At 53.0% G+C, this 57,671-nt stretch carries 47 protein-coding genes (1 of these 47 running past the window's edge); 16 read left to right on the top strand and 31 right to left on the bottom strand.

Features of this window, described 5'->3' with window-relative positions:
- The 6 genes from JW984_13490 to JW984_13465 form a co-directional block, all read left to right on the top strand.
- Positions 1-90: the final stretch of an ABC transporter ATP-binding protein gene (locus tag JW984_13490; GenBank protein MBN1574205.1), read on the top strand. It extends 699 nt beyond the left edge of the window; 90 of the gene's 789 nt are visible here — the last part of the coding sequence; its start codon lies off the left edge, out of view; the stop codon is at positions 88-90.
- Between the two features lie 138 nt (positions 91-228).
- Positions 229-1,068: a DUF374 domain-containing protein gene (locus JW984_13485; GenBank protein ID MBN1574204.1), complete on the top strand. Its 840-nt coding sequence runs from the start codon at positions 229-231 to the stop codon at positions 1,066-1,068.
- A 67-nt stretch (positions 1,069-1,135) separates the two neighbouring features.
- Positions 1,136-2,359, top strand: coding sequence for a zinc-binding dehydrogenase (locus JW984_13480; GenBank protein ID MBN1574203.1), 1,224 nt, complete (start codon positions 1,136-1,138; stop codon positions 2,357-2,359).
- Between the two features lie 324 nt (positions 2,360-2,683).
- Positions 2,684-3,751 carry a chemotaxis protein CheB gene (locus JW984_13475; protein MBN1574202.1) on the top strand — a complete coding sequence of 356 codons (1,068 nt, stop codon included), beginning with the start codon at positions 2,684-2,686 and terminating at the stop codon, positions 3,749-3,751.
- A 24-nt stretch (positions 3,752-3,775) separates the two neighbouring features.
- Positions 3,776-4,999, top strand: a complete 1,224-nt coding sequence (locus JW984_13470) for a helix-hairpin-helix domain-containing protein (GenBank protein ID MBN1574201.1) — start codon at positions 3,776-3,778, stop codon at positions 4,997-4,999.
- Positions 5,000-5,505: 506 nt separating this feature from the next.
- Positions 5,506-6,312, top strand: a complete 807-nt coding sequence (locus JW984_13465) for a ParA family protein (GenBank protein MBN1574200.1) — start codon at positions 5,506-5,508, stop codon at positions 6,310-6,312.
- Between the two features lie 458 nt (positions 6,313-6,770).
- Here JW984_13465 and JW984_13460 read toward each other — a convergent pair whose 3' ends face one another.
- The gene (locus tag JW984_13460; protein ID MBN1574199.1) at positions 6,771-8,636 is read right to left on the bottom strand and encodes an acyl-CoA dehydrogenase; all 1,866 of its coding nucleotides are present in this window, start codon (positions 8,634-8,636) and stop codon (positions 6,771-6,773) included.
- Between the two features lie 123 nt (positions 8,637-8,759).
- The gene (locus JW984_13455; GenBank protein MBN1574198.1) at positions 8,760-9,248 is read right to left on the bottom strand and encodes a GNAT family N-acetyltransferase; all 489 of its coding nucleotides are present in this window, start codon (positions 9,246-9,248) and stop codon (positions 8,760-8,762) included.
- Between the two features lie 96 nt (positions 9,249-9,344).
- On the opposite strand from JW984_13455, the gene JW984_13450 reads away from it, so the two are divergent.
- Entirely contained in the window at positions 9,345-10,136 is a 792-nt protein-coding gene (locus tag JW984_13450) for an MBL fold metallo-hydrolase (GenBank protein ID MBN1574197.1), read from the top strand.
- Between the two features lie 67 nt (positions 10,137-10,203).
- Here the strand turns inward: JW984_13450 and ptsP are convergent, their stop codons facing one another.
- On the bottom strand, positions 10,204-11,961 hold the full coding sequence (gene ptsP, locus JW984_13445; protein ID MBN1574196.1) for a phosphoenolpyruvate--protein phosphotransferase: 1,758 nt from the start codon (positions 11,959-11,961) through the stop codon (positions 10,204-10,206).
- 39 nt (positions 11,962-12,000) lie between these two features.
- Complete coding sequence (locus JW984_13440) at positions 12,001-12,654, bottom strand: ABC transporter substrate-binding protein (GenBank protein ID MBN1574195.1); 654 nt, start codon at positions 12,652-12,654, stop codon at positions 12,001-12,003.
- 566 nt (positions 12,655-13,220) lie between these two features.
- Between JW984_13440 and JW984_13435 the strand changes: the two genes are divergently transcribed.
- The 3 genes from JW984_13435 to JW984_13425 all read left to right on the top strand — a co-directional run bounded on the left by JW984_13435 (position 13,221) and on the right by JW984_13425 (position 14,821).
- Positions 13,221-13,556, top strand: coding sequence for a hypothetical protein (locus JW984_13435; protein ID MBN1574194.1), 336 nt, complete (start codon positions 13,221-13,223; stop codon positions 13,554-13,556).
- Positions 13,557-13,780: 224 nt separating this feature from the next.
- Positions 13,781-14,044 (top strand): hypothetical protein, encoded by a 264-nt coding sequence (locus JW984_13430; GenBank protein ID MBN1574193.1) that lies wholly within the window; start codon positions 13,781-13,783, stop codon positions 14,042-14,044.
- Between the two features lie 573 nt (positions 14,045-14,617).
- Positions 14,618-14,821 carry a hypothetical protein gene (locus JW984_13425; protein ID MBN1574192.1) on the top strand — a complete coding sequence of 68 codons (204 nt, stop codon included), beginning with the start codon at positions 14,618-14,620 and terminating at the stop codon, positions 14,819-14,821.
- Between the two features lie 141 nt (positions 14,822-14,962).
- Here the strand turns inward: JW984_13425 and JW984_13420 are convergent, their stop codons facing one another.
- From JW984_13420 to JW984_13410, 3 genes are all read right to left on the bottom strand, one after another.
- The gene (locus tag JW984_13420; protein MBN1574191.1) at positions 14,963-16,399 is read right to left on the bottom strand and encodes a M28 family peptidase; all 1,437 of its coding nucleotides are present in this window, start codon (positions 16,397-16,399) and stop codon (positions 14,963-14,965) included.
- 61 nt (positions 16,400-16,460) lie between these two features.
- Positions 16,461-17,078 (bottom strand): threonylcarbamoyl-AMP synthase, encoded by a 618-nt coding sequence (locus tag JW984_13415; protein ID MBN1574190.1) that lies wholly within the window; start codon positions 17,076-17,078, stop codon positions 16,461-16,463.
- Positions 17,059-17,859 (bottom strand): tRNA 2-thiocytidine(32) synthetase TtcA, encoded by an 801-nt coding sequence (locus JW984_13410; protein ID MBN1574189.1) that lies wholly within the window; start codon positions 17,857-17,859, stop codon positions 17,059-17,061. Before JW984_13410 ends, JW984_13415 begins: the two co-directional genes overlap by 20 nt.
- Positions 17,860-18,158: 299 nt before the next feature.
- On the opposite strand from JW984_13410, the gene JW984_13405 reads away from it, so the two are divergent.
- A complete protein-coding gene (locus JW984_13405; protein MBN1574188.1) occupies positions 18,159-19,301 on the top strand; it encodes a hypothetical protein in 1,143 nt (380 codons plus the stop codon).
- A gap of 107 nt (positions 19,302-19,408) precedes the next feature.
- Here JW984_13405 and JW984_13400 read toward each other — a convergent pair whose 3' ends face one another.
- The 5 genes from JW984_13400 to amrB all read right to left on the bottom strand — a co-directional run bounded on the left by JW984_13400 (position 19,409) and on the right by amrB (position 26,092).
- Positions 19,409-20,569, bottom strand: a complete 1,161-nt coding sequence (locus JW984_13400; GenBank protein ID MBN1574187.1) for an MFS transporter — start codon at positions 20,567-20,569, stop codon at positions 19,409-19,411.
- A gap of 180 nt (positions 20,570-20,749) precedes the next feature.
- On the bottom strand, positions 20,750-21,460 hold the full coding sequence (locus JW984_13395; protein MBN1574186.1) for a hypothetical protein: 711 nt from the start codon (positions 21,458-21,460) through the stop codon (positions 20,750-20,752).
- A gap of 150 nt (positions 21,461-21,610) precedes the next feature.
- On the bottom strand, positions 21,611-23,212 hold the full coding sequence (locus JW984_13390; protein MBN1574185.1) for an AAA family ATPase: 1,602 nt from the start codon (positions 23,210-23,212) through the stop codon (positions 21,611-21,613).
- A 137-nt stretch (positions 23,213-23,349) separates the two neighbouring features.
- The gene (locus tag JW984_13385) at positions 23,350-24,522 is read right to left on the bottom strand and encodes an acetoin utilization protein AcuC (GenBank protein ID MBN1574184.1); all 1,173 of its coding nucleotides are present in this window, start codon (positions 24,520-24,522) and stop codon (positions 23,350-23,352) included.
- Between the two features lie 316 nt (positions 24,523-24,838).
- Positions 24,839-26,092: an AmmeMemoRadiSam system protein B gene (gene amrB / locus JW984_13380; protein ID MBN1574183.1), complete on the bottom strand. Its 1,254-nt coding sequence runs from the start codon at positions 26,090-26,092 to the stop codon at positions 24,839-24,841.
- A gap of 231 nt (positions 26,093-26,323) precedes the next feature.
- On the opposite strand from amrB, the gene JW984_13375 reads away from it, so the two are divergent.
- Positions 26,324-27,925 (top strand): MBL fold metallo-hydrolase, encoded by a 1,602-nt coding sequence (locus JW984_13375; GenBank protein ID MBN1574182.1) that lies wholly within the window; start codon positions 26,324-26,326, stop codon positions 27,923-27,925.
- A gap of 335 nt (positions 27,926-28,260) precedes the next feature.
- Here the strand turns inward: JW984_13375 and rdgB are convergent, their stop codons facing one another.
- Both rdgB and rph read right to left on the bottom strand, forming a co-directional pair.
- Positions 28,261-28,881 (bottom strand): RdgB/HAM1 family non-canonical purine NTP pyrophosphatase, encoded by a 621-nt coding sequence (gene rdgB / locus JW984_13370; GenBank protein ID MBN1574181.1) that lies wholly within the window; start codon positions 28,879-28,881, stop codon positions 28,261-28,263.
- Entirely contained in the window at positions 28,868-29,599 is a 732-nt protein-coding gene (gene rph / locus JW984_13365) for a ribonuclease PH (protein ID MBN1574180.1), read from the bottom strand. Before rph ends, rdgB begins: the two co-directional genes overlap by 14 nt.
- Before the next feature lie 615 nt (positions 29,600-30,214).
- On the opposite strand from rph, the gene JW984_13360 reads away from it, so the two are divergent.
- The 3 genes from JW984_13360 (at position 30,215) to JW984_13350 (ending at position 34,091) form a co-directional block, all read left to right on the top strand.
- Complete coding sequence (locus JW984_13360; protein MBN1574179.1) at positions 30,215-30,901, top strand: helix-turn-helix domain-containing protein; 687 nt, start codon at positions 30,215-30,217, stop codon at positions 30,899-30,901.
- 614 nt (positions 30,902-31,515) lie between these two features.
- Positions 31,516-32,940 carry a CoA-binding protein gene (locus tag JW984_13355; protein MBN1574178.1) on the top strand — a complete coding sequence of 475 codons (1,425 nt, stop codon included), beginning with the start codon at positions 31,516-31,518 and terminating at the stop codon, positions 32,938-32,940.
- A gap of 74 nt (positions 32,941-33,014) precedes the next feature.
- Positions 33,015-34,091: a hypothetical protein gene (locus JW984_13350; protein MBN1574177.1), complete on the top strand. Its 1,077-nt coding sequence runs from the start codon at positions 33,015-33,017 to the stop codon at positions 34,089-34,091.
- Between the two features lie 13 nt (positions 34,092-34,104).
- Here the strand turns inward: JW984_13350 and JW984_13345 are convergent, their stop codons facing one another.
- The 10 genes from JW984_13345 to JW984_13300 all read right to left on the bottom strand — a co-directional run bounded on the left by JW984_13345 (position 34,105) and on the right by JW984_13300 (position 42,892).
- Positions 34,105-34,944 (bottom strand): fumarate hydratase, encoded by an 840-nt coding sequence (locus tag JW984_13345; GenBank protein ID MBN1574176.1) that lies wholly within the window; start codon positions 34,942-34,944, stop codon positions 34,105-34,107.
- Between the two features lie 7 nt (positions 34,945-34,951).
- Entirely contained in the window at positions 34,952-35,884 is a 933-nt protein-coding gene (mdh, locus tag JW984_13340; GenBank protein ID MBN1574175.1) for a malate dehydrogenase, read from the bottom strand.
- A gap of 178 nt (positions 35,885-36,062) precedes the next feature.
- Positions 36,063-37,301 carry an isocitrate dehydrogenase (NADP(+)) gene (gene icd / locus JW984_13335; protein ID MBN1574174.1) on the bottom strand — a complete coding sequence of 413 codons (1,239 nt, stop codon included), beginning with the start codon at positions 37,299-37,301 and terminating at the stop codon, positions 36,063-36,065.
- A gap of 110 nt (positions 37,302-37,411) precedes the next feature.
- A complete protein-coding gene (locus tag JW984_13330; GenBank protein ID MBN1574173.1) occupies positions 37,412-37,909 on the bottom strand; it encodes a 3-isopropylmalate dehydratase small subunit in 498 nt (165 codons plus the stop codon).
- Between the two features lie 8 nt (positions 37,910-37,917).
- Positions 37,918-38,781 carry an MCE family protein gene (locus JW984_13325; GenBank protein MBN1574172.1) on the bottom strand — a complete coding sequence of 288 codons (864 nt, stop codon included), beginning with the start codon at positions 38,779-38,781 and terminating at the stop codon, positions 37,918-37,920.
- 12 nt (positions 38,782-38,793) lie between these two features.
- Positions 38,794-39,534, bottom strand: coding sequence for an ABC transporter ATP-binding protein (locus tag JW984_13320; protein MBN1574171.1), 741 nt, complete (start codon positions 39,532-39,534; stop codon positions 38,794-38,796).
- A 10-nt stretch (positions 39,535-39,544) separates the two neighbouring features.
- A complete protein-coding gene (locus JW984_13315; protein ID MBN1574170.1) occupies positions 39,545-40,324 on the bottom strand; it encodes an ABC transporter permease in 780 nt (259 codons plus the stop codon).
- An 8-nt stretch (positions 40,325-40,332) separates the two neighbouring features.
- A complete protein-coding gene (locus tag JW984_13310; protein ID MBN1574169.1) occupies positions 40,333-40,878 on the bottom strand; it encodes a hypothetical protein in 546 nt (181 codons plus the stop codon).
- Between the two features lie 126 nt (positions 40,879-41,004).
- Complete coding sequence (locus JW984_13305; protein ID MBN1574168.1) at positions 41,005-41,925, bottom strand: PrsW family intramembrane metalloprotease; 921 nt, start codon at positions 41,923-41,925, stop codon at positions 41,005-41,007.
- Between the two features lie 214 nt (positions 41,926-42,139).
- Positions 42,140-42,892, bottom strand: coding sequence for an MBL fold metallo-hydrolase (locus JW984_13300; GenBank protein ID MBN1574167.1), 753 nt, complete (start codon positions 42,890-42,892; stop codon positions 42,140-42,142).
- A gap of 109 nt (positions 42,893-43,001) precedes the next feature.
- On the opposite strand from JW984_13300, the gene JW984_13295 reads away from it, so the two are divergent.
- A complete protein-coding gene (locus JW984_13295) occupies positions 43,002-43,850 on the top strand; it encodes an SUMF1/EgtB/PvdO family nonheme iron enzyme (GenBank protein MBN1574166.1) in 849 nt (282 codons plus the stop codon).
- Positions 43,851-44,412: 562 nt separating this feature from the next.
- Here the strand turns inward: JW984_13295 and JW984_13290 are convergent.
- The 7 genes from JW984_13290 to JW984_13260 form a co-directional block, all read right to left on the bottom strand.
- Complete coding sequence (locus JW984_13290; GenBank protein MBN1574165.1) at positions 44,413-46,467, bottom strand: hypothetical protein; 2,055 nt, start codon at positions 46,465-46,467, stop codon at positions 44,413-44,415.
- Complete coding sequence (locus tag JW984_13285) at positions 46,457-48,868, bottom strand: hypothetical protein (GenBank protein ID MBN1574164.1); 2,412 nt, start codon at positions 48,866-48,868, stop codon at positions 46,457-46,459. Before JW984_13285 ends, JW984_13290 begins: the two co-directional genes overlap by 11 nt.
- A 350-nt stretch (positions 48,869-49,218) precedes the next feature.
- Positions 49,219-49,728: an SRPBCC family protein gene (locus tag JW984_13280; protein ID MBN1574163.1), complete on the bottom strand. Its 510-nt coding sequence runs from the start codon at positions 49,726-49,728 to the stop codon at positions 49,219-49,221.
- Positions 49,715-50,305 carry a helix-turn-helix transcriptional regulator gene (locus tag JW984_13275; protein MBN1574162.1) on the bottom strand — a complete coding sequence of 197 codons (591 nt, stop codon included), beginning with the start codon at positions 50,303-50,305 and terminating at the stop codon, positions 49,715-49,717. The genes JW984_13280 and JW984_13275 overlap by 14 nt, the downstream gene beginning before the upstream one ends.
- Before the next feature lie 873 nt (positions 50,306-51,178).
- Entirely contained in the window at positions 51,179-52,477 is a 1,299-nt protein-coding gene (locus JW984_13270; protein MBN1574161.1) for an exo-alpha-sialidase, read from the bottom strand.
- 90 nt (positions 52,478-52,567) lie between these two features.
- A complete protein-coding gene (locus tag JW984_13265) occupies positions 52,568-53,341 on the bottom strand; it encodes a DUF1648 domain-containing protein (GenBank protein ID MBN1574160.1) in 774 nt (257 codons plus the stop codon).
- 316 nt (positions 53,342-53,657) lie between these two features.
- Positions 53,658-57,671: inverse autotransporter beta domain-containing protein (locus JW984_13260; GenBank protein MBN1574159.1), on the bottom strand; the 4,014-nt coding region annotated here is incomplete at its 5' end.

The raw sequence follows: 57,671 nt of genomic DNA, 5'->3' as shown, positions 1-57,671 counted from the left end.
ACCGGGAGGATCGTGCTCGAGGGCACGGCCGAAAACTTGAGGGGAAACAACATGGTGAGGGAGTACTACCTCGGGGGACGGAAGAAATAAAGGGCGATTTTAAACTCCCCGACACATCGTGGGCGATCCTTCCGCCATCTCAAGCCTCCCTCTCGTTTTATTTGGACGGGTACGATTTTTCTGTTATCATGATGTCTTAAACGGTAAAAAACAATTGCCCAAATTGATATGAAGAAAAAAAACAACGATTTCCCATGGGACATAAAAAATCCCGAGCAATACGGGGTTCACTTCGGCCCCTATGACGACAGTCGTTTCAAGCCGACCCGGCGGCTCATGTTCAAAACCGGGATACCGTCAATGATGCTGATAATCGGCTCCTTTTACAAGTCCTCCAAGGTGTACGTGATAGGAAAGCCCCTCGAAGATGAGCTTCTCTCAAAAGGGAAGGGGATCATCTATGCCCACTGGCACAGATACGCCCAGTATTATTTCATGTACGCAAGCCACAAACGCCACGTGATAATGAGCAGCCACAAGGACAGCGGCGAGGTGGGCGCCCGGACGATGAAATCGGTGGGGATACTAACGGTCAGGGGCGCACCAAAAAAGGTGAAGAAGGGCGGCAGGATAAAGGACATGAAGGGCAAGGAGGCCCTCGACGCCATGATCAAGCTCATCAAAGACGAGGGTTTCCACGCCGGGCTTACGGTCGACGGCCCCTCCGGGCCCGCCCTCGTTTTGAAGAAGGGTCTCGTTCACCTCGCCAGGGAGTCGGGATCTCCGATTTTGGTTATGAGCGCCGCGGCAAGGCCACACTTCACCCTTCCCACCTGGGACGGGATGTGGATGCCGGCGCCACTTTCCAAGATCGTATATATTTTTACTGGACCATTCTACGTCCCGAAAAACGCTGACGACGAGAAGATTGAGGAGATACGAGTCGAGATCGAGGGGCATATGAGGGAGGGTGTGAAGATGGCTGAGCTTTACTGGAAGGACACAGACATAAGGGGAAGGCTGGGAGAGCCGGTTAGAATCGAGACCTACTTTTCCCCGAAGTTTTGACGTGTTATCATTTGATATTTATCGTTTGATACTTTATCAAGATTATATCTTTTTAACCGGAGGCATTATGAAAGCAATTGTCTATAATTTCAGTATTCTTAGGTTCCTCGGAATGACGCTTGGGGGGATGATAACAAAAAGCGTAATGTGGAGCCCGATCTCGCCGATAAGGCTTGCCGAAGTCGAGGAGCCGACCCTCCCCAACGAGGACTGGGCGGTCGTCAAGACGAAGCTCTCAGGGATATGCGCCTCAGACATGAGCGCCATAAAGATGGCCGACAGCCCCACCCTGAGCCCGTTCGCCTCGTTCCCCTTCATACCGGGACACGAAAACGCCGGCACCCTGGCCGAGGTGGGAAGCGGCGTCAGGGGATTTTCAGCAGGCGACAGGGTGGTCGTAAACCCGGCCCTGTCGTGCGAGGCGAGGGGGATGGATGAGATTTGCCCAAGCTGCGCCCGGGGGGAGCCTTCCGTCTGCGAAAACTCGGCCGAGGGGAAAATCGCCAGGGGGGCGAACACCGGCTACTCAAATGAGACCGGGGGCGGCTGGAGCAAATATTTTCTCGCCCATAAATCCCAGATCTACAGGCTCGACGGCATAAGCGACGAGACAGCTGTGATGATCGACGCCTTCTGCTCGTCCCTCCACCCCGTCATGAATAACTTCCCGGACGACAGCGACACCGTAATCGTGATAGGGGCGGGGCCGCTTGGGCTCTCCGCGGTCGCTGCCATAAGGGGACTCGGCGGAAAGGCCAAGATCGTCGTGATCGAAGAATCGCCCTTCAGCGGCGGGATAGCGAAAGAGGCGGGGGCCGATATAGTCATCTACCCGGGCCGCGAGAAAAGGACGATATACGAGATAATAGCAGAGATGACAGGCGCAAGGGTCTACAAGCCGATTTTAGGCGATCAGATACTGATGGGGGGCGTTGACAAAATATTCGACACGGTCGGCCACGCCGCGACAATGCAGATGTCGCTGAGGCTCATCAGGACAGGGGGATTCTACGGGCTCATCGGCCTTGCCGCAACGGAAAAGGTTGACCTGACCCCCATCTGGTTCAAGGAGATCACCATGACCGGATCCCTCGGATACGGGATGCAGGACTACAAGGGAAAGAGCGTCTATACTTGGGATGTGGCCCTGGACCTGATAAGGGAAAAGAAGATAGACCTCGAAAAATATGTTACGCACAAATTCCCCCTGAAGGACTACAGGGAGGCGATAAAGGTAAACGTGTTCAAGGAGAGGTACGGGGCCGTAAAGACCGCCTTCGTCTTCGATTAGCCTGTTTACAGGAATCGGCCTCACATTTCTATAGCCCCGTTTTTTTACGATAACCTCGACCGGAGGACGGCGGATATTTAAGAAAGTCGGGTGCGGGTCAAGACTGTACAATTGACCCTTTTTTGGATTTATTATTTGTATAATATTGTGATTTGTACTTTAACTTTTTCCACCACCTCACCTCCCCAAAATACACCGGAACAGCAGTACAAAAAAAAGACTTGAATTTTTTGCTTTTTAAGTTTATAAAAAGAATTAAGTAAAAAAAACAGCATTAGAATCATTATAAAGCGGTATTTTACATAAAGGGACTTAATGAATCATATGAAAACTTGGGTTGCGATAATAATTTCGGACGAGAAGCTAAGGGGAGCCGTCGAGACCCTCCTCAGGGTTAACGACTCGGCCCAGGTCATAGGGATCTTTTCCGATGTGGAGGAGGCGACAACGGAGCTCGAGAAGCGGGGGAATGTTGTGGTCGTCCTCGGATTCTCCGGCGATCACAAGGCCACTATGAGACAGCTCAAGCTCGTTCAGCTCCACGGTCCTTACAAGGTCCTTGGGGTCGGGAACACCTCTGATACTGCCTCGAGCATGTTTGACGCATTTCGCCTCGGACTACTCGACTTCATCTCCCTTTCGGCCGATGAAATAAGAAATCCCTCAGACAACCTCCTAAAGGAGTTCATAAAATCGATCGACACCATTTCCAAAGCCGACATCACGAGGCTGAAAAGGGTAAAGCTCACCCTGTACGAAAAGCCGGGCTGGGAAAGCTGTAAAGACAAGCCGACCTATTTTCTGGTATTGGGGGTGCCCAGGGTCGGTATCTCCTCGGCCCTGAAGCTGGCCTCGACGCTCCCGAGGAGAAACGATACGGCCCTCTTTCTGTCACTACCCCTTCCCAAGGAGATTATTGAGAAATTCATATCGAAATTTGACAGGTACACCCAATGGTCGATCAAGGGCGCCGTAGCGGGGGAGAATATTGTCGGGGGGGTCTGTTACACGACGTCTTTGGGGGATTCTTTCGGGATTAAGGGCACCGTCGACGGCGGCGGCAAGCTGGTCTCGCTGCCTTACAAAACCGGGACCATCGATACGATGATGAAGAGCACGGCCGAGGCCTTCGGGGATCTGGTCATGGGAATCCTCGTGGAGGGAATCGGCAACGACGGAATTCAGGGCCTCAAGGCGATAAAGGATCGGGGGGGCACCACAATAGCCATCAGCGAGGGCGGGGGAGTGCTTCCGATAGTCGGGGAAAACGCGGTAAGGGAAGGCGCCGTGGATCTTATGGCGGACATAGATAATCTGCCGAGGATTCTCGAATACCTCATGGGAGACGTCTATGACATGGTCAATCTAAACGGCCTTATTAATGTCTCTTGAAAACGTGTATAAGGATCTATTCTTATGTCTCTTATAGATGAGCTGGAAACTATAACCGGCAAAATGTCCCCCAGGTTCATGGCCGACGTAAAGACAAAGCTTGAAGGCGCAATAGAAGATCCATCGCCAAAAAACGTAATGGGGCTCAGAACCGAGGTCAACGAGTTTATCTGGGCCGTCAGGATGACCGGCATCGAGGAAATCGAGGATTCCCTTATAGACTTAACCGACATCCTCGACAGTCCCGGAGAGATAGGCGAAAACCTGGTCAAATTCAAGGGTAGATTTAAAGAGCTCGAGAAAGTCATACCGCCTGAGGTGGCCGAGCCGGAGGTGACAGAAGTCGTCTATGAAAAACGAGATAAGCCCGTCGATGAATCGAAGATTGAAAAATTATTGATGATCCCCGGAATCGGCAGAGAAAAGGCCACGGCACTCATCGAGAATGGATTTGAAAATATAGAGGATATCGCCAACGCTCCCCTGGCAAAGATTATCACGGTCAGGGGGATATCCCTCTCCCTTGCAAAGGATATAAAGGATTTTCTCGATCCGAACCGCCTGGTCGGGATCGAGATACTGCCGAGGATCCTGAAGACGCCTCGACTCTCGGAGGAGATATCTTTCTCAGCCATACCGGCCGCCGACGAAGAAGCGCCGGAAGATTACTTCGAGGAGGATATATACGAAGACGACCCGGAGCTGTTGGAGTACTACATTTCTCGATTGAAGGAGTTTACAGCGAATATCTCCAAGATCCTCGATTCCATCTCCACATCCTCGCCCCAAAAAGAGGCCGTCCTCGATCTCGAAGAAGCGTCTCTGTCCCTCATGAGCGCAACCCGTTACATGGGCCTCGACCTTATCGAATCGGAGCTCTCAAACATCGCCGAGGTATCAAAGGAGATCGCCTCGGGAGAGGTGGAGCTTTCCGATAAATCGATTTACGCGATAAAACAGGCCCAAAGCGGCCTGGAATACGGCCTCAAAAAACTGATGGGTTTTTTGGAGTCCGTAAAAAAGCCGGAAACAGCCGAAGGGGAAATCCTGGCGGAAGAATCCCAAGCCACAAAAAAACACCTTGACGATATCCAGAGGCTCTACGCCGACATGGGCGGAATCCTAAAAAAGGTCTCGGACAAGGGCAAAATAGACGATGAGGATTTGAGGAAGTTCAAGGAAGACTCCGACCTGCTGAACAAGATGGCCGGCTCCCTTGCAAAACCTCAAGAAAATGATGAGGGGTGATCCTCGTTGGAGTGTTTGAGGTCTGAGAGCATGCAAATATGAGAGGGGCCGGTCGGAATAGAGGTCCGTAATTAAGATTAAGCCGATTGGCTGATGCTTGGGTCGATGTTCAGGGCATTGAGATATGAGAATCCGATAGAGATATTGATTGAGGGGTTGATCGATATCGGCGATCGACCCGGCGGTTTATCATGGTAACAAAGGCTGAAAGAGAACCCGCGCAAGAATCGAAGCGCTCTCGTAATAAAGGGATTTTTCGTATCGACCGAAAATCTCAAATTGTCGTTGAAGGCATTTGAAAAACGAGTGGGAATCAGAGATAATGGAAAAAAACAGTTTTTTCGTCTTTACGTTCCCGCGATGAGAATAGTTTTTTGAGGCTGTTTAACCATTGCAGAAAGAGTGTCCCGATACTTAGGTCAAGCCGTCAAGGGGTGCGAAGCTCTTTTATTTGAGTTCATTACAGCCGCAATTATAGATTTCTCTTAAGGAGTGTAATTCACCGTATGGCCAGAGTTTTAGCCGTAGTAAGCCAGAAGGGGGGCGTGGGCAAGACCACGACCGCCGTCAACCTCGCCGCGAGCGTAGCGGCCCTTGAAGTAAGGACGCTGCTTGTCGGCATCGATCCCCAGTGCGGTGTCTCGTCCTCCTTCGAACATGACAAGAAGGGAAACAAGTACGGCCTGTACGATCTCCTCTACCACGATGTCTCGATCGTAGAGGCCATCTTTCACACGGAGATAAAGTTCCTTGACGTAATCGGGTCAAATGTCAAATCATCCAGCGAGGAGGACATTCTCAACCAGATTATGAAGAAGGACAAGTTCAAGCTCAAGCAGATGTTCGCAGAGGTCGACAAGTTTTATGACTATATAATCCTCGACTGTCCTCCCTCCCTCGGGTCGATCTCCATAGCCACGATGATTGCGGCGGACTCGATCCTCATCCCGGTTCAGGGAGAGTACTTCTCCAAGGAGAGCCTTGGAAGGCTCCTTCAAACCGCCCGGGAGGTGGCAAGGACCTACAACCCGTCCCTCACGATAGAGGGCGTTCTTCTGACCATGGTCGACTTCAGGACGAATCTCGGCAAGAAGGTGGCCGAGGATATAAAAAAGGCGATGGGGGAAAAGGTCTTCTCGACGATCATCCCGAGGACAGTAAGGCTCGCCGAGGCCCCGATGATGAAAAAGCCGGTCATCCTCTCCGATATAAACTCGAAGGGCGCCATGGCATACCTCGCCCTTGCCCAGGAGATACTTACAAAACACGAGGAGGAGAAAAGAGGCAAAAAGGACGACGTTCTCAACCGATAGGGATTAGACTGAATCAATCGATAGGAGGAAGTCTGCTTGTTGATAAACCTTTCTTTTTAATAAAGGTCTCTTTCGATTTTACCGCACATGGAGAGGCCGAACTTCATCGGTCAAGGCTCTCCAGCCAAATTTAAAAACCCGATATCCAACAATAAAAGGGGGGACGACAGCCCTCCCCCCTGAGATTTCACATGTCAAGATAATTGCCGCGACCCCCCCGACCGTGCCGACAAACCGATTGATCTCCCCCCCTAAACCAGTTCCACTAAAAACCGTTTTCCCCGCACGCTTGAATCACAAGGGGGGCCGATATTAATACTAATACGTAACATGGGCCCCCCCTTTCAGTTTTCACACGTCAAAATAATTATCTATGATCCCCCTAACCCTTACCCTTAAATCATAAGTCATAAAACAATCCCGACCCATTCTAAAAAGCCGACCGACCCTCCCCGACACTAAAAGGCGAACGACTCCTCCGCGATCTCCATGATCGAGAGGTCTTCCGTCTTGATCGCCTTGGCGATGGAGTCTATCCCCGGAAGGACGTTGTTGACGTAATATTTGGCGGCGGCCACCTTTCCGGAGTAGTAAGCGGCGTCGGCGTTGTCCTTTATGAACTCGGCCCACTTCCCCCAGTCGGAGGGATCGGCCCCCTTCTCTTTCGCCATCGCGTCGAGCTTCTCCGAGGCGATGGAGGCCTGCCAGACGAGCATCCAGGCGGAAAGAACCGTGGCCATGAGGTTCAGAAACGGGTAGGCGTTACCGACCGGCACGAGGAACTTGCCCTCTTTGCCGCATTTCGCAAAGAAGCCGGCCATTTCGCCCAGGGTATCGACCCCCTCCTTCAGCTTGGCTACGAGGTCTTTTATCTTCTCATTTTTCTCCTGTCTGGATATAAAGCCGTATATCTCGCCCATTAGGCTCATGAAGTTCTGCCCCTTCTTCTGGCCCAGCTTCCTCCCCACGAGGTCGAGGGACTGGATGCCGTTCGTCCCCTCGTAGATGGCGGCGATCTTCACGTCCCTCAGTATCTGCTCCACCGGGTAATCGGAGGTGTAGCCGTATCCCCCGTGAACCATGATCCCCTGGTCTGCCACCTTGAAGCCGGTGTCTGACCCGTACGCCTTGAGGATCGGCGTCAAGACCTCGAGAATCCCGTGCCACTTCTCCCTCTCCTCTTCACTCTCCGCCACTACCGCCATATCGGAGCACCAGGAGGTGTAGTAGACCAGCGACCTCAACGCCTCTGTGTGGGACTTCATCCAGAGGAGCATCCTTCTCACGTCCGGGTGGTTGATGATGGGGACCCTCGGGGCGTCCGGGTTCCTGAAATTTGCGAGGTCGGACCCCTGGAGCCTCTCCTTTGCGTACTTGACCGAGTAGAGATAGGCCCTGGAGGCGGCGGTAAGCCCCTGTATTCCGACACCTATCCTCGCCTCGTTCATGAGGACGAACATGATCTTCATCCCCTGGCCCTCTTCGCCCAGGATCTCTGCGTAGCACTTGCCGTTGTCGCCGAAGTTCACAACGCAGGTGGCCGAGGCCTTGATCCCCATCTTCTTCTCGATGTTTGAGACGTTCCAGTCGTTCCTCTCGCCCAGGCTGCCGTCGTCTTTCACGAGGTACTTGGGAACGAGGAAGATTGATATACCCTTGGTTCCGGCGGGCGCACCCTCGACCCTGGCGAGAACCGGGTGTACGATGTTCGGAACCAGGTCCTGATCGGCTCCGGTTATGAACATCTTCGTCCCGGTGATCGAGTAGGTGCCGTCAGGGTTCTTCTTGGCGGAGGTCTTAAGCGACCCCACGTCCGTTCCGGCCCCAGGCTCCGTAAGGACCATCGATCCACCCCACTCGCCGGAGAACATCTTGTACAAATACTTGTTTTTCTGCTCCTCGGTGCCGAAATTATGAATCAGGTGGGCGGCCCCCTCGGTCAACCCCACGTAGGCCAAGAATGAAAAGTTGACGTTAAAATATTCCCTGGCCGCCGTCCCCAAAATCTGGGGCATTCCCTGTCCGCCGACCTCGGGACTGTGAACCATGCTCAGCCAGCCCCCCTCGCAGAATGTCTTGTAAGGCTCGTGGAAGCACTTCGGGACGGATACCACGCCGTCCTTGAGGCTGCACCCCTCTTTCTCCCCCTCCTCGACCGTGGGCTCCAAGATATCCACGGTAAACTTGCGGGCCTCTTCGATTACCATATCGAAGACATCCTTTGAAAAATCCGAGTATCTCTGATACCCCGTGAGCTTCTCTATGTCCAACTGTTCGTACAAGACAAACTTTTGGTCCCGCTCATCAACAACGTAATTGCTCATCGCTTCCTCCTCAAACAGCTTAAGTTATTTTACAATATAAAGTGCTTTTTTGACTTACCGTTCACTATTCATATAGGATTTTAAAGGCTTTGTCAATAGACGGTCGACATGTTAGGCAAAAATTTATAGACGAATCTCCATATAATGGACGTTCATCTCCATATCCCATAAGACCGTCTCCTTTTGACCGACCTCGATGAACCCGGCACACCTGTATAACTCCATCGCCTCATGCAACTGGCCGACCGTGATGAGCTTCACGCTCTCGTATCCCGCCTCCCTGGAAAATTCAAGGGCCGCCTCTAGCAAAATCCTCCCGATCCCCCGCCCGCGGTAACCCCTCTTTACCGCAAGCCATCGGATAAAGGCGGAGTCCTCTTCCCCCACCTTAAGAAACATCACCCCGCAAAGCCCTTCCCTTGACTCACAGACAAGAAACAGCTCGCTTACCGGGATCATCGTCATCAGCATCTTCCTCAACGTCCTTACCGCCTCTCTCAAAAAGGCCGTTGTCCACCCATACTCATCGATGAATACCTCCCGCATGATCCCGATGACCGCCCTCGCGTCCCCGGTCTTGTAGGGCCTTATTGTAACGGACTGTGCCTTCAAAAAAATAAACTCCTGACGATTTTCCAAAACAACCCTGATCTGCAAAACTAATTTTTTACTTTACTGCGCCGACGCAATATTATATCATATCAAGTTATGCCGGTAGCACATATCATATTGACCTCGATGCCCGTAAAGGCCTTTGGCAAGACCTCCCGCCTTCCCTGCGTAAGCACGCTGGTCGACGACGGGGAGAACCTTATGCTGTTCGACACGGGCCTCTACGGCCGGGACGATCTCCTGTCCGCCCTAAAAAAGCTCGGCTTTTCGGCTGATGACGTAACCCACGTCTTCAACACCCACTTCCACGGAGATCACTCCGGCGGAAACGAGCTTTTTCAAAAGGCGCCCAAGATCGCGAGCCTAAAAGATTTTCGCTTTTCCCTGAAATGGCTCATCGACTTCACCGAGGCCGAGGACAAATTCGACTATATGAAGGGTTACTTCCCATACCTCGACGACTCTATCATTATCGACAGGCGCGACGCGCTTATGGAGCACAGCGGGAGGGTTCTTGAAAAGTGGCGCTCCATAGAGGGGGGATTAAGCGCAAAGGGGGACGGATACCTCTGGATAGAGGAGGGAACCGATATTCCGAGGTGCGTTACCCCCATAGAGACCCCCGGCCACACAAAACACCACACCTCCTATATCGTAAAAGGAGATGTAACCAACCTCATCATAGCAGGGGACGCCGTCAGCCGAAGGATGATAGCATCCGACTCCGACATATTCGACGAGCCTCATATAGACCTCGCCGCCCACAGGGAGAGCGTCAGGAAAATCCTCTCCATCCCGGGGATAGTAGTCCCCGGCCACGACCGCCCCTTCGGGAATTTCCCAGGGGATTCCCCGGAAGTCAAAATCGGAAAGAGGATGGAGTTTTAATCAAACCGGCAAGACAATTCCGATTTAGAAATCCGCACCCAAAACAATATAAGGCTATTTCGCCCTCCTATATACCGTTCACATGGAGCTCGTTTCTCAGAAAATTCTCGACCTCCAGCGGTGTGGCCATCCCAAGGACCCTCCTTGCCACGGCCTCCGCCCTCTTTGCGTCCGTCGAGAGGAGGGCGCTCTTGGCCCTCAATATGCTCCTCGGCTCCATCGAGAGGACCCTTATGCCGAGACCCACGAGGAGGGACGCCAGAAGGGGATTTGACGCCATCTCCCCGCAGACGTTTACTTCCTTTCCACAGGCCTTTCCCGCCTTAGCAACCATCGCTATCAGCTTCAGCACCGAGGGCTCGTAGGGCGTATACAGCCCGGATACCGCCCTGTTTCCGCGATCCACGGCGAGCGTGTACTGAATCAGGTCGTTTGTCCCTATGCTGGCAAATTCGAAGTGTCTAAGGAACTCCCCCGCCATCAGCGCCGCCGAGGGAACCTCTATCATGATTCCGAGCGCCGGCTCGTGCTTCGGCTTTATTCCCTTGGCTATCACATCCTTTTTCGCAGCCTCGTAGATCTTGAGTATCTCTTCTATCTCGACTATCGATGTAACCATCGGAAACATTATCTTGACCCTGCCGTGGGCAGACGCCCGAAGGATGGCCCTCAACTGCGTCAAAAAGATGTCGGCGTATTTCATTGAAAATCGGATAGACCTCAAGCCGAGAAAGGGATTGTCCTCCCTGTCTATCAGGTCATGGGCGAAAAACTTGTCCCCCCCCAGGTCGAGCGTCCTTATGGTTACCGGCAGATCGTCCATCATCGATATGACTTCCCTGTAAAGCTCGTACTGCTCGTCCTCCGAGACGAAGTGCTCCCCCATCAGAAACGGCAGCTCCGTCCTGAAAAGGCCTATACCCTGGGCACCGTACTTCTTAGCTAGGGACGCGTCCTCGCTCCTCCCGATGTTGGCCATAATCGAGACATGGACCCCGTCCGTCGTCACCGAAGGGAGATCGATCAGCCTCTCCATCTCCTGCCTGGCCGAAATTTCACGGTCCCTCTTCTCAAGATACCTCTTCCGGGTCTTCTGCTTCGGATTGAGGTAAACGCTCCCGGAAGAGCCGTCGATGATGAGACCATCCCCCATCCCGACCTTCCTTGTGAACCTATTTATCCCCATCACAGCGGGTATCCCCTGGGATCTCGCCAGAATGGCGGCGTGACTGTTTCTCCCCCCCGTCTCGGTGACGATCCCCAAGACCTGCCTCTGGGAAAAAAGGGTAATGTCCGAGGGCAGAAGCTCCGGCGCCACAAGGATCACATCGTCAAAGAAGAGAAGACACTGGGGATTCTTCTTCATCAGGCGCCCGATGATGTGCCGCTTGAGGTCCCTGATGTCCATCTTGTGCTTCTCTCTCATCTCCGAGTGAGAGCCGGACAGCCCCTCTTCCATCCTCTCGAAAGACTTGAGCCTGTCCAAAACCACCGCCTCGGCGTTTATCCCCTTTTCCATTATCCCTTCCGGAATCGCCTTCTGAAAAAGCGTGCCTTTAAGCATCTCCAGCTGGGCAATATAGATCGCCGCCTCCGGCCGCCCGATCATCTTCGACACGATACGGGCGTCCCCGGCAAGATGCTCCTTGACGCTTGATAGGGCGTCGAAGTAACGCTTGACCTCATCCTCCCTGCCATCGGGCGGAATCTGTATTACGGCCGTCTCTTCAACCTCGTTCAGGTAAAGCTCCGCCCTACCGATCGCCACTCCGGGAGAAACGCCCAAGCCCTGAAACTCGACCTCTTTTGACCTTTTTCGGCTCATCGACAACTCTGAAATTTAGTAAAAATGAGATTGATAAAATCACTCGTACGTCGGCACCAGTGAATACTCGATAAAATCCTCGGGGTCCGGCTTCCACGAGAGCTCGCCCTTGTCTCTCCAGTAATCGATAATCTCGTCCAATGTATCCTCGAAGTCCCCCGGATGGTCCTCCGTGCCGAAATAGCGCAGGTTCATATTCCTGTCGTAAAAGGATACCGCGGAAAATGTGTTGTCGAAATCGGAGGCGACCCTGTAGTTCTCCCCAAGATATTTCTTGATAATCCCCTTCGCCGCGCCGGGATTTCTCTCCATCCAGTCTACGGCCCTGTAAACGCCCCTCACCACCTTCTCGAAGTCGCCGTGCCTCCTCTCGATCGTCTCCCTCTGGGAGAAGAGGACGTCCACCACGAGACCGGGGGTCTCGCTGCTTGTGGCTATGACGTTTCCCTTAAACTCCCTCACGGCCGAGGACAAAAACGGCTCCCTGCCGACCATTGCGTCAACGTCCCCCCTTCTAAGGGCGGAAAGGGCCTCCAATCCCTCGAAGTTTACAAAACTTATCTCCTCCTTGAGATCCTCCAGGTCCCTTCTCTCCAAGAGCATATCGAACCAGAACTCGCTGGGGGTGTAAAGGGCCATCGAGACCTTCCTCCCCGCAAGGTCGCGTATATCGTAAATCCCCCTCATGGCCACGAGTCCGTCGCCCCCCCCTCGACTCGTCGATCACCAAAAACGCCCTGAACTCGACCTCCTTCCTGCTGTTTCTGACCATAGCCCCGGCCGGACACGCGACTATCTGGGCGTACCTCCCCATCAGCTGGGCTATCCGCTTGTCCTGCTCCTTGATTATCTTTATCTCCACATCGAGGTCATCAAAAAACCTCTTCTCCTTAGCGACGTAAAGCGGCCCGTACCCTATCCAGGGCGAAATTGCAATCACCATCGGATGGCGTTCCTGCGGCTCAGCGGCGGGAACGGCGATTAAGATCAATAAAACAAAGACCGTTAAAATTTTTATATACCTCATCTCATCCCCCCATAAACAGATCTGATAAAGACATATTCTACATTATAGCACTCTTTTTTTCATCACCTTTTTTATCAACATGCCGAACGGAAAGATGATCACGCTAAATATCCCGAAGGTCATGCCGACACAATGCAACTCCCAACACCTTGACAAAAACGCACATCTTTGCTATATTAAAAGCGTAAAATATCAAACAAAGAAATATTGTAAATCCGAAAAGGGGATATAGATGACAAAAGACTACGTACACCCAAACCTCGAAGAAGAGGTCACCGCCATTGCGGGGTCTTACACGCCGGAGAAGGAGCTGAAAATCGCCCTCAACGACAGAGAAGTCCTTGCCATAATCGGCTTCGGAGTCGTGGATACCTCCTGCTGCGGGATGGGAGGCGGACGCTTCGCCGTGGTGCCGGGATATATAGTAAAATATAAATATGCGGTGAACGATAAGGGACAGCAGGTCTCCAGCGTCGAGCCGATAGAGGACGACTGGGAAGTAAAGAGGGAGATCATCCGCCAGATCGAAGAGCGGGAGTCCTACTGCAATGTTAGGTTCCTGAATTGATAGAAAAACTTTACCAAGATAAAGGAGTAATTACGGTCGACAATATTGGCAGGCAAACTTCCAAAACAGTCCAGACACAATAAAATATTCGAAAAGCGGATCCGGAATCGTCCTCTCCGATAAAAAGAGGAAAAAATAAAAACTCTGTGCTCCTCTCGAAAAAGTCTATTTTTTCTTGTCTCTCATCTGTCACTTATGCTATAATTCCCAAATAGGAATTTAATATGAAAGCTGACATTATAAAAAGCGGAACAAAAATAGGTGAGATCTCGTTTTCCGAAGGCTCCCTGTCGATCTCCTGTGACGACTCATCGTTGAGGGACAGGATATACCTCCATATAACCTCACCGGAGGCCACAGAGGAAAACCAGGTCAAGAAACTTGAAGCGATGAAGGGAACGGAGCACGGCACCCTGGAATACTTCAAGGCGACCCTGGAATTTATAGACGAGATGGAATCGGACTTCGATATCAAGTATTCTGATTAGTCCCAATAAAGAAAGGGCAGAATAGGTTTATACAAAATGCCGAGAGGATTTAAAAGGGGGGCAGGGATTTTTAGGTAACGGGTCAGTAGGATTCAAGAAGGGGTAGAGGAAGTTAATTGTGTCGAGGGTCGGGCAACTTGAGTCGGGTGGGGAGTGGGAAAGTTGAATTAGGGGGGGAAGGCAAGTTGGGGTGGGGAGAGTTGAGTCGGGGAGACAGGGAAATTGAGACAGGAGTGGGAAAGTTGAGTTAGGGGAGGTGGGAAAGTCGAGCTGAGGGGGGGGGTGGGGGCGGAAAAGGCATGTTGGGATAGGGACGATTTTTTTGACCGATTATGGAAAAAGCAAATCTCAAAATCTGGGTTTAGAGTGAGGCGGCCGAAAGCCGCTTTTTTTTGAGCATAAATCCGATTTAAAACGAATGAAGTACTTTCTGCGCCGAAAAAGGACTGATGAGAGACGGGGTAATCTCATATTCAATCCCCAATCGGTGCTTTGTAAACGGATGCACGGTAAATAGCGATTTTTACTGTTGACAATCTGCTTTAAGAAAAACCACTTGAGAGAGAAGAAAAAATGGATATGTGTGAGAAGTTCGAGGATTGCGGATTCTTGAAGAAATACCGGGATTCCTATAAAAAAACCTGCGCTTCGTTGATCGACGAGTACTGTAATAACAAGAAAAAATCGGAAACCTGTGTGAGGAAGAAGATCTTCAACGAGACCGGCTCGCCGCCTGAAGACGACTTGATGCCGAACGGGGATCTCGTGGATCTATAGAGTTCTCCGACCCATCATTTCCCCACACAAAATGACGATTGGGCAGCATTGAAAGGAGTCGATGGGGCAACCTTATAAAAAAGCCTGACCGCCGAAAAGCATGGGGATTTGGGATATGTGTTCGCCCTTGTGACGAGCGGCTCACCCCTTTTTATCCTTCACCCGACTGCCGTATGTGATGTACCCGCCGGTCGGGGGGGCCGGTTTTCTGATCGTGTCGGGATCGGCCTCGAGAAGGGCCTCGACCATGTCCGAAAACGCCCTTGCCGTCGGGATAAGCTCGTCGACGGCGAGCTTGTCCCAGGTGTCCTCGATCCCGTTCCAGTAGAGCGGGGGTGAGATGAAGCTGACGACCGGAATCCCCGACCTGTTGTACGCCGTTGCGTCCGTGGGGACGCCGAAGGGAGTATCGGCAGGTATCATCGCCGTCCTCCTGAGGTTGTTTTTCACCACCGCCCCCTTCACGATCTCCACAAGGGGGCCGGCGTCAGTTACGAACAGCGCCCTCGGCATGATGTCGCCGGTCGGAACGAGCACGCCGTTATCACCCTCGGCAAACTCCAGGGCGAGGTGCTCGGCGTGGAGGTCGCACACGAGGTTTCTTATCAAATCTTCCCTGTGCCTCGATATGTAGCCCCTGGAGCCGATCACGAAGAGGCACTCCGCCGCCTCCAGCAGAAAGACCAGGGTCTTCTTCGGCCTCTTGTCCCTGTATCTATCCGCATACGCCTTGGCCAACGCCAACACCACGCTGACGCCGGAGGCGTCTTCGGTGGCGCCCAGCCACATCGAGTCGTGGTGGGATGTGACCTGGATTACCCGCTCCGACTCCCCCGGAATAATCCCGACTATGTTTCGGGTGACGCTCCTTCTCATCTCGCCTGTGAGAACGATTGTGGCCGAAATATCATCCTTTAAAACCAGCTCCCTAAGAAGCTCCCCGTCAGATTTTTTTAACCCCACCCCCGGAATCGAGCCAACAGTTCCGGTAAAGGCGTCCCCTCCCTCAAAGCAGAGGTAAGGGGTGATGTCAAGGGGATACACCCCGATAAAACCCGCCGCCCCCGCATCCACAGCGGCCTCATAGACCCTCTGCTCCTCCTCGGCAATCCACGACATCACCTGGTCTTTCCCTGCCATGCTGCCTTCCGGGTCGTGGACGTAGTAGCCTATCTCGTACATGACGTCGTAAGGAAGGCGGCCGTGGGCGTAAGTCACGAGGGCGATCTTGCCTTTGAGATCAATCCTATCGAAGTCCTCCTTCGCCCCAAACCCCACATCGATTATCGGGGCCGTGATCCCCGAAGGAGCCGTAAAGGCGGTGTAGACGATAGGCTCGCAGGGAAAGCTCTTTGAACCCGCCGCCGCGCCGTGAACGATAATGTGAGCCTTCTCGTGAAACCAGCCGAAAAAGGGGACGTCCTCGATCGCAACTTTGGGAAGCCCGAATCCCTTGAAAAGGCCGTAGATATACTCCTCCGCCCTCATTCCCTCATGGGTCCCCGGCCTCTTAAAGCCGAGGCTGTAGTGATCCCGCGCCCAACCGAACATCTCATCGAGGTCAAAGTCAAAAGCCATGTCAAATCCCCAAATATCTCAGTACGAGACGACTCCCGGTCTTTGAGCCAAGAAGCTCCCCTTATAGAGTTTCAATTTCGCTCAAGAAAGCCGTATCACCGGCGCCCACCCTCAAGACCTTCGGCGGATGGGACACAAACGATATTACCGTGGAGGGCACGCCGGCTATATCCCCCGAATCGAGGAAGAGGTCCACCTCGTCGTTGAACATCTCGACGATCTCCCTCGATTTCGTCAGCGGCGGCTCCCCCGTCCTGTTTACGCTGGTCGTGATTATCGGTGCCTTGAACTCCATAGCGATCTTGAGGGCCACCGGGTGGTCCGGGATTCTGACCCCTATCCCCACCCCCGACCCTATGACTCCATCCGGGAGCTTCTCCTTCGAGGGAAAGACAAACGTATACGGCCCCGGGAGCATCTTGAGGACCGGCCTTAATCCGCCCCTGACCTTGACCAGCTTTACAAGCTCGCTCACGTCCCCGAGCATCACCGAAAAGACGAGGCCAGCGGACCGACCCTTTATCTCCATAAGCCTCGATATCGCCCTTTTGTTTCTCGCGTCCGCGCCGAGCCCGTAGAGGGTATCGGTGGGATAGATCAACACCTCCCCCCGCCTCAGCGCCTCGACGGCGAGGGAGACGGCCCGGTCCGTATCGGTTTTAACATCTACTGTCTTCATTTACGTCTATCCCGTCTCCCAAGGATTTAAACCCGTAAAGGGTTTCGTCCATGAGATGATCCGCATCGACATTGCCCAGCGCCCTGAACATTATCTTCTTTATCTTCGGGTACTTCCTCTCGAGGTTTGAGATCAGCTCCTTCATCTCCGAGCGCTTGCCCACAGCCTTCGCCTTGTGAGGGCAAATATCGACAATCGGAAAATCCATCAGCCTCGCGTAGCGGGAGATCAGCCGTTCCTCTACGAACACCATCGGGCGGATAACCGCGTAACCGTAATCTTTGGCGACGTACCTGGGGGCCATCGCCCGAAGAAGCCCGTTGAAAAAGAGGTTCATCAGGAGCGTTTCGAGAAGGTCTTCCCGGTGGTGACCTAAGGCTATCGTCGTAAAGCCGCCCCCATTCGCTCTACCATAAAGCGCCCCGCGCCTCATCCTTGCGCAAAAGGGGCACGGATTCTGGTCGGGGCTCAATTTCATCTTTGTGAGTTTGTAGATCCCCGTCCTCAATATCTCGTAGTCGAATTTGTGATAGTCGAGATACTCCTCGATAGGCGCCGTGTCCGTCCCCGGGAATCCTACGTCGACGTGAACCGCCTTGATGGAGAACTTTACCGGCGCCTTCTCCATAAGCCGCCTGAGCGTAAACAAGAGGGCCCAGCTGTCCTTCCCCCCCGAGAAAGCCACCATAATAACGTCATTGGGCCTTATCATCCCGTATTTGATAATCGCCTTGCCCACATGGGAATCGAGGGCCTTCTCGGTCTTCTGTAAAATCGTCAATTTCCCTTAACCCAAAGAATCGGCCTAACATGTTATCTCTATTGGGCCGAGTTGTCAAAAAATATTTTGCCAATAAGTCGTCAACGAAACGGAGGGGCGTTTTTTGAGCGATATAATATCTATTCAAAACCCTCATATAAAACGTTGACTAAAAGACGCTTCCAATGGTAGCATATATATAAGTCGAGGGGGGAATTTATAAAGATCCATCCGCCTCCCAAAAACCCGATACTGAGCGGTCTCCCCTCGGAAGCAGTCGGTATATTTACATAAAGATCGACTACGAAGAGGACACGCCCATGCAACAGAGCGGCTTTTTGCAACGGCTGTGGTCAAAGAGAAGGGGTGCGGCATCGAGCGAAGCGGGAGAGGCGACCCGCTTCACGCCGTATCGACCCAGATACCATATCGGCTTATGTGCCGCCCTCCTTCTTACCTCAATATTCGCCGTATCCTGCACTCCCCCGAAAGAAAAGGTCTTAAATCCCTTTTCGGCCGTCCCGATGAGGAAATACCAATCCATCGAGTATTCAAACCTGATTAGGGCGAAAACGCTCCTCGGTCTTAACGAGGTCCGTCACTCATCACCCATGAGAGACAAGATCGCTTTTTTTTCCGAGGTGGACAGCTTCATTTTTTCCATGGGGGAGATGTCCTTCCTCCTCTCGGAAAACGCCTCCCTGGGCTTTGACCCAAGCGGCTTCGCGACAAAGATTGTGGCAAGGACGGATGCCCACTCGGTGATGGTCGTTACTGGGGACTTTGACCGAAAGGCGATAACGAAACGCCTGATCGAATACCATTATCGCGCGGAGGATTACCGGGGCCACACCCTCTACTCGCTCCCCCTGACCAATGCCCTCATGATGGGCGGGCTTCCCCTCACCTTTTCAAACCTCACCTTCGTAAACAGGAACACCATAGCCCACGCGCCGACGATCGACCTCCTGAAGGACTACATAGACGGCTTCGACAACGGAATACTCTCCGGCGACAAGGAGATCTCGACGATAGTCGAGGAGGCGGGAGACGTGACATCCCTCTACATCTCTTCGGCGGTGACGGCAACGGAACTCTACGGGGAAAACTCCCTGATGAGCAGAAGCCCGGATGAATGGGGGCTTCCCGATTATCACCTCTCGCCCTATACCTATTTCGCCTTCGGCATCCGCCCTGCCGAGACGGGAAAGGAGCAGGACATAATCCTGGTCATCTACTATCCGGACGAAGAATCGGCCGAGAGGGACGAGGACCTCCTCAAGGACGGGTTGAGGAGGGGGAGGGGCCTCTCCGGGCTTACGCCCTTTTCCGAGCTCTTTTCGGTGAGGCATATCTCCGCAAAGGGAAATATCCTCAAAGCCCACCTCAAGACAAAGGAGGGCTTCGACATAAAGCTCCTTATAAGACTGAGGGACCTCCCGTTTCTCGTCTGTCGGAAATGATCAGACCTGTTTGTCGAGGAACCCGCGGCTGCTCTTCATCGGCCGGAGGTCTTGACTCTGTTGTCGACACCGGCCTTGAAAAAGACCTTTCGGATGAAGCCTTAATCTTAAGATCTGTTCAGAACGCTCACTATCGGCTGGAGCGAGAGGAGGACGAGCACCGTCCCCGATGTGTAAAAGAGGTACTCGTATCCGAAGGTGTCCATCGCAAGGGAGAGGATATATGGGCCGAATATCGCGCCCATAGAAAACCCTATAGACATATAGGCCGCCGCCTGGGAATATTCGTCCTTTTTAACGTCGTCTCCCGCGATGGCCATCCCGACCGGATGGATGGAGCTGATAGCCCCGCCGATTAGAAAGGAGAGCACCAAAAAGATTTTCATCGCCGAGAACAGGGGGATCGTAAAGAAGCCGATTCCGATCAGTATGTATATCGTGGCCAGGTAACGCCTTTTCCCGAACTTGTCCGCGATGAAACATAGTGGATACTGGAGGGGTATAGCCCCAAGCTGAAAGGCGGTGACTATGTATCCCATGCTCTTCGGCGGGAATTTTATCTCCTTAAGATACAGCGGTATCAGGGCGGAGACCCCCTCCAGGATAAATCCGAAGGCGACGGCGGCCCCCAGGGGAATGGCAATCTTCGCGGGCGAGAGGACGCCTTTCGGGCTTTGCTTCAGGGTCTCGGTCGGCCTGAAGAGCAAAAGAAATATTATGATCGACACAAGGCATATCGCTCCGCCCGTCAGGAAGGGTAGTCCCGGGCTTTTCTCAAATAGCGTAAAGCCTATGGCCGGACCGAAGGCCCCCCCCGTCGCCATGGCCATGCCGTAGATGCCCATATTTCGCGCCCGCCTCTCCGGGCTGCTCATGGAAATTACAAAGGTCTCTGTGGCGACGAAGATGAACCCGAAGCTGAAGCCGTTCGCGATCCTGAACACGAAGAACGAGGGGATGTCAGTGGAGAACGCGAAGAGGGTGAGCGTGAGTCCGGCAAATATCAGGCCCCAGGCTATAAGGCGCTTGCCGCCCACCTTTGTTATGACCACAGGCGTCAGCGACGCCGTTATGAGCGCCGCAAGGTTTGCAAAGAGCGTATTCAGCCCGATAAGGGTGACGGACGCCCCCACCCTGTCCATGGCAAGGGAGAGAACCGGAAGCGTAAGGCCCAGGGTCAGCCCCAATACGGAGATGGCAACGAAGAGGGGGATCAGCTTTACTATCCTGTGATCCTCGGCATTATTTTCATATTCGTTCTGTGTCATCTTTCAGTCGATTTTCATCCTCCTCTTCATTATCGGCGCCGCCGATGGCGGCCTTAAAGATAAGGCCGCCGCTCGATATTCCCTTGTCGTATCTAAAAAGAGGGGGGCCAATACTGACCCCCCGAAAGTGAAATCAATGAGCCGTTTTTTCTATTTTTGAAAAACCTCCCCCAATTCCTATCAGTAGGATACGTTAAAGCTTACCGAGGAGACCTCGGTACCGTTGGAGTCGCTGTCATGCATCCTCATATCGTAGGAGCCGGGATTGCCGGGCGCCGTGAAATAGAGGGTCCCGGAGGTCATCCCCTTGAGGTACTGGTAAGCCACGTCGTGCTGGTCGTTTGTCGCCTCGCTCCCGTGGGGGATATTGGACGGGATGATCCCTATCCAGGCGTTACTCGGATAGGTCGCCGGGGCGGTGAACGTAACCCTGATCTGCTCGCCGGGGCGGTAAGAGCGTTTGTCTATGCTCAGAGAAACGCCCCCCCCGGACGATGAAACCACATAGAAAGGCATCGATCCCACCTCCGAACCGTTGTTGTCACTGTCGTGCATCCGAAAGTCGTAGGTGCCGGCTATTCTGGGGGCGGTGAAGTAGAGGGTCCCGGAGGTCATCCCCTGAAGGTACTTATACTCGATGTCGTTCTGGTCGTTTGTCGCCTCGCTCCCGTGGGGGATGTTGGACGGAATTATACCTATCCATGCGCTTGTGGGAAAGGACGCCGGCGCCTTGAAGTGCAGCACTATCCTCTCGCCGGGGCTGAAGGTGGTCTTCTCCAGCCACATCGAGATATCCTTGATTTGTGCCATTGAAGGCAGAAGAAAAAGCGCGCTTATGGCCAGGGCCGCAACCGCGGCGGCAACACTCTTTTTTAATCTTGTCTTTTTCATTAATATCCTCCGTAGATATTAAGTTAATTTAAACCTCGGCCCCGAAGATAGAGGAAGCCGACGTCTCAAGGTCTTTTGCACCTTAATTGTATTAAAAACCATTTTACAACGAAATCTGCCTTCCGCCGTTCCCCACGTATCTTCAGCGATTCAACGCCGACCGCCATCTTTGCCTTTGTCGTTTAATAAAATGTATCTCAAAACGGTCCTGACGTTCACCCCCTTGGGCGCCGTCGTGTCAACCGAAATCGCAAACTCCCTTTCATCGACCGAGAGGGGCTCCATCTCCTCGAGCTGCCTTTCGTAGACGTCGACCGTGGCATCGGAGTAGCTTCCCTTCTCCATCCTCTTGACTATCCGCTTTTTTGCGACCTCCTCGGGACAGGTCGTCTCAATAACAAAAAACCGTGACCCCGTCTCTTGAGCGAACTCTTTGGCGTCCCTTCTTCCCTTTTCTTTGAGAAACGTGGCGTCCAGAATCACCGGACGCCCCCCGGCGAGGGTCTCCCTTGCCAGTCCGAAAATCTCGTCGTAAGTCCTCTTCGAGACATCCGATGAATATATCCCCTCCCCCGGGGCCTCGTATACGTGCTCATCAGGCTTGATGCCGAAAAGGCTTTTTCTCACGACGTCGGAGCTTATTAACTCGGCGCCTGTCTCCTCCGCCACGATACGGGTCAGGCCGCTCTTTCCCGTCCCGGAGAACCCGAAGGTGATCGCCAGAAAGGGTCTCTTCTCGGAGACGGCATAGTAATGGGAGAGGGCGAAGTAGAGCCGCGCCTCGCTTTTCGCCCGCTCCTTCCCCTCGTCTGAAATCTCGGCGCCGTCAAGCTGGAAGCTCAGAACCTTCCCCCTGACGAAGGCCCGATAGCAGGCGTAAAATTTGAGCATATCAAAAAGCCTGGTGTCCCCCGTCAGGCGGATGTACTCGTTGACGAAGTGGGTTGAAAGACCGGGGTGGAGGTGAAAGTCGAGATCCATGGCCAGAAAGGCGATGTCGTTGGCAACGTCCCCGATCCTGAACCTCTCGTTGAACTCGATGCAGTCGTAGATGTACACGCCGCCTTTGGCGATACAGATGTTTTTCGAGTGGAGGTCGCCGTGTCCCTCCCTGATGAAGCCCTCATCGATCCTGCTTTTGATCAGGTCGGCCTTCTTAAGATAGAAGTTGTCTGTGAAATTCTTTATGTCGTCGTAGGTATCCCGATCGATCGTCTCCCCGATATACTTGTACGTCTGGTCGAAGTTCTCGGCGGTGTTTACCGTTATCGCCTCGGCGGTTCCAAACTCGTCAACGCCCTCCCCCGTCTTTGCGCGTTCGTAAAACCGGGCCAGCACCTCGGCGATCATCGTGATATGATCCTTGGTGACCTCGCCCCTTTCGAGCATCAGGTCCATCATCCCCGACTCGGGCATCCTCTTCATGACGACTGCATAATCAATGACCTTCCCGGCGCCCCCGACCGCGATCTCCCCATTGTGGTCGTTTACGGTCGCCACGTCGAGGTAGATATCGGGACAGAGCCGCCTGTTGAGCCTCACCTCCTCGTTGCAATAATGTTTCCTCTTTTCAAGCGTGGAGAAGTCCAAAAAGCCGAAGTCCACCGGCTTTTTGACCTTGTAGACAAAATCCCCGGCGAGAAAGACAACGGAGATGTGGGTCTGAACGACCTTGACCTCATCCACCTTGTGGCGATTTCCGTAGGCCGACGGTCTCTTCAACCCGTCAATTATTTTAACTATGGATTCCATTGGGCAAGATCACCGTTTTTATAAGGAGCAAAGGTCCCGGTTTCGTCAGCAATGAAACTCTACATCGAGACATCGATCAAACCAAAATGCCCCTCTCATTTATCCGAATAGAAACGGCTTTGACAGAAGGAGCGTCCTCAAATAAAGAAGTAATCGTCCAAGAACCTCTTTTTCACCTTTATCTTGAAAATCGGGAAGATATCCCTCTCGATCTCTCTTATATTCCTCTGAACCTCGCTAATAACCTCATGCCTGCTCCACTCGTCGAGGCTGTAGGGGGCGTCGTGAAGTCCAGAAAGCGTATATCCCACATCCAGGGCCCTCTTCGCAAAGGATTCCGGGAGCGTGTCCGAGAGCTCCAGATCGTTCATTATAGCCCAGACCAGCGTCCAGAGCCTCGACGTGTTGAAGGGATTGTATCCCCCTCCCCCCAGGGCGAGCCATTTCTTGGCCCTCTTTTTCATCTCCTTTACGGCGTGGACGTAGCCGTTGCTGGTCAGGGCGAGGTTGGTCAGGGGATCGGTCAACATCATGTCGCAGCCTACCTGGCTTACGAGAATATCGGGATTGAACTTATCATAGAGGGGCAGGAATATCTGATCGAAGGCCTTGATGAAGGTGGCGTCGTCGCTCCCGTGTTTCAAGGGGACGTTCACTGCGTATCCTCTTCCCTTCTCGCGGCCCATCTCGTTCGGAAACCCCGTGCCGGGAAACAGGGTCTGCCCGTTTTCGTGAAAGGAGAGTGTGAGTACCTTGTCCGTGTCGTAAAAGGCGGCCTGAACGCCGTCGCCGTGGTGGGAGTCGATGTCGACGTACATGACCCTCATCTTTCTCTCCAAAAGGTAGTTGATGGCGACGGCGATGTCGTTTATGTAACAGAAGCCGGACGCCCTGTTCCTCATCGCGTGGTGCATCCCCCCCGCTATGTTGAAGACGAAGGAGGCCTCCTTGTCCCCTATCAACCTTGCCGCGGTCATGGTGCAGCCAAGGACCGTCAGGGCGAAATCGAATAGTCCCGGGAACACCGGATTGTCGCCCGGGCCTATACCGTACTTGGAATACTCTTTCTCGTAGTTGCCGTCGTTGGCCGACTTGAGGATCGAGATATAATCCTTGTCGTGAAAGGGGTAGGCCTCCTCTTCCGCCGCCCTGACTGGAGCCATGTAGGAGGCGTTCTTTATGGAATCGAGTCCGTAGGCCTCTATCAACTCCATGGCATAGAGGACACGCTCCCACTGCATGGGGTGACCCGGGCCGAAGTTGAAATCGTCGAAACCCTCCGGGAGTATCAGAGCCGTTTTCTTTGCCATATCTTCTTTTCTTCCTTAAATCTCGTTTTGTTGGATGATCCCCACTGTCCAAGCGGCGCCGGGGGCAATCATCCTCAAGCGCCCGCAAAACGCGCTTCCCCAGCTTGAAAAGGTGAAACTAAAACCTCCGGTGCTATCTTATAAAATCCGCCCTTCCGACCCCTGAATGCCCCATTTAATATCTAGCGGGTAAAACCTCTATCGTATATCTCATTTGTGATATTACGACATATGAACAATACCTTCCACCCCCCCACGGCGAAAAAAACACCCAAGCATAATGTAAACACCCCTTAAACCCGGCGACGACCCCGGCTCAATTATCCGTAAACGCCATCCCCGCAAACGTAACGGTGGAGTTCTGGTTGTCCATGATCGTCTTGTCGTATCTCAAAAGCCTTCCCTTCAATCCCTCGATGACCCTCAACATTATATATATCGACGAAAACCCGCATATGTTCCGCTTGTCGTCATCCTCGCCTACGTGTGAGGCGAATCTCTCCGCATCGCCTTCACAGATGATCTCGATCATCTCGTCATCGCGCCTCTTTACGTCTTCGAGCTCTTCGGCCGTTAACGGCTTTTCGGCCCCGTACTTGACGCCGACGTGGGCGAAATCGACCGAGGAGATAATAACGACCCTTCCCGAATACGACCCGATCTCGCTCCTCAGCGCCGAGATGAATTGCTCTATCAGCTCTTTATCGTCTTTGAACCTGTCCTCGACGACAAGCTGGTAGGGAAAGGAGGTGAGGATAGGGGCGATGACAAAGGGCTCCTCTCCGAAGATATACTTCAGAAGGACCGCCTGAAACTCGATGGTATGCTCCGTCCTGTGGAGCGCCTCCCCCGAAAAGAGCCTGCCGCCGTTTTCACCGCCGAATCCCACGCTCAGTCTATCCATAAACTCGGTATCTGTCTTTACCGTTCCAAGGGGGGTCTCGAAGTCCTTCTTCGTCCCCGCAAAGAGGTTTTCGAGGCCGGCGTGGCCGATCCCGAGGATGACGTAGAGGTCGGCCTTGCGCGACGCCTTTACCACGCTGTAGGAGTGGGCGAAACACTCTCCCCCGGACGCTATACTGATATGAGGCGCTATCACGGCCCTGAGGCCGTCCCCCGTTCCAGCGATTTCCTGAGAGACCGGCGCCGCCTTCGAGAAGTAGGAGCTCAGCTCCCCAACCAGCCCTTCGGGATCGCTGTTATAGCTCAGACCCGCATGAACCGAATGGCGTATATCGGAGCGGTAGAACTCCTGATCGATCCTGCGCTTCTCCCTCAAGAATCTCTCGCTTACCAGAAAGAGGTGATCATCGAGGCTTACCGCCAGGGTCTCTATATCCTCTATATTGATTACGCCCTCTCCGCCGTATTGAACGTGAATCTCCTTCAAGATGTCGTCGATGCTCCTCTTCCCGTCGAAAAACTGGAGAACCGCCAGCGCATCGCTGGGGAGGGCTATCATCTCCTCGGCATAGCAAAGGGGGTCCCTTAGGGCAACGCCCGGTTTGCCCTTTAGGTCTACAGGAATAACCTCCACATTTCTCAACATGGGGTAATCTAAAAGAGGCATCTCATCTCCCCTAAAGACTACAGTAAAATATTACGCCGGGATCGAGTACGCATAAAACAAGGGACTTTACTATCATATATCAATCTCAAGGTCAAGTCAAAAGGAATGGACGGATTCAGAGGGGAAAGAGAGATGGTATGGGGAAAAAGTTTTTTATACGTCTAACTCCTTGAAAGCTCTGCCTCTATCTGATATGATACAGTCTTATATAATATCAAATCGGGATATAAAATGAGAGTTACATTTATCGGCGGAGCCAGGACCGTTACCGGGTCGTCCTTTCTGATAAGCACCGACCTTGCAAACATCCTTGTGGACTCGGGCATGTTCCAGGGGCGAAGGGAGCTCACCAGGAGAAATCAACTGGAGTACATCTACGATCCCTCCGAGATAGACGCGGTGATCCTGACCCACGCCCACATCGACCACAGCGGGCTTATCCCGAAGCTTGTCAAGTCCGGCTTTCGGGGAAAGATATTCTCCACAAAGGCGACCGCAGACCTCTGCGAGCTCATGCTTTTAGACAGCGCCCACATCCAGGAGATGGAGTCGAGCTGGAAAAGCAACAAGAACCTCAGGAGGGGCCTCAGCGAGGTGCCCCCCCTCTACACGACGGACGACGCCGTGAAATCCCTGAAGCACTTCCAGAGGGTCTTTTACGATCAGGAGTTCGAGGCGGCGACGGGCATCAGGGCGGTTTTCAGGGACGCCGGCCATATCATCGGATCGGCAATGGTGGAGCTGTTCGTTAAGGACGAGGGGAGAGAGACGAGGCTGGTCTTCTCGGGCGACGTGGGGGTGCCGGACCAGCCGATCATCAGGGACCCGAGCATTATAACCGGGGCGGACTTCCTCTTTATCGAGTCCACATACGGAAACAGGCTCCATAAAAGCCTCGAAGAGAGCAAGGAGGAGCTCAAGGAGGCTATCCTCACGACCGTAAATGGGGGCGGAAAGGTAATAATCCCCTCCTTCGCCGTGGGGCGGACTCAGGAGCTAATATTTTACCTCTCAGAGCTTTACCGGGACGGATACCTGAATGATGTTCCGATCTTCGTTGACAGCCCCATGGCCACCTCCGCCACCGAGATCATCAAGGAAAATCCCCAGTGCTTCGACGAGGAAACCCACGCCCTCCTGAGCTCCGGGGAGACCCCCCTGAATATCCCGACCCTCACGTTCACCCAGTCAACCAGGGAATCGATAGAGATAAACCAGATGGCGGGGGGCGCGATAATCATCTCCGCCAGCGGGATGTGCGACGCGGGGAGGATAAAACACCACCTGAGGCACAACCTCTGGCGCCCGGAGGCTTCTGTGATATTTGTGGGATTTCAGGCGGAGGGAACCCTGGGAAGGATGATAGTAACAGGCGCGGACGAGGTCAGGATCATGGGCGAGGAGGTAAAGGTAAACGCGAAGATCTTTTCCATCGGCGGATTTTCCGCCCACGCAGACAGAAACGGCCTTTTGGATTGGGCGTCCCACTTCCGCGGAGACTCCCCGACGGTCTTCGTTGTCCACGGGGAGGAAAGGGCGTCTCTCTCCTTCGCCCGGGCCCTGGAGTCGGAGCTTTCCCTCACCTCCTACGTACCCCACTGGGGAGAAACGGTGGAGCTCAAAACGAACAAGGAGTTTCAGAGCGTCTCGATTACGGAAGCGGGGGAGATGGTGGAGCTCAAGGGGTCACGTATGTTCAAGGACCTCCACTACATCAAAAAGAGGATCGGCGAGATCGAGGCCGAAGAAGTCCCGGCCCGGGAAGAGGCGGTGTATCAAAAGATCAAAAAGATAAAGGATCTCCTGATGGAGCTCGAAGAGGAGCGGTCCTGATCTTTTGGTGGGGACTCGATACGATATTCGGGGGATCAATAGATCGGCAGAATTTTTTCTTGTTGAAACTGTCAGCCTTGTTTCGGTGGTATAAAGAGGCGTAAGCGGCGGGAGCTCACGCTTATTTTTGCAATAAGCTAATTTTCTTTTTTTTACTTTACAAAAACGTTTCGGTTTTTTTTGAGCCGGTAATCCATATCAAAATCGTCTTAAAAATGCAAGAGGCGGGAATTCAAACAATTATCGGAAATGATATAAAGAGACAATCGTATTTTAGGTGAGATGATTAAAAGACCGTCCCCTCACCCCCCTTCAGCTCGGCGGTGTGCCGCGATTTATAGATAATCTGGCAGGATCTCGGCGAGCCTTTCTATGCCGATCCTCCTGTGACTTATCCCGTTTTTCTCCGAATCGTCCATCTCGGAAAACGTCTTGTTCAGAGGAGGATAGAAGAAGATCGGGTCGTACCCGAAGCCACCCTTTCCCCTTGGAACTGTTATTATAACTCCGGGGCAGCGCCCCATAACCACGCCCTCCTTTCCACCCCTCCCGACTATTGCGATCGCAATCGTAAAGGACGCCCCTCTCTCCCCTTCGGCGACCCCCGAAAGCTCCCTTAAGAGCTTTTCGTTGTTCTCCTCGTCGGTGGCGTTCGGGCCAGCGTACCTGGCGGAGTTTACCCCCGGCCTCCCCCCCAACGCCTCGACCTCGACCCCCGAGTCGTCCGCTATTACAACGCTCCCCCTGATCCTCTCCATCCTTGCCACCGCCCTCGCCTTTATCAGGGCGTTTTCCGAAAACGTCCTTCCCGTCTCCTCTATCTTCGGCGTGTCCCCAAAGTCCAAAAGGGACTTGACCACAATCCCGCCCCCAATGCCGATTTCATCAAATATCTGAATAAACTCCCTTACCTTCCCTTCGTTTTTCGTTGCGATTAAGACTTCACATTTTTTCAAGGAGTCCCCCCAGCACCTCCCTCTGTTTCTCGATCAAGGTTTTAATTCCCTCCTCCGCAAGACCCGCCATCTCGTCAAAGAGGTCTTTGCTGAACGGGTGCTCCTCAGCGGTGCCCTGGATTTCCACGAAGAGCCCGTTTCCCGTCATTACGAAGTTCATATCCACATCGGCCCTCGAGTCCTCCTTGTAGTCGAGGTCTATCATGCTCTTTCCGTCGATGACCCCCGTGCTGACCGCGGCGACGTAGTCCTTTATCGGGAACCGCTTTATCGCCCCCTCTCTTTTCAGCTTGATGATGGCCTCAGCCAACGCGACGAATCCACCCGTGATCGATGCGGTGCGGGTGCCCCCGTCCGCCGTGATCACGTCGCAGTCAATCCAGATGGTTCTCTCCCCCAGCGCCCTGAGATCGACCACGGCTCTGAGCGCCCTCCCTATAAGCCGCTGTATCTCCAGCGTTCTTCCGCCGGCCCTACCTTGGGTCGTCTCTCTGGTCATCCTGATATCGGTGGAGCGAGGCAACATCCCGTACTCGGCGGTCACCCATCCCCCCCCCTTGCCCTTCAAAAATTGGGGGACCTTTTCCTCCACCGATGCGGTGGTCACAATCCTCGTATTGCCCATCTCTATCAAGGCGCTTCCCTCGGCATAAGATATGTAGTTTCTCACTATACTTATCGGCCGGATTACATTCGGCTGGCGGCCGTCCGCCCTCATCCAATGGGAATCCTTGGGCTTCTTGTCGACCTTGATATGTCTATAATCCATAATTAATCCCCCATCTTTTCCTTATGACTCCATTTCGGGAAATCATTATAATGGGAAGGTAAATATATGTCAAGAAACAACGGGACCATTCCATCCGAAAGTAATCCTTTCCTTTAAACAGGCGTTGGATATTTTCATCATGATTTATTTCGTGCATATAAAATTTCATCAATTTGAACAGATTTTAGAGAATATCCTACAATTGTGCAACTCCCTGTAACTATCTAATAACATTAAGTTTTTCACCACACAACAAAGAAGGTGTAGAAAAATGATTATTTCACTTGTTTCTCCCTTCCCCTCCATTACTGCAATAAGGCCGTAAATTGTTGTAATTACTGTACTATTTATATGGCTGAAATTTAGTAATTTGGCATATATATTGCTTATTTTATATGTCATAGGTGGGGAAAATTCTTCAATTTATATAACGGTTGTTTTCAAAACCTTAGTAGTCCAATTGAGAAAATTTAAGATATTTAATTAGTTTGATCTTTATTAAAATTTTTGAAACCATTTAAGAACACAAATAAATTCTAAAAACCGTAATGAAGAGGAAACATCATGACAAAAAAAAGACTTTTAGTATGTGACAATAACGATCAATTTGTCAAATCGCTCGATTCGGCCGTTGGGAATAAGTTCGACCTTCTCTGGATAAAGGATTCCATAAACGCCATAGACACGATACGTTCCCTTAAGACGGATGTGATCGTTATAAACCTCTCCCTAGAGGGAGACGGTTGCATCTCGGTAATCAAAGAGGCCAAGAAGTGGGCCATTCCTACAATAGCCGTTGCCCCGGTCAGTTCGGAGGATCTTGCCATCGAGGCATTGAACTCCGGAGCATGCTACTACATCAAAGAGCCGATAAAGCTCGACGAGATAACAAATGCGGTAAACATGATTTCAGGGGATCCAAAGGTGGAGATGGATCCGATCGAGAAGGTAAGGTTCTACCTCCTTGAAAACTACATGAACAGGATTCAGGTAAACGACCTCTGTGACGCCGTGGATATCAGCAGACAAAAACTATTCTATCACTTCAAGAAGAGATACGGCAAGGGAATCAAGTCCTTTTTGAGGGACATCAAGATGGATAAGGCAAGAGAGCTCCTGATGCATTCCCGGCTCCCCGTCCACAAAATAGCCGAGGCGGTCGGATACAACCACTTCGGGTATTTCTGCAGGGAGTTTAAAAAGAACTTCGATCTCACCTCCACGGAGATGCGAAGAAACGGGGACATGTAAAGCAGGGCAACCATACGGCCGCCGTTTAGGGCCGATGAGACCTCCGGGCGTCGACTTTACGCATCAGTTACGGTCCATCGGCACAGCTCCCGGGGCCTGTTGTCAATCGATTTCATCGAAGAAAGCTTAAAGAGGAAATAATGTAATAAGGAGCCGGGTTCGTGGCTTTCCAAAATGTCCAAATTTAACGAGGGGGCGTGGATTGAGTCGTTTTCAGACCAATCCACGCCTTTTTTTGCGTCTTTATGCGGCATTAACCGAACAGATACCCTTCGACAACAATGAATACCAGTTAGATAGCCCGACAAAATGAAAGAAACAACGTCTGACAATATCGTCCGCCGACAATGGGGACTGCAAACGTTTTATCCATCCCCTCCTCCCATTTAGCTTAGACCGCCCATATTATTAAATCAAATCTGTAAACAACCTATTCTATTTATAAGCATAAGGTTGGACTGATGATATTTCCCTGAAAGACCAAGATGACACCCTTTAAAAATAAAAATGGAAAAATAATCCGCAAATTCTTGACAAACCAGCTTAAAGCGCAGTAATCTTTATTCCGAAACCGTTACAACGAATTGGGAGTTTTTTAAGGAACCGGAAGATATATGACAGGAAAAATTGACAACAAAAAGGCGCCGTTCTGGGATGCGGTCTTTAACCCGAAGTCGGTCTGCATTATAGGAAAGACGGAGAGATTCAAGGGGGCGGGGATGTTTATCACCGCCCTGAAAAACTTCGGCTACAAGGGCAAGATCTCCGTCGTCTCTACGGACGGCGGAGGGGGGCACGAATTTGACTGTTTCGATTCCATCACCGACCTCCCGGACGGGATAGAATACGCCGTCATCGCGGTCCCCGCGGTCGAAGTGCCGGAGGCCGTAAGGATGCTCGGGGCGAAGGGGCTAAAGGTCGCCCACGTCTTCTCGGCCGGCTTCGGGGATCTGGAGTCGGAAGAGGGGAGGGCGCTTCAGGAGGACCTTAAGGCCGCCGGGGTCGAGAGCGGCGTCAGGATCATCGGCCCCAACTGCCTGGGCGTCTTCTCGCCGGAGACGGGCCTGGCCTATCCCCCTGGGATATTTTCAAAGGAGGTGGGAAACTTCGGCTTCATCTCCCAGAGCGGCGGGACGGCCCAGTCCCTGGCCTGGAGCGGGGATATCTACGGATTTTTTCACAACAAGGCGGTCAGCCTTGGCAACTCGGTGGATCTCACGGTCGAGGACTTTCTGGAATACATGGCTCACGACCCGAAGATCGAGATAATCGCCATGTACATCGAGGGGATCAAGGATGGGGAGAGATTTTTAAGGCTCCTTGGCTCGGCGGCGAAGAAAAAGCCGGTGCTGATCTTGAAGGCGGGGGTGACAAAGGCCGGGGTCACGGCCACGGCGTCCCACACCGGCATCCTTGCCGGAGACGCCGCCGTCTGGAACGCGGCCGTCCGCCAGGCTGGGGCTATCTCCGTCCTGACTTTCGACGAGATTGTCGAGACGATCTCCGCCTTCACGAAGATGCGGGGAACTCCCAAGAGGAGGATCGCCATAGTGAACAGGGGCGGCGGAGAGGGAATAATCGCGGCGGACACACTCCCGAAGATCGGCCTTGAGGTCCCGCCGTACACGAAAAAAACCCAGGAAACGCTGGCAGGTCTGATCCCCAGCGCCGGTACGGGGATAAAAAACCCCCTCGACTTCGCCGCCGTCGGGGGCTTCCCGGGGGTCTTCGAGCAGGTCCTCACGGCCATCGACAACGACGAGAACACAGACACGATAATCTACCAGCACCACATAGAGTTCGCCCACCTCTTTTCGAGGAAGGAGTACAACGAGTACCTCCTCGACGCCCTGGTCAAGTTTCACGAGAAATCTAAGAAGACGATGCTGGTGGTGCTCCCCCTCTACTACTCCTTTGACGTGTGGATAGACTCAATGAGATTTTTGACGTCAAACGGGGTGTCGACCCACCCGACTATATTCGGGGCGGGGAGGGCGGCGCTTCACATCGCCGAGTATGGCGAGTTTAGAAATAAATAGCAATATGAATTGACTAATTAGGCAATTTTATATATCATGTCTATAAATATTAACAAATTTTGCGATTTAAAAAAATGGTTGATGTAAATACCGAGTATATTAAAAAAGTTATTCCCAAATTCAAGAAATTTATTGAAACTGAAGGAAAAATTTGGGAAGAAGAACGGACATATAATAATAAATTTTTCAAAAAGTACTTCTCAAAAGAGGGATTACTGAAACTTGATGAGGGAACACTACGTGAGATGATACACAAATTATGGGCTTTTAATAGTTGGACTAATAAAGATTACCTCCTACAAGAAATGCTCAAATCTGATATACAAAAAATACGTGATTCCTTTGGTTACCTTTTATTTAGCAATGAACCTATTGAAAAACGCTTTGATCTAATTATCAAAAATGTCAGAATGATGGGGGCAGCCGCTGTTTCAGAGATATTAACCCACAGTGATAGCAGTAAATATCCGATTTACAACAGAAGATCAAAAGAAGGTTTAATTGCTCTGGGTGTTTCAGAAAAGGAGCTTCCAAAATCAGCGGCGATAAGTGGAAAACAGTATAAATTGTTTTGTGATTTGGTAAATGCGGTTAAAGATAAAATTATCAATGAATTCAAAGAATTTGAAGACCTTTTCTATCTAGATTTCCTCCTGTATTATATTAGTATGAATGTACCTGATAAAAAAGAAGGTGATGTTTTAGTTTCAGAAGTTTCAGAAGATTTTGATCATGATGAAGTAGTTGACTTGGTTTTAAAATTAGGTGACGGACTTGGTTTTGATGTAGATAAAGAAATTAAAATAGCAGCCGGTAGCAGAATCGATGTTATTTGGAAAAGTAGAATTGCAAATTTGGGAATAATAGCTTATGCTTTTGAAGTTCACCGTAGAGGGGGACGTGATTCAGCCATATTAAATTTACAGAAGATTGTAAATAGAGATCCGAGCATACAGAAAGTAATAATAGTATCTAATGATACGGAGATCGAGAAATTTAGAAATGAAATATCATCTTTATCAGAGGGTTTTAGAAAATCGGTTGAGTATTTAAGGGTTGAGGATTTACAATCTGCAATAAATAACTTGGAATCATTACAAGAAATACTAAACTCGCTGGGTCTTCTTACTAACAAAAAAATAACAAGCTGATTATTAAAACAGGTTACAGCTCCACCTCACCGTGGCGGGCGGAGTGGCACTGGAGGTTCACCGCCACCGGCAGGCTCGCGATGTGGCATGGGCGGAGTTCGATATGGACGGCGAGCGCCGTGACCCTACCGCCGTAGCCCATGGGGCCTATGCCCAGCTTGTTAATCTCCTTTAGGATCTTCCCCTCCATCTCGGCGATCTTTTTATCCATGTTGGCCGAGCCGACCTCCCTCAAAAGAGCTCCCTTGGCCAAGATCGGCGCCGTATCGAACGTGCCCCCGAGCCCCACCCCCACGATCAGTGGCGGGCAGGCCTTCGCGCCTCCCTTCTCCACCGTCTCAACAACACTCCCGATAAGGCCCTCCTCCCCCTCGGATGGCGACAGCATAAAGAGCCTGCTCATGTTTTCCGCCCCGCCCCCCTTGGCGAGAAAGGAGAGCTTCAGTTTATCCCCATGTACTATCGTTATGTGGATCGTTGGGGGAGTGTTGTCCCCCACGTTCTCCCTCGTCAAGGGGTGGGCGGTGGATTTTCTGAGATTTCCCTCGGTGTAGCCGAGCCTCACCCCCTCAAAGATCGCCCTTTCGAGGCCGGGGCCGGTAACCGTTACCTCCTCCCCCCTCTCGACGAAAAAAACCGCCGTTCCCGTATCCTGACAGAGGGGAAGCCCCCTCTCCTTTGCGATCCTCGCGTTTTCGATGATCTCATCTAAGACCTCAACCCCCCTCGGCGACTCCTCGATCTCCCGCGCCTTTTTGACCGCCCTTATCACGTCTTCGGGGAGGTTTCTGTTCGCCGAGACGACGAGCTCTCTTACCGCGCCAACGACCGTATCGTATGACAGGCTCCTCACATTGCCCTCACAGCTTTACCTTCTTGATCTCGTCCCTCACCGCTTCGGCGGAGGCGGCAAGCATCTCCCTTTCCTTATCCGTCAGCTTTATTTCGATGATGCCCTCGACACCCAAACCTGACAACTTTACCGGAACGCCGAGATATATCCCGGAGATCCCGTACTCACCCTCGAGGCAGGCCGAGGCGGCGACGATCCGCCTCTGATCCCTCAGGCAGGCCTCCGCCATCATCACGGCAGACGCGGCAGGGGATACGTAGGCGCTTCCCGTCCCCAGAAGCTTCACTATCTCCCCCCCGGCAAAGCGGGTGCGCTCGATCAGCTTATCTATCTTCTCCCTGGGGAGAAGCTCAGTTATTGGGATTCCCGAAACCGAGGCGCAGCTGACGATAGGCACCATCGAGTCGCCGTGCCCCCCCATCACCATCGCGGAAACGTCCTTCACCGAGACGTTAAGCTCCTCTGCGATAAAGGCGGAGAACCTCGAACCGTCAAGGACCCCCGCCATCCCTACGACGCGTCTCCGGTCAAAGCCGGTCACCTCCTTTGTCACCCAGGCCATGACATCCAACGGATTGGTCACCACGATTACGAACGCCTCCGGGGCGTGTTTTTTGATATTTTCGGCGATCGACTTGACCACCTTGACGTTGACCTCCAGGAGGTCGTCCCTCGTCATGCCCGGCTTTCTGGCGGAGCCGGCAGTGACGATCACAAGATCGGCGCCGGAGATAGCCCCCATATCGCTCTCCCCCCTGACATCGACGTCGAAATATCCAACAGGGGCGCCCTCGAGGATATCGAGCGCCTTCCCCCTCGGCATATCGGGGACGATGTCGACGAGGACGACGTCGCCCAGCTCCTTTTCGGCGATGAAGAGGGCGGCCGACTGCCCCACGTTTCCGGCGCCTACCACCGCTATTTTAGGTCTTCGAGGCAATTTGTCCTCCCCGTTATATACGATAAAGATTTTCCATTACAAATTCCCACTCCCCCGTCCCTCCCTGCATCCAAAACGGGACGGCGACTCAATAATTTCTCCCACGAGGCGTAATCCGCCCTCTTCTCATCCGCTTTCCGGCTGCAATACACAACACAATCCAAAGGACAAAAGTCTACTATTCCGCCATGTTCTCTACGATCGTCTCCGCAAAGCCGGAGCAGGAATGGAGGGTCGCGCCGTACATCTGTCTCTCCAGGTCGTAGGTGACCCTCTTCTGGGAGATCGTCTTCGAAATGGCCGCGTGGATCTTCTCGGCCGCCTCCGTCCATCCCATATGATCGAGCATTAAAGCGCCCGACAGGATGAGGGAGCCGGGATTAACCTTGTCCTGGCCTGCGTACTTCGGGGCGGTTCCGTGGGTCGCCTCGAAGAGGGCGCACCGGTCGCCCACGTTTCCCCCCGGCGCCATCCCAAGGCCCCCTATCTGGGCCGCCAGGGCGTCGGAGAGGTAGTCGCCGTTGAGGTTCGGGGTCGCTATAACTGAGTATTCGGAGGGCCTCAGGAGGACCTGCTGAAACATCGCGTCCGCTATCCTGTCCTTGATGAGAACCTTCCCCGGGGGAAGCTCGCCGTCGAGCTCCGACTCTGTTACCGTCACGTCGTCGAACTCCTCTTTTGCCAGCTCGTAGCCCCAGTCCCGAAAGGCGCCCTCGGTGAACTTCATGATGTTCCCCTTGTGGACCAGGGTCACGCTCTCTTTATCATTTTCGAGGGCGTACTTAATGGCCCTTCTCACAAGGCGTTTGGTGCCCCCCTCGCTGATAGGCTTTATCCCTACGCCGGAGCCTTCCGGGATCTTGACGCCGAAGCTCTTGTCGAGGATCGATATAAGCCTCTTCGCCTCATCCGAGGAGCCGCTCCACTCTATCCCGGCGTAGACGTCCTCCATATTTTCCCTGAAGATGATCATGTCCACCTTTTCCGGCTCCTTGACGGGCGACGGCACCCCTGGGATATACTTGACCGGCCTGATGCATGCGTAGAGGTCGAGCTTTTGGCGCAGCGTCACGTTAAGGCTCCTTATCCCGCCGCCGATTGGAGTGGTCAGTGGGCCCTTTATCGCCACCCGATACTTCTCTATGGCATCGAAGGTCTCCTGCGGCAGCCACTCCCCGCAGTGCTCGTTGGCCTTTTCCCCGGCCAATACCTCGAACCACTTAATCTCCCTGTCGCCCTTGTAGGCGAGCATCACCGCCTCGTCGAACACGAGGACCGCGGCCTTCCATATGTCGGGGCCGATGCCGTCCCCCTCAATATAAGGTATGATCGGGTCATCGGGGACGATAAGGTCCCCGTCGGTAGTAATCTCTATTTTGCCTCCCAATGGGGGCAAATTGAAATAGGTCTTGGACATACTGTGCTTCGTCCTTTCTGCAGCGTTGTTCTTTTAAATTTATAAAAACAGGAAACCCGACAGCCATCTTGGATAAGATCGCAAACCCCGCCCGACAAAAAATCCTATCCCTATCCGGTCTTGATATCCCCGTGCTTGTTTATATGGTCGACCAGCCCGCCGTCTCTCAGGATCGTCTGCATGACATCGGGAAGGGGCGGGAACTCGAGCTCGAAACCGACCGTTATGTCCCTTACGATCCCGCTGTTAAGGTCCACCTCGATCTCATCCCCCTCCTTGATGTTTCCCGTATCGGCCATAATCACGGGGAGCCCCACGTTTATGGCGTTTCTGAAAAATATCCTGGCAAACGACTTGGCGATCACCGCCCCCACCCCGGCAAGTTTGATTATCCTCGGGGCGTGCTCTCTGGAAGACCCGAGGCCGAAGTTGTTTCCGGCAACGATGAAGTCGCCGGTGGAGATCTTTTCATGGAAACCGGGGTACACGTCCTCCAAAACGTGCTTTGCGAGCTCCGGGAGGTTTGACCTTAAATGGAAATGTCTTCCGGGGGCGATGTGGTCGGTGGAGATGTCGTCACCGAACACAAAGGCCCTCCCCTTTAAAATATCTGCCGTCATTTATCCTTTTTCTCCTCCCTTTCTATTTCCCTTTTCTTCTTCTGAATGCTGTAATTCACAACGGACTTGATCACCTTGCTCCGGTTCGCCCCCCCCAGGAGTATCTTCAGATCCTCGTAGGCGGTCGGGTCATTTACAAGCGCCCCGAGAGTCCCCTCACCCTTGTCCACCTTCTCCAGTATGCTCCTTAGGCTTACCAGGGAGGCATCGAGGTTGCTTATGGTATCGGCCGTCTCTTCCTTCCCCCCGTATATGATGGTGTGGAGCGATCCCTCCCCTTCCTTTACCTCGGTTACGATTTCATCGGCCGATTTGAGTATTCTGGCGACGTTTTCACCCGATTTCTTGTCCTTGATCGGTTTGAGAAACGTGTCCAGGGACTCGGTGATGGAAAGCGTGTTGTCTACGATCTTGTCCGCGCGCTCCAGATAGTTGAAGAGCTCCACCGATTCTTCCGACTCAAGACGCTCGCCGTTCGTCAACATCTTTTCAGCGGGACTCCCCATGGTAACAGCGATGTATTTATCCCCCAGAACCCCCTTCGTCTTTATGCTGGCCACGCTGTCGGCCCTTATCCTCTTTTTCACGTCCGTATTTATCTTTAGCTCAACGTCTATCAGTTTCTTTTCGAGATCTGTCGGAAACGACACCACCGAAACGGTGCCCACATCCACCCCGGCGAGCCTCACCGGGGCCCCGGCCCTCAGCCCCCCCACGTCCTTGAAGTGGGCGTAAAGGGTGTATTGTTCCTCGAAGAGGTGTTTTTCGCTCCCGATGGAAAAAACCAAGATGAACGCGAGGGCAAGGCCCACGAAGATAAACAGACCCACCCTTATTTCCTGTATAGTCTTCTTTGCCATAAGAAGCCTCCTTTAGAGCTCTCCAATATTTCCACGAATAAAGTCGTTGACCAGCGGTTCTTTCGACTTTTTGATTTCATTTGTCGTCCCCACGACCTCTATCTTTCCCCTGTAGAGCATGGCCATCCTGTCGGAGACGGAAAAGGCCGAGTTCATATCGTGGGTTACCACAACAGACGTCACCTTGAGCAGTTTTTGCATCTCTATTATCAGGTTGTTGATCCTGTTTGCATTTGTCGGGTCGAGCCCCGTCGTGGGCTCGTCGTAGAGGATGATCTCCGGGTCGTAGGCGATGGCGCGGGCCAAGGCCACCCTCTTTTTCATCCCCCCCGACAGGTCTACCGGCATCATCCCCTCGATTCCGGAAAGCCCCACCATTTCAAGACAGCGGGAGACCTTCTTTTCTATCTTCTTATCCGACATCTCCGTGTGCATCTTTAGGCCGTAGGCAACGTTCTCCCCGACGTTTATCGAATCGAAGAGAGCGCCCCCCTGAAATAGCATCCCTATCCTGCTCCGCACCTTTACGAGCTCCTCCTTTGAGAGTTCGACGATGTTCGTCTTGTCGACAATTATCTCCCCCCTGTCCGGCATTATCAGGCCTATCATCATCTTGAGCAGCACGCTCTTGCCCGATCCGCTGCCGCCGATTATGGTTATCGTTTCCCCTCTGTTGATGGAGAGGTCGAGCCCCCGGTATATAACCTTCTCATCGAACGCCTTCTCTATTCCTCTGTAGACTATAAACGACATTTCTTCTCCGCTAAAACAGGAGCATAAATAATTTCGTTAGAAAGAAGTCCGCCACAAGTATCGACAGGGAGATCGTTACGACCGAAGATGTCGTGGCAACTCCGACTCCCACGGTCCCGCCGGTGGTTGTGAAGCCGCGGTAGCACCCGACGATCCCTATTATTATTCCGAAGAAGAAGGATTTCCCAAGCCCGCCGATAAAGTCGCTTATCGTCAGCACATTGACGACCTGATCAAGATACTTGACCGGCTCCACCCCCAGCTCTATTACGGTAACGACCATCCCGGAGAGAATTCCCACGATATCGGCGTATACCGTAAGGATGGGAAGGACTATCATGCAGGCCAAGGTCTTGGGGACCACGAGCTCCCTTACCGGATCGGCCCCCAGCGCCTTTATCGCGTCTATCTGCTCGGTCACCTGCATGGAGCCCACCTCCGCGGTGATCCCGGCGCCCACCCTTCCTCCCACTAAAAGCCCCGTGAGGACGGGACCCAGCTCCCTGACCAGCGACACGGCCAGGACGTTTGCGGCAAAATCGGCCGCCCCGAACCTCTTAAGCGCAAAGGCCATCTGCAGCGCCATTACCGCCCCCGTAAAGAGCGCCGTTATGAGGGCGATCAGCATCGACTTTATCCCTATATATTCGATCTGGTCGACGGCCGAGCGGAGATTCAAGGGGGGAGTCAAGAGCACCTTCCCCGCCTCCAAGGTGAGCCTTGTAGTTCCCTCGAGGTAGAGCATGGCCTTTATGAACCACTTTCCCAATGTCTCAAAAAATTCCTTCATTTAACCCTTCAGTCCTTAAACTTGAAGCTGTCTACAATCTTCGTAAATAAAACGTATGAGCTATCAAAATCCTCAGGGGAGGAAAAGAGGGTCACGTCGTATATTTTTTTGTTGTGCCTTGAAACGTATGTTGAAAATATTAGGGGCACCTCCTTAAACTCCCCCGAAAGCTTGAGATGCCAGGCCTCGTCCCCCCCCAGGGTCGACTTTCGGGACTCGATATACTTTTTATTTTTTACGTAGAGGAAGAGCCCCCTCGCAATGTACTCGAGAGCCAAATCTCCATCACCGCTCATCTTGCCGCCGTAAACGTCATCGGACACCGTGACGGTGACGGTCGCCCCCGTCTCGGGATTGATGAAGATAAGGGGGATATCCTTTGCATATTTCGCCTCGAAGTCACAGTCCGGGATATCCAGGCTGAAGTCGTATCTCTCCGAGACGATTGCGTTTCCAGAAACCCGCCCCGGGAGCACCATGCAGGCGGACAGAAAGACGGCCGAAATCAGGATCAATAGCGTTTTAAAACCTGTTCTGAAAAGCGCGTCTAACATAGAGCTATTTACATTTTTTTTAAAATTTTTCATATGATACAAATCTATATTGTAAAAAACCGCTTCTCTTTAACAATCTCAGAATGGTTCGGAGCGCTAAAAGCTTAAAAGACCCCCGGCCGCGGCTCAAGCCTCCACCCTGTCCTTCCTCGAGGAAAAAATAAGCAAAGTCCCGACCACGGTGGGGATAACGGTAAAGAATATCGAAAAGCCGTACTCCGCCGCGTCCCAATCCCCCTCGGATGCGGCGGCGATGGAGCCGATCAGGATGAGAGCCGAAAATGATATAAAAAAGATCCCGAAAATAATCTTGACAACGCCCTTTGTGGTCATCTTTATCACCTTCGTCGGGAACTCCTCCGTGTCCCTGCCGTCCCTGAATCGGGAATTCTTCAGGGCGAGACGGACCCTCTTTCTGAACGACAGGTACATGAAGAAGATAAGGGGGATTATAAATATCGCCAGGGCGGACCCGGAAAATGCGAAGAAGTCGAACGTCCCGTGGAAGAAAATGGCGATTGTCAGGCCGGTTAGAGTATTTCTTCTCAGTGATTTTGGGTTGAACTTCCCCAGACCGAGGTAATAGCCGATGATGGCCCCCTCTATCCCGTGGCCCGGAACAGAGAGAAAGGCTCTCATCACCCCCGTTCCGATCCCGTGCTGAAACACGTATGCGATATTCTCCAGGGTCGCAAATCCCATAGCCGCCGCGACCCCGTAGACTATCCCGTCCATAACCTCGTTCATCTCGCTTGACCTAAACGCCTTTATCCTTATCGCGAGGTATTTGGCGTACTCCTCTATGGGAGCCACGAAGAAGAAGGCCCCTATAAATCCCTGTACGAGACTCCCCTCCATCCTTATCCCGGTAATCGACTGGATTGCAACCTCCAGAAGCCCCGCCGGTATGGTAAAACAGGCGCCCAAAATGAATGTCTTAACGACAAGCTTTTTAGGTTCCTTCTCGTACTTGTCCTTGTTGTAGACGTACCAGAGTATCGATATCCCGGGCGCTATGGAAAGGACGAGAAGCGTCAGGAAAAGCACTTAAAGACCCCCTCTTTAACCTTGGAAAAACCGGTGCTTAAACAACATTATCCAATATTTAAAGTATCTATTATATCAATTAGTAAGGTCTTGACAAGCTATTTAGACGAAAAGGTGGAAAAAGGGGGAGAATCGCAGCTCCAAAGGGAAAATCCGGGATATTTAATATGCAAAATCGATATTTCATCGGTTTTAAAAACTTAGTATATAAAGGTCAGATGTCTATGACCATCAGGTCTCGGGGCCTGATCACCTCCCCTTCAAAGCTCCCGCCGAAGGCGCCTGCCAAATCAACATCCTCCATCGGCGGGTAGAAATGGGTCGGCATGACCCTCTTCACTTTCGCCCTGGCCGCGATCCCGGCCGCCTCGCCGGGCGTCAGGTGCCCCGGCACCTTCATGCCGTCCGGGAAGGAGGTTTCGATGATAAGGAGATCCGCCCCCTCGGAGATCTCTATCAGGCTCTCGGACAGGTCGGTGTCTCCGGTGTAGACGAGGGACCGCCCCTCCGAATCAATCCTCACCGCTATGCTTTCAGGATTGTGGTTCGTCCTCGTCGTCGATACGGAAAAACGGTCGAACTCCCTTACCTCCACCCCCATCTCCTCTATATGTATCTCATAGCTCTCCGGAATAATCCACTTCCCGTACACCTCGACCAGCCCGTTGTATAATTCGCCGAACCCGACGCCCGCCAGGATCGTGAGGTCTTTCTCCCTCGCCGGGCCGATCTGGTATTTCGATGCGAATACGAAAGGGACGAAGTCGCCGATATGATCCGGGTGGAAGTGGCTTAAAAAGACCATGTCCACACCGTTGATCTCTATCCCCGCCTCGGCCATCCTCCTCAAGAGCCCCGGCCCCATGTCGAGAAGAATCGTTCGTTCTCCTATCGTCACCGCATAGGCGGCCGCCGACCGGAAAGCCGAGGGGACGATCGTCCCCGATCCCAAGACCTGAACCTTCATAGCATCGATTTTATGGTGGATTGTAAATAAGTCAACAAAAAAATGAAAAAGCTTGTAAAATCCGAAAGGAACCTGTATATATATAATATCGAATTTCAGGAGGGAATCCATGGAGAGATATATAAAAATTTTCGGCCTTATATTTTTACCGCTTCTTCTTTTCTCATACTCCTTCGCCTTTCAAGACACGGCCGCCCCTGCGCCTGACGCCGAATCAATGGCGCTGATCCCCGGCGGGAGCTACACAATGAGCTGCGGCGATCCCGATAAAGAGAAGATCGTCGAGCTCGATCCCTTCTACATCGACACCTTCGAGGTGACGAATGAGAAATTCGCCCGCTTCCTGAACGCCGTATATCCGGAGGTAAAGGAAGGCTGGCTCCTCTGGGTGAATACGGACAAGGGCTCCGAGTTCAAGATCACAAAGAATAGTGCCGAAGGCAGCGGGGAGGGCGTCTTTTCCGTCGTCGAGGGCTACGAAAACCACCCGGTAGTCACCGTCTCCTGGGAGGGGGCGATGGCCTACGCAAAATGGGAGGGGAAGTCCCTCCCCACCATGAAGCAGTGGGAGGCCGCCGCAAGGGGCAATAGCACTGCAAGATTCCCCTGGGGAGACGAGATCGATCCCGAAAAGGCCAACTACCGCACCAACGAAAAGCTCCACACAAAAGAAAAGGGGGAGATAAGATCCGTGGGGAGCTACCCCCCCAACGAGTTCGGCCTCTACGACGTTGTCGGAAACGCCTGGGAGTGGACAATAGACGAAAGCAAGACAGGTTTTCTCTCCTTCGTCCCCTTTATAAACTCCCTCTCCTTTTTGACCAACCCCCTGAAAACATTGATGGGAGGAAGCTACCTTACAGGCGAGGATGAAATCGGGGTCTCCCTTGCCCATCCGGCCAACCTGAAGGCGCGCTTTGGAAACGTCGGGTTTAGGTGCGTGACGGCGGCGGAGTGAGTCCCTGAAGGTCGGGCCATGTGGGCAGGTCTGGCCATGTTATCTGATCCCCCGTTTTTGGGCTGTCGGTTGTTTTATTGAAAGAGGGGGGGTCTCAGTTTATATTAGGGGCCATTTCTCAAGGAGAGCAGGCGAATATTATGCCGGGGGCGGGAAGGGGGGCCCGGCGAAAAATGAGGCGAGGGTTGGGAAAGCCTCGATCTGCGTTGAGAGTCCCAGCCCAGCAAAAGGCCACCATCCTTTCTTAAACCATCATCCCCCAATTAAATATCAAAAGGTGTCTTAAATCATTCAGTCGCTTAGCTATACTCCCGATTTTTTCAATACCCGGTCGGCTTAAAAAACCGGAACTGTATCAACTGAAAAACACAACGGGCGTCAGCCGTTTCAAGCCTCCGCCCGCTTCGCATTTTTGAGATTTGTGGCTGTCCCCGTTCCCTCCTAAGATAAACCCCCCTTCATTGCTGCAATAGTCAATTTTAAATGAGACGTTACCCCCCCATTAAATATCTTGCCGATTCGATCCGTATTTGAGGAGGGAATATTTTAACGTCTCAGAATATCAGCTCTTTTTAAGCCTGATGCCCATCTCCCTGACAAACCTCCTTCCCCCGATAAAAAGCGCGATGGCGAGGGCTAAAAAGACTGCCAGCTTTATCCCTCCCATGAGGCGACCGTTCACATAATTCGCCGTGACGTGGCTCTTCTCCGAGATCACGATGAGTTTCACGAAGCGGTGGATCTCCCCCCTTAAGGGTATCTGAAACTGGGACGAAACGTCTTCGCCAGTCGACGAATCGGGGGCGATCGACTCATCCTTGTTGATCACGTCCTCCAGCATCTGTTGCCTCTCGTAGACGTCCCTCCTAAGCTTGATGTTCTTCTGGTAAAATGCCGAGGAGGTGTCCTTTTCTTCAAGGATCCTCTCAAAGTACTCGATCTCCTCCATATCGCCGCCGAAGAGAACGTAATCGTTTCTTTCCGGGAGGTAGAGGGTCAGCATCATCTCCGAGACGGGGATGTTGAGCGTGGGAAGCTCGATTAATATCCTTCCCAGGGTGTCCGACTCGTCCACGGGGACGAAGATGACCGTCTCCACCAAAAATGGCTCGGCATTTCTCTCAACCGTCAGGGGAAGGGGAACGAGTATCTTCTTTTCGCTGTCTACGGATACCTTGAGCGGCCTTCCCTTTAACCTCGCCGACCAGAACTCCCCTCCTTCCGGAATCGTGATCTTAAGGTACTGTAGGTTCCTGTTTCGGATATAGAAGTGGGTCCTCAACACCATTTTTCCGTCCGCCGTGACAACGCCCACGCCGTTCGCCGAATCGGCGTTGGCTGAGAGGACCGGGAGAAGCTCCCCCTTCTCCACATTAAGCGCCAGCAGCCAGTTGGGGTTGGTGTACCTGTAGGACAGCACCGGCGAAAGCCCCTTCAGGTTCAAGAGCTTGCTTGGAAGCTCCGAGGGATCCTGGGGGGCGATCTTCGCATACTTTCCCTCCGATATCTCAAAGCCGCCGCCCGATACCACGGCAAGGTAGCCCGCGTCCCGCTTGACGCTTAAGGGCACGATCTTCGGAAACTCGATCTCTTTTGTGCCCTCGGGAAAATCTTTCTCGAAGGAGAGCGTCAGCGAGTAGTTTCCGACGACCTCGTAGCCGATCCTTACCTTCAGACCGTTCTTCTTCTCGTTGAGCTCCCATCCCGAGACCCCCTCGCCCGTGACGTCGATCAGCTCCAGATAATCGGGGAACCCTATCTCAAATGAGGTGGTCGGGGCGCCCCGAACCTCGAAGTCAACGACGGCGTCGACAAAGAGCGCCTCCTCCTCGACGTCCATCACCGTCATCACCTCGGAGAGGACTATAGATTCTTCGGGTTTACTCTTCCTGACCGCCTCTCTCTCCTCCGTCGGCGCTGACACGGTGTAGTCTATCTTTATCGCCCCTTCACCCCTCAAGACGCCGTTTACCCTTCCAGCCGACCTCGATGTGACGATCCCGTTTATGCCTACGTTCTCTAACTTGCGGTCGTAGCCCATCGCTATCGTGCCCACGGCCGCTTCTGGAACCGAAAAAGTTACACTGTGTGGGCCCGGCGTCTTCGGTGCAAAGACATAAAAGCGCGCCCCCACATTGTACCTTTTGGATTCCGCCCCGTTCCCCTTCAGATAGACGTAGACCGAATCGCCCTTCGTCTTCGTGGGGGCGTATTTCCCGTCCACCGTAAGCGAGACGAGGGAGGCCCCGTCCCCGATGACCCGAAGCTCCCGCCAACCCTCACCGAAGGTGATAACGTCAAGGTCGGCGTTTACGGTGATAAGATCTGGCGAGAGATCGGCCGTGTATTTTGCCTCCTTGACGGACAGCTCGACCGGAGGAGGCGTGGGCGGGGTCGGTTCCTCCTCGAAGAACTTCTCTATCAGCGCCTTGAACTCATCCCACGGTATGGTGATGTCGGTGTTGGGCATATCGGGCGCCTTCCCCTTTTCCCCGGCGGCGACCGCCGAGCCGGCAAGGGGAAACAGTGCCAGCGACAGGATAAGGAAGAAAGATATCAAAACCGCCGAACGCAAGACCGCCGAACGGCCTATCGCCTTTACAGCCCTATTCTTCATCTTTCTTCGTCCGCCTCTTCTTCGACTCATCCTTCTCGGACTTTTCATCCTTGCCCTCTGCTTTGTCTTTCCTGATTTCGGCCAGCCTCTTTTTGACCTCGTGCCTGATATCGTTCAGATAGTAGAGAAGCCCGACAACCAGCCCCCAAAACAGACCCCACTTGAGCGCGTGGAAATCGAGGATGAAAAAAAGGTGTAAGAGGATTATTACCCCCAAGGAAACGGCGACGGCTATCGACTTATCCTTATTTATGTAGAGCCTCTTCCTCTTTCTCGCAGACCTGACGGCGAACAGCAGGGTGGCGAAAAAAGTGGCCCACGCCAGTATCTCAATATAGGAGATCCATCTCTTAACGTCCATTCCCTGGAACCTGAACTTGACGATGGACTCCTCCCCCTTCTTTACGATCGTCTTATTGTAGTCCAACTTATAACCGGAAAATGGGATATCGACCCTTACCGGCAGGACCCCCCGCTTCCTTCCCGATTTGCCCCCTATGGTGTCGATACTGTCTCTGATTACGTTCATCTCGGTCTGGCTCCGGAGCCCCCCCGACGGGGCGGGGGCATACTCCTTCTTTTCCATCGACATCTCTTCTTCGGCCACAAATCCCTCACCCGTTGAGATTCCCATATCCCCCGTGTCGTCGTAGCCCGGCTTGGATACGGGAAAAATCACAGGAGCCGATATCAGCTCCATATCCTTCCCGAGGTTTCTGTAAACGTATTTCTTCGGGAGATATAGTGTCCAGGTCATCTCTCCCACCCTGTAGTCGGTCTTAGGCGCGTAAAACGTCCTCCAGCCCGTTATCCTGTTGAACGGCTTCGTCTCTGTGCTGTAGGTCATCTCCACGACGAAAGAGGTCATCCCGCCGTCCGTCTTGACCGACCTGTCCAGCGGGATCAAAACCCTGCCGTATCTGTCCCTCGTAAGCTTTACCGGCTTATCGGAGACGAAGGCGCTCCACACCTTGGTTGTTCCCTCTCCCATATCTTCCCCGACCGATCCTTCATCCGCAGTATCCTCCCCCGCAGGCTCCTCTGCAAACATCTCATCTATCTTGAGCTTCAGGAACTGCTCGGTCGTGTTCCTCACGGTAAAGCGCGCCCTGGTGACCAGGTCCCCCCTGACGGTAAGAAGGGAAGTCAGCTCTTCCTTTATGATGACGCAGGTATCAACCTCCTCGTCCTCGTTCTTCGTGACGTCGAGCCTCAGGCCGAACGGGTGTTTCAGGTATTTATATGAGTAGAGGATCGAGTTTTCGGTGGCGGAGATCAGCTCCCCGGGGAGCTCCGTAACGTCGAGGGGGCTTAGGTTCTCGGCCTTTAGCTCGACCACCTCTACCTCCGTCGATTTTGTAACCGCCATAAAGCCCTGCTCCCTAACAATATTGAGGACCTCTATCTCCGGGACATCCACCTGGGCCGTGGTGTCCCCCATGTTTTTCTCGTAGATTACCGCCAGGCTGAAGTCGCCGCTGACCTCAAAGCTCATATTGACGGTCACCTTCACCTTTTCCCCTTCGGGGGTTATCTCCCAGTCCCTGATCCCCTCCGCCTTGACGTCAATAATATCAATATCCTTCGGCACCAGAAAAGAGAAGGTGGATATCGATTTGTGGAGGATCTCGTAGTTGATGGTCGATACCCCGCCGAGAAAGCCCTCCCCCACAGAGATCAGCGTATTGACCTTGGCCATGACCCTGAGCTCTCCCGATATCTCCTCCGGGACCGCGGGACTCCAGTAGATGGAGACGCTGCTTGTCACCGGCAGCGCCGCTTCGAGCCTTGTCGATCCCTCCAAACCCGTCGTCCTCTTGTAATTTGCTGGATCGATCGTGAAATCCATCCCAGGCTTGGGCACGGAAAACTCCAGCGTGGATACGGGCGCCATCGGTATCGGCACGTTGACGCCCACCTTCCCCGATCCCTTATCCACCGGCTTGTAAAACGTGAGCTTTAGAATGTGTCTTCCCGGTTTGTTCATGATCAGATAATAGTAGCTCCCCGACGTCCTCAGCGTCACACCCTTGCCGTCCATGGTAACGTCGGAGACCGCAAGGCTGCTTGAGAGTATCGGCACCTCTATCCACTTGTTCTCGGCAAGTACGTCGACGGCAAACTCCGCATCGAAGACCGCGCTCTCCCCCTCCAACCTGCCGGCGTAGTGCGACTCGGATATCGAGTAGTCAATCGGGGGCAGGGGGGGCTCCGGCGGCTCCTCCGGCGGAACGAGGAGCTTTTTGATCAGGTCCTTGAAATCGGACCAGGGCACGGATACGGAGCTGTTCGGAAGCTCGGGAAGCTTCGTCTCCTCCTCCGAAAACGCCTGAACCGGTGAAAACGTCAATATCGACAATGAAAAAGTCGAGATGATAAAAAGCAGAATTATCCTTCTCATGTTTACCTCCCACACTTCGTTGGTTTTAGAGATAAGACAGATTTTTTTCGATATGGTTCTTAAGTTTAGCGATTTTTTGGTAAATTAATCCTCTTTGCAGATTATTTTACCACCCTTATCGCCAAATGGGAAGTCTTTAGGGGAACGGATTTTCGGGAGGTCTCCGCCCGATTTTGATTAAAGTATGCGGGATATGAAGGGATTTGGAGCTATTTGATGTTTAAGGAGACGCCTTCAGCCTGTGGTGAGATGCGCCGTATATACATTGCGTTGACAGGCAAGGGGGCCTCTTCATTATCTATTCGGCCCCCTTGCCGTAACCGTCTAAACAACAAGATTAACGATGCGGCCTATGAGGAGGTCCGGCGCCTTCGTGCCAACATCCTGCGGAGGAACCTGACCCAGAGGCTCCACCTCGACCGCTTTTTAGGATTTTCGCTCAGCTCCACCTCGGCGTTGTCAAGGGCGTCCTCCATGAGGGCGTCGTGAAGGGGGCCGATGAACACCTGCCATTTAAGCCATTTCTTCAGGTCGCAGTCGGCGTCAACGATGTGGCGAAGCAGTACCGACCCCCGGCGTGGAACGACCTCGAATAGGTGGCGTCCGTTAAGCCCCTCGGAGAGGCCCTGGTCGATGAAATCGAAGGTAGCCCTCCTTCCGGGGACGTATTCGGTCACAAAATATCTTATCGGCCCGTGTCCACCCCTCACCCCCTCCCCGACTGGGGCGTCAAGCTCCATGGGGGGCCAATTTTCCCTCGGCCAGAGTCGGTCGTCTTCTCCCGCCAGGGTATTCAACAGGGCGCCGACCTTTTCGAGGTCTGCGCTGAAATTTCGCTCGTGTACGTTATAGATCTTCATCTCTTCCTCCGATAACGGCGTAAAATGTCTTTTCTATCATCTTGTCTAACATTTTCGGGGGGATCTTTCCCATCACAAGATACCTCTTTGTCGCCGAATAGGGGACGTCGATCAGCGCGAAAGTCGTCTTCAAAATGGACGTCTCCGCAACGTCGCCGAAGGTTCGCCGGGCATAATCCCTTATCCCCTCGTCCAGCCCCCGGGAGAGGCGCGCCGCTTTTTCCCTGACCTCCCCGGGCCAATCCCCGGAGACCAGCTCCTCCCGCCTGTGGACCAAAAGGACTTTGCCCTCGATCGGATTTTCCCTGACCCATCGGGGGGTGTGGAGCGCCGCCGAAAGCCCGTCGAGGCGGCCCAACGCCTCCAAGAATCCGTGCTGGAAGGATTCCACACTCCTGAGCCAGAGCTCGGCAAGGAGTATCTCCTTTGTGGGGAACCTGTGGTAGACGGAGCCTATCGGCGCCTTCAGCTCTTCCGCGATGGCGGACACCGTGGCCGCCCCCACACCCCCCTCCGCCACGAGCTTCAAGGCCGCGTCGAGGAAATCGGTCCCACCAAATTTCGCCTTTCTTCCCATAATAGTACTATTATATTAGTATATATATTCTAATATGTCAAGGATTTTTTAAGTTTTTTGATATTTTTACGATATTTTTCTGTGGAAATATGACGGGGCGCCTACCGGGTGACGCAGTAGATCGCAAATCTGTCGGCCGCTTTCTTATGGTAGTGCAGCGTTCTCCCGTTCGGGGAGGGCGGCAAGGCGGGCAAAACCTCTCTCCCTTTCAATGAAATAGAAACCCATCCACTAAGCCTAAGACTAACATAGACCCGTTTCACACCACCGTTTTACGCAGCAGGGAATATCGTGTCATCCCAGCGAAAGCGTAAATCCAGAAGCTTTTTACGCTCCCCCCTGCTGCGGTAACAGTGTATATACTGTCATTCCCGCGGAAGCGGGAATCCAGTTGATATTTTTCTGGATTCCCGGTCAAACCAAGAATGGCAGAATAGGTATCATTCCTGTAGGAAAAGCGTCATCCCCTTGGGAAGCGGAAAACCAGTGAAACTTTGTCCAGCCCCCCTGCAGCAAAAGCGGGGTCACGAATAAATACCGGCCACCCCTGCTAAAGGAGCGTGGTGAATATCAGCCAGTAGAAGAATCCCGCCGCCGCAAAGACAAGGGTCCAGTAGACGACTTTTATTGAAAGCCACAATTTGGATTTGACAAATTCCATCTATCTAAAACTCCCTTTCTATTTCCAATGGTCTTTAGGTCAAATAATCTTATTTGATGAGAAAGTGCCTCCCGTAGACTATCGTCGGGTAGACCACCAGAAAGCCTATAACGAGAGAAATAAGAATTCTCACGACAAATGCCATCTTGTCCTTCGATTTCATATCTAAAGCCTCCTTTCTTTACAGCTCATAAGAGAGCTTAAAAAGGGCGTTACCTCCCGCCCGATGCCCCGACCCTGTCGGCGTATTCCAGCAATCCCTTGGCGGAGAGCTTGACCACCCGAATCTCGGTCTTCGGGAAGAAGCAGACCCCCACAACCCACGGGTAGTCCTTGTCGACGGGGCAGGTGTAGTAGCTGGCGTAGATGTAGTCGCCCCTCCTGACCACGCCGGTGTACGATGTGTCGCCGTTGCTGGGAAGGTCGAAAAGAAATACCAGCTCCTTCTCCTTCACCTCGTAGAAGGCGGTCCTCTTCGTCGCCAGGTGATTGCCCATGTCAAACCTCGGGCCCATGTGGTTTCTCCCCACGGCGAATATCCTCCCGTTAACGGGGAAGAGCGTGGCGCCGTCGAGCCTCGTTATGAAGCTGTAGGAGTACTTCCACTCCTTATACGGCTCTGAGGATACGGCGATGATCGTGTTCGCCGTTGGATTGCCGAAGGCGTACCCGCCGGTGCCGAGGCTGCTGCATCGGATTGCCGAGATGATCCGGCCGTCCGGCAGAAACTCCATGCACGGCTCGAAGAGGCCGCGGGCGACGTAGACCTCCGACACCTCCTCCCAGTTGACACCGTCGCTCGACCTTAAGAGGACTATCATATGCGTCGTTCCCTCGTCCTCCACATCGTCCCCCTCGATCTTCCCGCCGTACCCGACGCCGACCTCCGCCCTCTTCTTGTTGCCGCTGGCCATCACATACCAGTTCTTCCCGTCTTTGGTCTTAGGCCTCCACAGGTTCCACCCGCCGGACGTGACCTTCCCCGCCGTACTGTCCCCGCGGCGGTCAACCACAGCTATCGTATCGAGCTCCTTGGGCGTCTCCCAGTTGACCCCGTCGTCGCTGACCGTCCAGTAGGTGGTCATCGGCTCCGGGTCGAATAGGAAGTTGGGTAGAAAGTAGACGAAGAGCCTGCCATCGATGGCGGCGAACTTCGGGTCCCTTACGTCCGTGTCCGGGACGGTGATGCTTGCAACCTCTTCCCAGTTTACGGCATCGTTGGACCTCTGGACGATGAGGGCCCCGTTTTTGTCCTCCAGGTGCCACTTCGTCCGGGCGTGGATAAGGAAAAACGATCCGTTGTAGAAGACCATGTCCGTGTTGGACTTGTGGAGCGTCCTGGGATCATCGCCGTGGGGAACGGCCACCCTGTTTTCAAGCTTTAAGACCGGATCGATCTCGAAGGGGGGCGGGGAGCGAAGATCCCAGTAGATCAGCATAACGGAGATGAGGAGAACCGGGAGGAGAAAGATGATCCCCAGCCCCGCGAGAAAATATTTTACGACCTTCATTTCATTCCTCTTAAAAAATGATTGATTGACCTGAAAAAACTCTGTGTCTCAAAAAGCGAGATTACACAATAGACTTCTTCAAACGACCATCTATCCATTCGAGAGAAAACCTTTCGCACATTTCACGAAGGCCTCTCTATCCTCCGGGGTGATAATTACGCTCGATCTCCTGTTTCTCAAGACTATCTCCACGACCCCGGTGAATTTTGTCGAAAGCTTGACAAAGGAAAACGATCCCCTTACAGGGCTTGCCGGCCTTATGTCCTCGATCTCGTCCCATTTGAGCCTGAGGTCGTAGAGGGTTCCCAGGATCCTCAGCCCCTCTTTCGTCTGGATGATGTAGTTGGGCAGGTAGGGTCTTACAAAGAAAATGAGCCTCATCAAAAGGGAGGGCTTCACCCTCTCGAAATATGGGGAGGATTCGAGGCGTATCGCCTCGTCGTCAAGCCTTCTTTTGGCGCCGAGATAAAGCGACGTAAAGACGACCCCCATTGCAAAAAGGCCCGCCGCCATCCCCGCAAGGAAGTTGTCTATGATCCCAAGGGGATAGGCGATGGTGGAGAGGTAAATAACGGCCATTATCCCCTGCATCCCCCAGTTCGTCGCCGCCATGATCTTCCCCTCAACCATACGGCTGAAGTAGAAGAGATCGAACGCAAGGATGAAGAGGAAGAAGGCGAAGAGGATCACGAAGAAGAGGGGGCCGAACGTCCCCTTTTCGCTGTAGTGGTCCGGGTTTCCGGCTATGTCGAAGTGGGTCGGGATCAGGTCGGGGAGGTGGGGATAGGCATAATAGCCGATCAGGGCGACAATCCCGAGGATAATCAGCGCCGGCAGATGGTATTTAAACACCTTTAGATACATAACCCTTCCCGAGAAGATGTTCAAGCTCGCAAGTAATGGTGCGGCATCTTAATCGAGTTTTGAATAGACTACCAGAATTGGAGACTAATTGCAACCGTACTTGGCCTGTTTTCCACGGTTTGTTTATAGAATTTAAGCTTTTTTGAACGGGTGGGTGAATGTGTCGTATCCACACGGCGGCGATGGAAGTTGCCTTTTAGCTCTTAGACAAGTGGGAAGCCTTGTGTCGTATTACTCGGCGGCGATGGGAGAAAAAAAGGGGGAGCAGGATTTGCCCCCCTGCCCCCCTTTGTCCCGGTTGTAGGACTCTTAGAGCTTACGGCGTTATAACATCGCCCGCGCCGAAGTCTGTACGAACCGGCTGGTCCTGATCCACCAGAGGTTGGGGCAAGGTCTCGCCGACATCGTAGTTTCCGCTCCACGTGCCGTCGCCGCCGGCAGGCCTAAATCCGTTTTCGCCCCATAACACGTAGTTGCCTCCGCCTACCGTGCCCGTATCGAGATACAGCATGTAGCGATCGACGGCTCCGTTTACTATCCCGGAATTGTCGTAGAATATCGTGGGGGTGGACGCGACGTTTCCTATCAAATTGAATCCTATTATGTATCCTCCAAATGCTGCAGAGGTTGTTGAGACAATATCCATGTAGTTATGCTTGATGTTGGCGAAGACGTCGAGAGCCCCGTAGAGATACGTTCCATAAGCCAAATTGGCGCTGGACGTAACAGACATCGCATTCCCGGAGATCAATAATGGGCTTGCAGCCGAGCCTAAGCTTCCGCTGGTCGAAAACAATTGAATGCCGTATGTGCCGCCACTTCCACGGATGTTATTTAACATGTTGTTCCCGGTGATTGAGCCGAAGACGTCGTTAATCGATTGGATATAGATTCCGTACGCATCGTTGCCGGTAGACGTTGCGGCAATCAAATTTTCGGAGATAAAGAGGGGACTTGTTGCCGATCCTATGCTGTTTCCGAGAATATACATGCCGTAAATGTGGTCCGCACCCGTGATGGTATTGGACATGTCGTTTCCTGTGATACTGGCGAAGATGTTTCCTGCGGCGGCCGCCGGGGCCTGGAGCCAAATCCCGTAGGCATCGGATGTGAGTACTCCGGTGTCGACCGTTGCTGTAATCGAGTTCCCCGAGATGATCACCGGTCTTAAATCGGTCCCTATGTTCCCGGCTGCTGAATTAAGTCTGATGCCATAGGCCTCAGCATTTGCGGTGATCGTATTCGACATGTCGTTTCCGATTATTGATGAAAAGATGTTATTTACGGAACTAAAATAAATCCCGTGTGCAATGCTTCCGACGGCGGTGAGGGCGGCCGTTACGGTCATCGGGTTCTCCGAGACGATAACGGGGTTTGACTCGGAGCCTATGCCATCGGCACTCATGTAAATGCCGTAGGCACTATTAACTCCGGATACCCCGCCCGACATATCGTTTCCGACAACATTGGCAAAGATGTTCGAACCGGCGCCGTTTGCATTAAGATACATCCCGTACGAGATACTGCCGGCATAGGGGCAGTTCACGGTCATCGGATTACCCGCGATGATTACGGGTCTCGTCTCCGAGCCTAAGCTCCCCGCGGTTGAAAGGAGGTAAATGCCCGTTGCATTGCTGCCCCCCGTGATCGTGTTCGAGAGATCGTTTCCGGTGATGGCGGCAAAGCTGCCTGTAGTTGAATGGAGATGTATCCCGTATGCTTCACCGGGGTCGGACGTTGCGGTTATCGGGTTCCCGGAGATGATTACCGGACATGCCTCAGATCCCATGCCGCTTGTGAGGTTATAAATGGAGATGCCGTAGGCATAGTCTTCTGCGCTGATATTGTGCGACAGGTCGTTTCCTATAACTGCGGCGAAGATGCCTGTTCCCGCCGCTTCCTCTAACCTGATCCCGTAGGCGCTCACATTGGGCAGGCCGCTGCCTGTGGCGTTTACGGAAACCGGATTCCCCGAGACGATTACCGGACATGCCGCAGATCCCATGCTTCCGTTGACCGCGCGCAGGCGAATGCCGTAGGCCTCCAATTCACCGTGGATTGAGCTCCCACCAGATGCTGTCTCTCCCATATAGTTTCCGGTGATGGCTGCAAAGAGGTTGTTACCCGCCCATATGTTAATGCCGTACCCGTTCGAATTGTAGCCCGTTACGAACATCGGGTTCCCGGAGACTATCACCGGGCTCGTCTCAGAGCCTACGTTTCCGTTGGGCGATAGAAAGTTAATGCCGTAGGCATTATCATTCCCCCTGACCATACCCGTCATGTCATTTTCGGTGACGACCGCGAAGATGTCGCCGTTCGGGGCTACAGCGCTGGCTTCGATGGAAATCCCGTACGCGTCTGTAATATTGGACGTTACGGTCATCGGATTTTTGGAGACAACAACTGGCTTCGTCTCCGATCCTATGTTTCCGTTGATGGAACGAATTAAAACCCCGTAAGCCCATTCGCTTGCCTCAATAGTGTTCGACATGTCATTTTCTACCACATCGGCAAAGATATCACTATTAGCAAATAGGTAAGCCCCGCACGCTCCAAAGATGTCGGAATAGACTTTCATTGGGTTTCCGGCTACTATTATCGGCCTTGCCTCGGACCCCAGGCCCCCTGAGCTCGAATAAATGTAAATCCCGTAGGCCTCGGTATCCGCCCAGATGCTATTGGACATGTCGTTCCCGGTAACATAAGCGAAGATGTCGCTTCCGGCATTGATGCGGATACCCCACGCATCTCCGGTGTTACCCCTGACATTTATAGGGTTTCCCGATACAATCAGGGGGGTTGTCGCAGAGCCTATGGCTCCGGACGCGTCAAGATATATGCCGGCGCCATTGCTGTCTCCCTCGATCGTGTTCGACATGTCGTTTTTGGTAATCTTCGCGAAGATATTGCCCGGCGTAGCAAGGCCTATTCCGTATGCGTTTTCTCCAGTCGACTCGATGTCGAAGGTGTTGTTGGCGATGATGATCGGATTCCCCTCACTGCCGATGTCCGCTCCGATATCGGCACGGATCCCGTAGGCGCTTAAGGCGTTGGTCAGTGTAAACGTGTTGTTCGTTATCTTTATCCCCGTGCCCCCCGAGCCGTTTATGATTTCAATGCAGTAATTGATGCCGTTGGCGTCAAAGCCGAGGCCGGTTACGGTGGGGTTGGCCGCGTTGAGATGAAGTGTGTCGCCGAATACGGTCGGGTGGCCGGAATAGGGCATGTTCGATACCGGGTATTTCGGGTGGTTTACCCCCGATCCCCAGAGGAGGAAATCGGCGATGTCAAGAGAGAGAACTCCGGCGACCGACTCGTCCACCGTCGCGATCGTCGAGCTGTTCATAACGTGGATCGTCCTGCACGTCCCGGCAATAATCCTCGGGTCGCTGGCAAGGGCGAAAGAGAGCGTGGCGTAGGGATTTTCCATCGTCCCGTCCCCCGTGACGTCGCTTCCAGTCTCGCTCACAAAGACGATGTCCTCGATCTCCCCCCCGCCCCCGGGGATGTTGTCGTTGTCATCATCGACAATAACCTTTACGTCAACGTCCCTCCTCACAGGCTCGACCATCCTGGCCTTCAGCTCCCGGCTACCGGTAAACACGTCCCCGATACCCTCAAATGGGTTCTTGCCCGTGACCAGATTTCCCATGGAGAAGGGGACCTCGAACGTGACCTCGCCGTAGTGCTCGGCCTTGCTGTAGTTGTCGTGGTGAAACTCGTAGTTGAGCCTCATGAAGTCGGTGGGGATAATCTCCAGCCTCGTCATAAAACCGTTGATGTCCCTGACGCGACGGCCCTGATAGTTGTACCCCCCGACGTAGGCCCACGTCTCCACATATTTGGAGATATAGGGTATCCTCACGCCCGCCTCGTAGTCGAAGCCGCGTATCGGCTCCTCCACACGACCGCCGGTAAGGACGATCCCGCTGTCCGACAGGGCGTACTTGGCGTAGGGAGTCCCCAGGCCGTCGATCTTCGTGTGGGAGAGGGGATAGTAGTAGTTGAAGCGTCCGGTCAGTCCCAGGTTAAAAGACTCAAGCGGGATATCGGCCATAGCCTCCAGCCCCAAGCCCCACTGCTCGTGGTTGGTTCCCCAGTCTGTCCTTCTCTGGTCGTAGTATGCGTTCAGCCCCAGGATCAATTTTTCATCCCAGAGGAGGCGCCTGTACCCCGCCCCGAGGTTCACCTCCCAGCCTTCGTGGTCGTTGGGGGTGTACTTGATGTTACTAAAGACGATGTTCTTCTCGTCCTGGTAGAGGGGAATCAAAAAGTCCATGATGTATAGGACCCTCGACTCCGTCCCGAAGCGGACCCCCGGCCTGAA

Origin of the sequence: Candidatus Zymogenus saltonus (assembly GCA_016929395.1) — a bacterium.
Classification (GTDB): Bacteria; Desulfobacterota; Zymogenia; order Zymogenales; family Zymogenaceae; genus Zymogenus; species Zymogenus saltonus.
The sequence above is the reverse complement of the archived record's forward strand: the minus strand, read 5'-3'. Positions and strand labels throughout refer to the sequence as shown.

Bases quoted from the DNA above. Each gene is read 5' to 3' on its own strand.
- JW984_13485 (MBN1574204.1), top strand. From the start codon at position 229: ATGAAGAAAAAAAACAACGATTTCCCATGGGACATAAAAAATCCCGAG.
- JW984_13480 (MBN1574203.1), top strand. From the start codon at position 1,136: ATGAAAGCAATTGTCTATAATTTCAGTATTCTTAGGTTCCTCGGAATG.
- JW984_13475 (MBN1574202.1), top strand. From the start codon at position 2,684: ATGAAAACTTGGGTTGCGATAATAATTTCGGACGAGAAGCTAAGGGGA.
- JW984_13470 (MBN1574201.1), top strand. From the start codon at position 3,776: ATGTCTCTTATAGATGAGCTGGAAACTATAACCGGCAAAATGTCCCCC.
- JW984_13465 (MBN1574200.1), top strand. From the start codon at position 5,506: ATGGCCAGAGTTTTAGCCGTAGTAAGCCAGAAGGGGGGCGTGGGCAAG.
- JW984_13460 (MBN1574199.1), bottom strand. From the start codon at position 8,636: ATGAGCAATTACGTTGTTGATGAGCGGGACCAAAAGTTTGTCTTGTAC.
- JW984_13450 (MBN1574197.1), top strand. From the start codon at position 9,345: ATGCCGGTAGCACATATCATATTGACCTCGATGCCCGTAAAGGCCTTT.
- ptsP (MBN1574196.1), bottom strand. From the start codon at position 11,961: ATGAGCCGAAAAAGGTCAAAAGAGGTCGAGTTTCAGGGCTTGGGCGTT.
- JW984_13435 (MBN1574194.1), top strand. From the start codon at position 13,221: ATGACAAAAGACTACGTACACCCAAACCTCGAAGAAGAGGTCACCGCC.
- JW984_13430 (MBN1574193.1), top strand. From the start codon at position 13,781: ATGAAAGCTGACATTATAAAAAGCGGAACAAAAATAGGTGAGATCTCG.
- JW984_13425 (MBN1574192.1), top strand. From the start codon at position 14,618: ATGGATATGTGTGAGAAGTTCGAGGATTGCGGATTCTTGAAGAAATAC.
- JW984_13420 (MBN1574191.1), bottom strand. From the start codon at position 16,399: ATGGCTTTTGACTTTGACCTCGATGAGATGTTCGGTTGGGCGCGGGAT.
- JW984_13415 (MBN1574190.1), bottom strand. From the start codon at position 17,078: ATGAAGACAGTAGATGTTAAAACCGATACGGACCGGGCCGTCTCCCTC.
- JW984_13405 (MBN1574188.1), top strand. From the start codon at position 18,159: ATGCAACAGAGCGGCTTTTTGCAACGGCTGTGGTCAAAGAGAAGGGGT.
- JW984_13400 (MBN1574187.1), bottom strand. From the start codon at position 20,569: ATGACACAGAACGAATATGAAAATAATGCCGAGGATCACAGGATAGTA.
- JW984_13395 (MBN1574186.1), bottom strand. From the start codon at position 21,460: ATGAAAAAGACAAGATTAAAAAAGAGTGTTGCCGCCGCGGTTGCGGCC.
- JW984_13390 (MBN1574185.1), bottom strand. From the start codon at position 23,212: ATGGAATCCATAGTTAAAATAATTGACGGGTTGAAGAGACCGTCGGCC.
- JW984_13385 (MBN1574184.1), bottom strand. From the start codon at position 24,522: ATGGCAAAGAAAACGGCTCTGATACTCCCGGAGGGTTTCGACGATTTC.
- amrB (MBN1574183.1), bottom strand. From the start codon at position 26,092: ATGCCTCTTTTAGATTACCCCATGTTGAGAAATGTGGAGGTTATTCCT.
- JW984_13375 (MBN1574182.1), top strand. From the start codon at position 26,324: ATGAGAGTTACATTTATCGGCGGAGCCAGGACCGTTACCGGGTCGTCC.
- rph (MBN1574180.1), bottom strand. From the start codon at position 29,599: ATGAGGGCGGACGGCCGCCAGCCGAATGTAATCCGGCCGATAAGTATA.
- JW984_13360 (MBN1574179.1), top strand. From the start codon at position 30,215: ATGACAAAAAAAAGACTTTTAGTATGTGACAATAACGATCAATTTGTC.
- JW984_13355 (MBN1574178.1), top strand. From the start codon at position 31,516: ATGACAGGAAAAATTGACAACAAAAAGGCGCCGTTCTGGGATGCGGTC.
- JW984_13350 (MBN1574177.1), top strand. From the start codon at position 33,015: ATGGTTGATGTAAATACCGAGTATATTAAAAAAGTTATTCCCAAATTC.
- icd (MBN1574174.1), bottom strand. From the start codon at position 37,301: ATGTCCAAGACCTATTTCAATTTGCCCCCATTGGGAGGCAAAATAGAG.
- JW984_13325 (MBN1574172.1), bottom strand. From the start codon at position 38,781: ATGGCAAAGAAGACTATACAGGAAATAAGGGTGGGTCTGTTTATCTTC.
- JW984_13320 (MBN1574171.1), bottom strand. From the start codon at position 39,534: ATGTCGTTTATAGTCTACAGAGGAATAGAGAAGGCGTTCGATGAGAAG.
- JW984_13315 (MBN1574170.1), bottom strand. From the start codon at position 40,324: ATGAAGGAATTTTTTGAGACATTGGGAAAGTGGTTCATAAAGGCCATG.
- JW984_13310 (MBN1574169.1), bottom strand. From the start codon at position 40,878: ATGTTAGACGCGCTTTTCAGAACAGGTTTTAAAACGCTATTGATCCTG.
- JW984_13300 (MBN1574167.1), bottom strand. From the start codon at position 42,892: ATGAAGGTTCAGGTCTTGGGATCGGGGACGATCGTCCCCTCGGCTTTC.
- JW984_13295 (MBN1574166.1), top strand. From the start codon at position 43,002: ATGGAGAGATATATAAAAATTTTCGGCCTTATATTTTTACCGCTTCTT.
- JW984_13290 (MBN1574165.1), bottom strand. From the start codon at position 46,467: ATGAAGAATAGGGCTGTAAAGGCGATAGGCCGTTCGGCGGTCTTGCGT.
- JW984_13285 (MBN1574164.1), bottom strand. From the start codon at position 48,868: ATGAGAAGGATAATTCTGCTTTTTATCATCTCGACTTTTTCATTGTCG.
- JW984_13280 (MBN1574163.1), bottom strand. From the start codon at position 49,728: ATGAAGATCTATAACGTACACGAGCGAAATTTCAGCGCAGACCTCGAA.
- JW984_13275 (MBN1574162.1), bottom strand. From the start codon at position 50,305: ATGGGAAGAAAGGCGAAATTTGGTGGGACCGATTTCCTCGACGCGGCC.
- JW984_13270 (MBN1574161.1), bottom strand. From the start codon at position 52,477: ATGAAGGTCGTAAAATATTTTCTCGCGGGGCTGGGGATCATCTTTCTC.
- JW984_13265 (MBN1574160.1), bottom strand. From the start codon at position 53,341: ATGTATCTAAAGGTGTTTAAATACCATCTGCCGGCGCTGATTATCCTC.